Source organism: Modestobacter sp. SYSU DS0657, from assembly GCF_054050925.1.
In genome coordinates this window covers 57,672-114,622 of the sequence record NZ_JBJHAG010000011.1, presented here as the reverse complement: position 1 = coordinate 114,622, position 56,951 = coordinate 57,672, and the positions used below count along the sequence as shown (strand labels likewise).

The window sequence follows — 56,951 nt, the reverse complement described above, 5'->3', positions numbered from 1 at the left end:
CCCCCCCCCCCCCCCGCCCCCCCCCCCCCCCCCCCCCCCCCCCCCCCCCCCCCCCCCCCCCCCCCCCCCCCCCCCCCCCCCCGGCGAGGTCGTCCCGGCCTGCCGGAGGGCCGGCACCAGCCGCTCCGGCGCCCCGCCGTGACCTGGTCGTGACCGGTTTCGTGACCGGATTCGTGACCCGCCCGTGACCCGCGCCGCGCCGCCTTCCGGACCCACTCCGGACGGAAACGGAGAGGCCGCTCGAGGGGGCCAACTTCTCTCCCGTACGGCGGAAGCGGCGGGCCTGGTGTGGCCCCCGCCACGGGAGATTGGCACCAGGGCAGTGAGCCCGGTCACTGGACGCGCTCACTGCAGCAGCACCGAGGCTCACCGGCGAACGGCCGGATCCGCGCAGCCAACGACGCCTTCTGAAGCGGGAGCACCCACGTGAGACGAATGATGAGACTGGCCCCGGTCGCCGCGGCCCTGATGCTGGTCACGGCCTGCGGTGGCGGTGACGGCGGTTCCACCACCGGGAACAACGGTGGGAGCGCAGCGGCCGCCGGCGAGCCGGTGCGCGGCGGTGAGATCACCGTGCTGGAGGACGCGGCCTTCGCCGGCTCCTGGCCGGCCGGCCTGGACCCCGCCACCAACACCACCGGCGGCTCGAACATCGCGATGAACCAGGCGATCTTCGGTGGGCTGTTCCTGCTCACGGCTGACGACGACGGTTCCAACGCCGAGGTCACCCCGAACCAGGCGGAGAGCTACGAGATCTCCGAGGACGGCACGCAGTTCACCATGACGCTGCGCGAGGGCATCGAGTTCAGCGACGGCACGCCGCTGGACGCCGAGGCCGTGCGCTGGAACTGGGAGCGCGACCTCGCCAACCCGTGCACCTGCAAGCCGACCTGGGAGCTGGCGGAGAACGGGATCGAGGTGCTCGACCCGCTGACCGTCCGGCTGACGTTCGCCCAGCCGTACCCGGCGGTGCTGGCCTCCTTCCCGGCCGCCAACGTCAACTGGATCGCCAGCCCCACCGCCGTCGAGGCGCAGGGTGAGGACGACTTCGCCATCAACCCCGTCGGCGCCGGCCCGTTCACCGTCATCTCCAACCAGCTGAGCTCGCGGCTCGAGCTGACGAGGAACGAGAACTACTTCAAGGAGGGTCTGCCCTACCTCGACGGGCTGACCTTCCAGTCGATCGGCGGCGACCAGCCGGCCTACCAGGCGCTGCAGGCCGGTCAGGCGCAGGCCTACGAGGGCCTCAACACCACGCCGCTGCTGGAGCAGGCGCAGGCCAGCGACCAGCTGCAGGTCACCATCCAGCCGGCCACCTCGCCGTACGTGATCCAGCTGAACACCGCGATCGCGCCGTTCGACGACGTCAGGGCGCGTGAGGCGATCTACCGGGCGACCGACTTCGAGGCCATCAACCAGGGCATCTTCGGTGGCAACTACGACGTCAGCCAGAGCTTCACCGGCCCCGGCGGCAAGTTCTACGAGCCGGAGGTCGAGGGCTACCCGGAGCACGACGTGGACCGGGCCACGGAGCTGGTGGAGGAGCTCGGCGGGCTGACCGTCCGGCTCGGCACGATCAGCAACTACGTCGCCACCCAGATCGTGACCGCCCTGCAGACGCAGTGGCAGGAGGCCGGGATCGACGTCGAGATCAACGACTACCAGCTCTCCGGGGTCATCTCGGAGTTCACCGGTGGTCAGTGGCAGGCGATGCTGCAGACCGCCGGCGCCTGGGACCCGGCTGCCGGCGTCGGTGTCGGCTTCCGGTTCTCCTCCGGAGTCCCCTACAGCGGGGTGAACGACCCGGAGCTCGACCAGCTGCTGGAGGACGCCGCGGCCACGGTGGACGAGGACGAGCGGGCCGACCTCTACCGGCAGGCCGGTGAGCTCATCGCGGAGAACTTCTACGCACCGTTCGGCCTGGCGTTCGCGCCGGCCAACCTCGCGGTGCAGGGGGTGCACGGTCCGGGTCTGACCACGAAGATCCCGGCGATCCTGGTGAACTCCGGGGTCATCTGGGACGAGGTCTGGCAGGAGCAGTGACCACGGCCACCAGCGCTCCGCGGGTCCCGGCCTCCCGGGACCCGCGGGTCTCCCCGCTCAGCCGGGTGACCGGCTCGCCGATCCTGCGGCTGGTCGTCAAGCGGCTGTTGATGGCGATCCCGATCATGCTGGGCGTCACGATCCTGACGTACTGGGTGCTCAGCCTGATCCCCGGCAACGCGGCCCAGCAGCTGCTGGGCCCCGAGGCCACCGCGGAGGACATCGCCCAGCTCGAGGCGCAGCTGGGGCTCAACGAGTCCGGCGTCTCCCGGTACCTGGACTGGCTGGGCGGCGCGCTCACCGGCGACCTGGGCAACTCGATGGTCAGCCGGCAGCCGGTCAGCGACATCCTGGCCAACCGGCTCCCGGTCACCGGCGAGCTCGTGGTGCTTGCCTTCGTCGTCTCCCTGGCGCTGGCGATCCCGGTGGCGCTGCTCGCCGCGTACAAGCCGAACGGCCTGATCGACCGGGTCAGCATGTTCATCAGCACCATGGGGCTCTCGGTGGCCAACTACGTGCTGGCGCTGATCCTGGTGCTGGTGTTCGCCGTCCAGCTCGGCACGCTGCCGGCCATCGGCTTCGTGCCGCTGTCCGAGGGCGTGTGGCCCAACCTGAGGGCGCTGATCCTGCCGTCGGCGGCGATCGGCATCCCGCTGTTCTGCTTCTACGCGCGCTTCCTGCGGGGCGACCTGGTCGACCAGATGCAGCAGGAGGAGTACGTCACCACCGCCCGCGCCAAGGGGATCGGGCCGTGGCAGGTGCTCATCAAGCACGCCTTCCGCAACTCGTCGTTCGGGCTGATCACCGTGGTCGGCCTCAACCTCGGGGCGCTGATCGGCGGCACGGTGATCATCGAGCAGATCTTCGCGCTACCGGGCATCGGCCAGATGCTGCTGCAGGCCATCAACACCCGTGACGTCGTCGTCGTGCAGGCCGCGGTGGTGATCTTCGCGCTGGTCGCGGTGATCGCGAACCTCGTCGTCGACCTGCTGTACGCCGTCCTGGACCCGAGGATCCGCCATGACAGTCGTTGAACCAGCGGCCGCGTCCGCCGTCGGCCCGGACGTCGACCTCGAGGAGGTCGAGTCCGGCCGCCGGCGGCGCCGCCCCGCCAACCTGGGCACCTGGATCCCCGCCGGGATGATCGGCTTCATCGTGGTGGCCTGCTTCCTCGGGCCACTGCTGCTGGGGCTGCCCCGTCCGGTGGGCGGCAGCGTGCTGGAGAGCTACCTCCCGGCCGGATCCCCGGGCCACCTGCTGGGCACCGACCCCAACGGCAACGACATCCTGTCCCGGCTGCTGCACGGCGGGCGGGCGTCGCTGGTGATCGCGACCACGGTGAACGTGCTGGGGCTGGTCATCGGCGGCACGCTCGGCGCGCTGTCGGGCTACGTCGGCGGCCTCCTGGACACGCTGGTCATGCGCGTGCTCGACGTGCTGATCGCGTTCCCGTCGCTGGTGCTCACCCTGGCGGTCGCCCAGGCGCTCGGCCCGAGCATGACCAACACGATCTTCGCGCTGACGTTCTTCAGCATCCCGGCGGTGGCCCGCATCGCCCGGTCGGCGGTGCTGCGCCTGCGCGAGCAGCCGTTCATGGCGGCGGCCCAGCTGGCGGGGACGCCGGGGTGGCGGGTGCTGTTCAAGCACCTGGCCCCCAACATCGCCCCGCAGCTGATCACCTTCGCGATGCTCGGCATGGGCATCGTGATCATCATCGAGGGCGCCTTGAGCTTCCTCGGTCTGGGCATCCCGGCCCCGGCTCCCAGCTGGGGCAACATGGTGGCCGACGGCCAGCTCAGCCTCTCCGCGACGCCGATGCTCGTGGTCTGGCCCAGCCTGGCGCTGTTGGTCACCGTCCTGTCCTTCAACCTGCTCGGGGAGAACCTCCGGGCGCGATGGAGCGGTCGATGAGCGGCGAGCGGACGGCGGCCCTGCGGGTCGCGGACACCCAGGTGACCTCGGGGGTGATCGCCTCGGACCAGCAGGCGGGGGCCACCGGCGTCCTGGGTCGGCCGGACCCGGTGCCGGGGGAGCCGCTGCTGCAGGTGTCGGACCTGCGGGTGCAGTTCACCCGCGGGGGCCGGTGCGTGCGGGCGGTCAACGGCCTGTCCTACGAGCTGGTGCCCGGCCGGATGATGGCGATCATCGGCGAGTCCGGCTCCGGGAAGAGCGTCAGCTCCCGGGCCCTGATGGGGCTGCTGCCGCCCACGGCGCAGATCACCGGCTCCATCCGGTTCGACGGGCGTGAGCTGCTCGGCCTCTCCGAGGGAGAGTTCCGCAAGCTGCGCGGCGGCGACATCGCCATGGTCTTCCAGGACCCGGCGCGGTCGCTGAACCCGACGATGAAGATCGGCGCGCAGATCGCCGAGGCGGTCCGGGCGCACTGCGACCTGGACAAGAAGGGCGTGCACGAGCGGGTGGTGGAGCTGCTCCGGCTGGTGCGGCTGCCGGCGCCGGAGCGGCGCTTCCACGAGTACCCGCACCAACTGTCGGGTGGCATGCGGCAGCGGGTGATGATCGCCATCGCGCTGGCCGGTGAACCGCGGCTGCTCATCGCCGACGAGGCCACCACCGCGCTGGACGTCACCACCCAGGCGCAGATCATGGACCTGCTGGTCGAGCTGCAGGAGCGCCTCGGCATGGCGGTGATCATGATCAGCCACGACCTCGGCCTGGCGGCCAGCTACGCCCAGGACGTCGTGGTCATGTACGCCGGCCGGGCGGTGGAGCAGGCGCCGACCCGCACGCTGTTCGCCAACGTGCGGATGCCCTACACGCGGGCGCTGCTCGGGGCGATCCCGGCGCTGGACCGGGAGCCGCACTCGCTGCTGCCGGTCACCCCGGGGCAGCCGCCGGACCTCTCGGCCCTGCCCAAGGGCTGTCCCTTCCGGCCGCGCTGCTCGAACGCCACCGACCGGTGCGTGGAGCAGCCCGCCCTCATCGAGCACGAGCCCCAGCACTCCTGGGCCTGCTGGCACCCCTGTGGGACCGAGAACGGAGAGCAGCGATGACCGCCGTAGACGAGCGGGTGGCGGGCGAGCAGGTGGAGGCCAAGGCCCCTCTGCTGCGGGCCCGCGACCTGGTGCAGGAGTTCCCGGTGCGCGCGGCCGGCGGGGTCAAGGGCGGCGTCGTCCACGCGGTGTCGAACGTGTCCTTCGACATCTGCGCCGGGGAGACCCTCGGCGTGGTGGGGGAGACCGGGTCGGGCAAGTCGACGCTGGCCCGGTCGGTGATCCAGGCGCCGCGGCCCAAGTCCGGCAGCGTGGAGTTCCAGGGCCAGGACCTGATGACGCTCAAGCGGGGCGACCTCAAGGACGCCCGCCGGCAGATGCAGATGGTCTACCAGGACCCGTTCGGCTCGCTGAACCCGCGCTGGCGGGTCACCGAGCTGGTCGAGGAGCCGATGATCGGCTACGGAGCGGGGAACGCCGACTGGCGGCGCGCCCGGGTGGCCGAGCTGCTGGACCTGGTCGGCCTCGACCCCTCGTCCTACGGCAAGCGGCGGCCGCACGAGCTGTCCGGTGGCCAGTGCCAGCGGGTCGCGATCGCGCGGGCCATCGCGCTGAACCCGGCGCTGATCATCTGCGACGAGGCGGTCTCCTCCCTCGACGTGCTGATCCAGGCGCAGGTGCTCAACCTGTTCGAGAAGCTGCGCCGCGAACTGGACCTCGCCTACCTGTTCATCAGCCACGACCTGGCGCTGGTGAAGCAGGTCAGCGACCGGGTCGCGGTGATGTACCTGGGGCAGCTCGCCGAGGTCGGTCCGGCCGAGGGGATGTACCGGCAGCCGCTGCACCCGTACACGGCAGCGCTGCTGGACTCCATCCCGCGGGTCGACGCCGCCACCGGTCTGGCACACCGGCCGACGGCGCTGCCCGGGGAGCCGCCGTCGCCGATCGACCCGCCCAGCGGGTGCAGGTTCCGCACCCGCTGCCCGAAGGCCCAGCAGCGCTGCGCGGACGAGGCGCCGCAGCTGCGCGAGCTGCGGCCCAGGCACCAGGTGGCCTGCCACTTCCCGCTCGACGGGCTCGAGGAGAGCCTCCACCGGCCGGCCGGGGCCACGGCGGTTCCCCCCACGGGGCCGGCCGCGCCGGCGAGCTGAGCCGGGGCCGCTGGGCCGCACGAGGGGGCGTCCGCCACGCGGCGGGCGTCCCCTCGTCGGTCGCCCCCCGGCCGGTTAGCGTGACGGGGACCACGTCAGCGGCCGGCAGCGCAGCCGGCCCCGGCCACCGGGAGCCGCCATGCGCGTGCCCTTGACCACCCGTGACTTCCTCGACCGGGCGGAGCTCGCCTACGGCGACCGGATCGGCGTCGTCGACGAACCGGCCCAGCCGGCCGCCTCGCTGGGCCGGGCCACCCACCGCGAGCTGGCCCGCCGGGCCCGCGCCGTCCAGGCCGGCCTCGACGCGCTCGGGGTGAAGGAGGGCGAGCGGGTGGCGGTGGTCAGCCACAACTCCGCCCGGCTGCTGGAGCTGCTGCACGCCGTCCCCTCCTCGGGGCGGGTGCTGGTGCCGGTCAACTTCCGGCTGCAGGCCGAGGAGGTGCGCTACATCGTCGACCACTGCGGCGCCGAGGTGCTGCTGGTCGATCCCGAGCTCGCCCCCGCCCTGGACGGCATCCGCGCGCGGCACCGCTTCGTGCTCGGGGAGGACTACGACACCGGGCTGCTGCGACCGGACACCGAACCGCGCCCCTGGGCCGAGCCCGACGAGGACGCCACCGCCACGATCAACTACACCAGCGGCACGACGGCGCGGCCCAAGGGCGTGCAGCTGACCCACCGCAACGTCTGGCTCAACGCGGTCACCTTCGGCATGCACATGCAGGTCAGCGACCGCGACGTCTACCTGCACACGCTGCCGATGTTCCACTGCAACGGCTGGGGGCTGCTCTACACGGTGGCCGGGCTCGGCGGCACGCAGGTGGTGCTGCGCAAGGTCGACGGCGCGGAGATCCTCCGCCGGGTCGAGCAGCACGGCGTCACCCTCATGGCCGGAGCACCGGCGGTGTGGAACGCGGTGCTCGACGCGGCCGCCGAGTGGAACGGCCCCGTCCCGGGGCGGGACCGGGTGCGCATCGTCGTCGCGGGCGCACCGCCGCCGTCCCGGACGATCGCCCGGGTGGAGGAGGAGCTGGGCTGGGAGTTCAACCAGATCTACGGCCTCACCGAGACCTCGCCGCTGCTCACCGTCAACCGGCCGCGCGCCGAGCACGACGGGCTGGACGCCGAGGAGCGGGCGCGGGCGCTGTCCCGCGCGGGCGCGCCGGCGCTGGGCACCCGGATCCGCACCAGCGACAGCGGCGAGGTGCTCGCGCAGGGCAACACCGTGCTGGCCGGCTACTGGGCGAACCCGCAGGCCACGGCCGACGCGCTCGACGGCGGCTGGTTCCACACCGGCGACGGCGGCACGGTCGGCGACGACGGCGTGCTGACCATCTCCGACCGGAAGAAGGACGTGATCATCACCGGCGGGGAGAACGTCTCCTCCATCGAGGTCGAGGACGCGGTCTTCAGCCACCCGGCCGTCGCCGAGGTCGCGGTGATCGGGGTGCCCGACGACCGGTGGGGCGAGATGGTCACCGCGCTGGTGGTGCCCGCCGAGGGGGCGCAGGTCACCGAGGCCGAGATCATCGGCCACTGCCGCAGCCGGCTGGCCGGCTACAAGACACCCAAGCGGGTGGAGTTCCGCCCGGCCATCCCGCGCACCGCGACCGGCAAGGTGCAGAAGTTCAAGCTGCGCCAGGCGTACCGGGATCCCCAGGACCGCCAGTAGCAGGACCCTGCTGCCCTCCGCCGCAGAGCCGTGCCAGCACGTCACCTGGTGCCGGCGCCTCACCCCGAGGGGGGAGGTGACCCCGGCGAGCTCAAGGCGTTCACCCGATCCGGTCGATGACCCGGTCGAGAGCACACCCGGACGGGTGTGCCTGGACCGGTCGAGACCGGCGCCGATCCCTGGTGCCGGGCAACGCGAGGAGTCGGGGCAGTGCGCCAGCGGATCGGAACGAAGCGCAGCACGCGGGGACGTCGGGTGCCGCGCGTCCTCGGGGTCGCCGCCGCGGTGGTCGTGTGCCTGCTGGTCGCCCCGGCGGCGGCCTCGGCCGCGCCGGCCGACCCGGGCGACGCCCGGATCAGCGCCGCCGAGCGTGCGCGGCAGGACGCCGCCGCCCAGGTCGGCGCGATCACCGCGCAGCTCGCCCAGGCGGAGGCCGACGCGGCCGCCGCCTCCGCGGCCGCGCAGATCGCGCTGCAGGACTACGAGGAGGCGCAGGTCGCCTACGAGCAGGCGCGCGCCGAGGCCGACGCCGCCGCGGCCGCTGCCGCGCAGGCCGTCGCCGAGCTGGCGCAGGGCGAGGCGGAGGTCGCCGCCTTCGCCCGGGCGAGCTACATCCAGGGCAGCACCTCCTCCGGGACGATGGCGCTGCTGTCGTCCGGTGGGCCGGCGCAGCTGCTGGAGCGAGCCGCCCTGCTCGACGCGGTCGGCGAGCACCGCACCGACGTCGTCGCCGAGCTGACCGTGCTGCAGGAGCAGTCCGCCGCGGCCGACGCCGTGGCCCAGCGGGCCGTCGGTGCGGCCGACGGGCTGCAGCAGGAGGCGGCCACCCTGCTCGCCGGGGCGCAGCAGCAGGAGGTCGCCGCCCGCGCGCAGGCCGCCGCGCTGGTCGAGCAGCAGGACGCCGTCGAGCAGCAGCTCAGCGCGGCACAGCAGACCCTCACCGGGCTGCAGGACGCCCGCGCCGCGGCCCAGGCGTACGCCGAGCAGCAGCGCGCCGCCGCGGCCCGTGCCCCGGCCGCTCCGCCGCGGAGCACCTCGTCCGCGGGCTCGTCCCCGGCCGGGAGCTCGTCCGGTGGTTCCGCCTCGGGTGGCAGCCCGTCCGGAGGCTCGTCCTCCGGGGGCGGGTCGTCGTCCGGTGGGGGCTCGTCCTCCGGTGGGGGCGGCACCGCGCCGGTCGACGGGACGACGGCGGGTGCGCCGTCCGGCTCGGCGGTGCAGACCGCGATCGCGGCGGCCCGCAGCCAGCTCGGCGTCGCCTACTCGTGGGGCGGTGGCGGCAGCAAGGGCCCCAGCTACGGGATCCCGCCGGACGCCGGCGTGTGGGGCTTCGACTGCTCGGGGCTCACCGAGTACGCCTACGCCCAGGCGGGCATCCGGATCGGTGGCACCAGCCGGGAGCAGTACAACCGGCTGAGCGCCCACCGGGTCGCCGTCGGCGACCTGCAGCCGGGCGACCTGCTGTTCTGGGACGACGGCCGGGCCAACCCGACGTCGGGGGCGATCGTGCACGTGGCGCTGTACATCGGCGGTGGCCAGATGATCGAGGCGCCGGACCGGGGCCAGACGGTGCGGATCTCCTCGGCGCGCACGTCGAGCTCGACGTACTTCGGCGCGGTGCGGCCGACCGGCTGAGCGGGTTGCCGGACCCGGTGGGAGAAGGGCGTCGGGCAGCCACGGGGGGAGCTGCCCGACGCGAGGCCCAGGCTAGCAGGGCGGGGAACGCAGAGGGGGCTCTCCACTCCGGTGGATGGAACGACCGGACCACCCCGCCGGGCACCACGTCACCCGGGTCGCGACCGGTGCGGGTCGGGGCCTCGCACAGCTGCTTGTAGGACAATGGCCGGGTGACCGCCGCCAGCAGCGCGCCCGCCCAGCAGCAGCCCACCCCGCCCTCCGTCGACGCCGCCCGGCTCGAGCGCGCGCTCTTCGAGATCAAGCGCGTCATCGTCGGCCAGGACCGCCTGGTCGAGCGGATGCTGGTCGGCCTCCTGGCCCGGGGGCACGTCCTGCTCGAGGGCGTGCCCGGGGTGGCGAAGACGCTGGCCGTGGAGACGCTGGCCACCGTCGTCGGCGGGCACTTCTCGCGGCTGCAGTTCACCCCCGACCTGGTGCCGGCCGACATCGTCGGCACCCGGATCTACAAGTCCGGGCAGGATTCCTTCGACACCGAGCTCGGCCCGGTGTTCGCCAACTTCGTGCTCGCCGACGAGATCAACCGGGCGCCGGCCAAGGTGCAGTCGGCGCTGCTGGAGGTCATGGCCGAGCGGCAGGTGTCCATCGGCGGGGTCACGCACAAGCTGCCCGACCCGTTCCTGGTGCTCGCTACGCAGAACCCGATCGAGAACGAGGGCGTCTACCCGCTGCCCGAGGCCCAGCGCGACCGCTTCCTGCTCAAGGTGCTCGTCGACTACCCGAGCCCGGAGGAGGAGCGGGAGATCATCTACCGGATGGGCTCGGTCCCGCCGGTCGCCGAGCGGGTGCTCGACCCCGACGACGTCCGGCGGCTGCAGAAGACCGCCTCGGAGGTGTTCGTCCACCACGCACTCGTCGACTACGTCGTCCGGCTGGTGGTGGCCACCCGCGCCCCGGTCGAGCACGGCATGCCCGACGTCGCCGGCTGGGTGTCCTACGGCGCCAGCCCCCGTGCGTCGCTGGGCCTGATCGGGGCGAGCCGCGCGCTGGCGCTGATCCGCGGCCGCGACTACGTGCTGCCCCAGGACGTCCTCGACGTCACCGGCGACGTGCTCCGCCACCGGCTGGTGCTCTCCTACGACGCGCTGGCCGACGGCGTGCCGGCCGACCACGTGGTGCGGCGGATCGTGGAGAGCGTGCCGCTGCCGCAGGTCACCCCCCGGCAGCGGGCCGGCGGCTTCGGCCCCGGCGTGCCCGGCGGCCCGATGGTGCCCGGTTTCGGCCCGGCCGGTCAGCCGCCGCAGGGCCCGCCGCCCGGCTGGGGCCAGCCGCATCCCCAGGGCCAGCAGCAGCCCGGCCCGCAGGGCTGGGGTCAGCCCGGCCAGGGGCAGCCGCAGCAGGCCGGTCCGCAGGGGTGGGGACAGCCGCCCGCGCCCAACGGCCACGGCCAGCAGGGCAGCGGCTCCACCGCGGCGCGGGGTGAGCGGCCCGACGGCGCCGGGCCGCAGCGCGGGTGACCGGCGTCCCGGCGCCCCAGCCGGACCGCGGCGCCCCGCCGCACTTCGGCAGCGGCCCCTCGGAGGTGCTGCTGCGCCGGCTGGAGCTGACCGTGCGCCGGCGGCTCGACGGCCTGCTGCAGGGTGACCACCTCGGCCTGGTGCCCGGCTCGGGCAGCGAGGCCGGCGACTCCCGCAGCTACCACCCCGGTGACGACGTCCGGCGGATGGACTGGCCGGTCACCGCGCGCACCCAGGTGCCGCACGTCCGGGAGACGATCGCCGACCGGGAGCTGGAGACCTGGGCGGTGGTCGACCTGTCGGCGAGCCTGGACTTCGGCACCGGGCAGTGCGAGAAGCGCGACCTGGCGATCGCCGCGCTGTCCGCGGTCAGCCACCTGACGGTGCGCGGCGGCAACCGGCTGGGCGCGATCGTGACGACGGGGGAGCGGGTCGACCGGTACCCGGCGGCCCCGGGGCGGCTGGCCGCCGACCGGCTGCTGCGCTCGGTGGTCGCCACCCCGCGCGCGTCCGGTGGCCGCCGCGGTGACCTGGCCGCCGCGCTGGAGCTGCTGCGCCGGCCGCAGCGCCGCCACGGGCTGGTGGTGGTGATCTCCGACTTCCTGGGCGACGCCGAGTGGGAGCGGCCGCTGCGCGGGCTGTCCGCGCGGCACGAGCTGCTCGCCGTCGAGGTGGTCGACCCGCGGGAGCTGGAGCTGACCGACGTGGGGTTGCTCACCGTCGTCGACCCGGAGAGCGGGCGCACCCTGGAGGTGCCCACCGGTGACGCGGCGTTCCGCCGGCGCTTCGCCGAGGGCGCGGCCGCCCAGCGCGCGGAGATCGCCGCCGGGCTGCGCCGGACGGGGGCGGCGCACCTGCGGTTGCGTACCGACCGCGACTGGCTGGCCGACGTCGTCCGTTTCGTGGCAGACCGCCGGCGCGCCGGCTCTGGAGGAGCTTCCCGATGACCCTGCAGTCGCCGCTGTGGCTGCTCGCCCTGCTGGCCGTGCTCGCCGTCGTCGGCCTGTACGTGGTGCTGCAGCTGCGCCGGGCGCGGTACGCCGCCCGGTTCACCAACGTCGCGCTGCTCGGTTCGCTGGTGCCCAAGCGGCCGGGGTGGCGCCGGCACGTCGCCTTCGGCCTGGTCGCGCTGGGTCTCGGCGTGCTGGTGTTCTCCCTCGCCCAGCCCAGCACGGAGGTGCGGGTGCCGCGGGAGCGGGCGACGGTGGTGATGGCGGTCGACGTGTCGCTGTCGATGCGCGCCACCGACGTCGAACCCGACCGGTTCCAGGCGATGCAGGTGGCGGCCAAGCAGTTCGTCGACGTGCTGCCGACCCGGATCAACCTCGGGTTGGTCGCCTTCGCCGGCACGGCCAGCACGCTGGTCACCCCGACCACCGACCGCGGTGCGGTGCGGACGGCGATCGACAACCTGGAGCTGGCCGAGGCGACCGCCATCGGGGAGGCGGTGTTCACCTCGCTGACCACGATCAGCAACTACCAGGCGTCGCTGGAGTCCGAGGGCGAGTCGGTGCCGCCGGCGCGGATCGTGCTGCTGTCCGACGGCTACAGCACCATGGGCCGCGACGAGACCCAGGCGATCGACGCGGCCAACGCCGCCGAGGTGCCGGTGTCCACGATCGCCTTCGGCACCGACTACGGCACGCTCGACCTCAACGGCGAGGTGGTGCCGGTGCCGGTCGACCGCGCGACGCTGGAGCAGATCGCCGAGGAGACCGGCGGCAGCTTCAGCCAGGCGGCGAGCGCGGCCGAGCTGGAGGCGGTCTACGAGGACCTGGGCAGCCAGATCGGCTACACCACCGAACTGCAGGACGTCAGCCCGTGGTTCGTCCGTGCCGGGCTGCTGTTCGCCTTCCTCGGCGTCGTCGGCTCGCTGCTCTGGACCAACCGCCTGCTCTGAGGCCCCGCCCCCAGGGGCGCCGCGTCAGCGGGTGGGCTGGAGCGCCGGAGTGCCGCTGCCCGCGGGCAGCACGGCCACGACGTTGGGCTCGCGCCGGCCGTGGTCGACCTGCTCGCCGTGGCGCCCCGGGAGGTGCGGGGTGCCGGAGCGGGTGGCCGGCGCTGGGAGTCCGGCGGCGCCGCTGCGGGCCCGGAGGTGGATGCCGGCGATCATGCAGCGCACGGACCCGCCGGCCAGCTCGACGGTCGGCACGGCCGTGGGCAGCAGCTGGGTCGTCGCCTCGATCCGCCGGCGCTGCGCGCGGGTGAGGCTGGCGGCGGCCCGCGCCGACAGCGCCAGCACCGGCCCCTCCCGGCCGGCCAGCTCGATGGCGTTGCCGGCGAACTCGTGCACCTGGCGCTCGGAGAGCGCGATGACCTCCCGGCCGCTCGCGCGGAGCCGGTCGGCAACGCGGGCCCGGTCGGCGGGCGCGGTGATCATGTCGAGTCCGACGAGCGCCACCGACGTGCCGATCGCCATCATCACGTTGGTGTGGTAGACGGCCCGGCCGGCGGCGTCCGCGGCGTCGAACAGCACCGGCTCGTAGCCGAACGAGGCGCAGAACCGGTCCAGCGCGCGGGGGTGCGCCCGCAGGGAGCGGGCGGTGTAGGCGACCCGTTCCTGGTGGTCGAGGACCATGGCGCCGGTTCCCTCGAGAAACATCCCGTCGCGCTCCAGCTCGGAGAAGTCCACCACCTGCTCGACGTGGTACCGCTCGGCCAGCAGCTCCACGACGTCCGCCCGGCGCTCTCGTCGGCGGTTGGGGGCGAACATGGGGAAGAGCGCCACCCGGCCGTCGGGGTGGGTCGTCAGCCAGTTGTTCGGGAAGACGCTGTCCGGGCGGTCGGGGTCGTGGTCGTCGAAGAGGTGCACCGTGACGCCGACCCCGGTCAGGGCGTCGGCCAGCGCGGTCACCTCGTCGCGTGCCCGGGCGGCCACCGCCGCGGCGCCCAGCGCGGGTTCGGTCTGGAAGGCGTTGTCGACCCGGGTCAGCTCGTTGGGCCGGAACCGGTGCGGACGGACGAGCACGACGGCGCGCGGGGCGGGTGAGGACATCGGTCTCAGCTTCCGAACGGGGACGACCGTCGGGCGAGGGCCTTCGGATCGTCGGTCTCGGCGGCCAGGTCGGCGTCTTCGACCCAGAGAAGTGGTCGTCGACCCAGCGGATCGACGACCAGCGTCCCGAAGCTACCGCAGCACCGGGTCGTTGCAGAACCGATTCGGCCCCCTCCGTTCCTGGCGGGGAGTTCAGCGGCTGGGGTCGAGGACGAGCTTGCCGGTGCTGCGGCGGGCGAGCAGGTCCTGGTGCGCCTCGCGGACGGCGGTCAGCGGGTACCGGCCGCCGCTGACCGAGCGCAGCGTGCCGGCGGCGACCAGCGTCAGCAGGTCGGTGATCGCGGCGTCGAGCATCTCCGGACGGCGGAAGCAGTGCGCCAGCCAGAACCCGGCGACGGTGCGGCTGGTGCCCATCAGCGCCTGCGGGTTGATCGGCTTGGGCGGCACCCGGCCCGCGGTGCCGTAGGCGGCGAGCCGGCCGAACGGGGCGAGCGCGGAGAGCGCGCCGTCGAAGACGGTGCCGCCGGTCATCTCCAGGACGACGTCGACCGGGCGGCCGCCGTTGGCCTCGCGCAGCGCGGCGGTGAAGGTCTTCGGGTCGTCGGCGAGCGCTGGGTCGACGGTGGCGTCGGCGCCGAGTGACTCGGCGAGCGCGCGCTTCTCCGGGCTGGAGGCGGTGGCGATGACCCGGCCGGCGCCCCAGTGCTTGGCGAGCTGGACAGCCAGGGTGCCGACCCCGCCGGCGCCGGCGATCACCACCACGGACTCGCCGGGGGAGAGGTGGGTGGAGGTGCGCAGCAGGTGCCAGGCGGTGGCGCCCTGCAGCACGACGGCGAGGGCCTGCTCGTCGGTGACCTCGTCGGGCACCGGCCAGGTGAGCCGGGTGTTCGCTGCGACCTGCTGCGCGTACCCGCCGCCGGGCAGCAGCCCGACCACCCGCTGGCCGCCGCCGACCGGGGTGCCGACGAACTCCGCGCCCGGGACCAGCGGCAGCTCCTGCGGCGCGAGGTAGCTGTTCTCCGTCTGGTGTGTGTCCGCGAAGTTCACGCCGGACGAGGAGATGTCGTAGAGCTGCTCGCCGTCCCCGGGGACCGGGTCGGGCAGGTCGACGACGTCGAGGACCTCCGGGCCGCCGAAGCGGGTGATCTGCACTGATCGCATGACCCGCAGGCTAGGGGGTCGCGCCGGACGGGGACCGGGAGGAGCCCGGCAGCCCCGGCTCGTCTCTAGGAGCGAGGACACGCCAATCCCGATGACCGCTACGGCCGGCAGGACGGCGGCGGGGGGAAGAGGAGAAGCAACGGCAACCAGCACGACGCCCCCGGCGAGGGCGCCCCCGGTCCAGCGGGGGGAGGCGGCGGACCTGGTCACCGCCGTCCCCAGGGCCAGGCCACCGACGACCATGACCAGGCCGTGCACGGTCAGCCAGCCACCGAAGGCGTCCTGGACTTGCGACCAGGTGCGCAGCCGGGCGACCAGCGCGTACACCACCGTGCTGGTGAAGAAGACGAAGGCGTAGCCGTAGGCGACCGGACGCGCGGGTCGCCGAGATCGCCGAGGTGGTGGGCGTCTCGACCCCGTCGACGCTGTCGATCCTGCCGGACCTCGAGGCCGCCGAGTACGTGCAATGCAGCCGGGTGGGCCGGCGCACGGACTACTCGGTGGTGCCGCACCGGCCGTTTCGACACCCGGCCATCGCGACGCACGAGGCCATCGCGACGCACGAGGTGGACGAGCTGCTGGCCCTCTTCCGTCGGCCCGACTGACCTGGGGATCGGTGACCTCCGACCCGGGTCCGCAGTCCGTGCGGCTGCCATGGTCGGAGGAGGCCGCGGCAGCGGCGAGCCGGGGTCAGGAGGAACTTCGATGTGGGTCAGGAACCGCCTGTTCAACCCGGTCATCCGCGGTCGGGCACAGCCCGGCCTGTCGGCTCGGTCAGCGGCTGGTGCTGCTGACCTACACCGGCCGCCGCACGGGCCGCCGGTACGAGATCCCGGTGATGGCCGCGGCCGCGGGCGACGACCTCGTCGTGGTGGCCGGGGACCCCGCGGGCAAGACGTGGTGGCGGAACTTCGGGCCGGAGCCGACGGACGTGCAGGTCTGCGTCGCGAGCGTGGAGCAGCGCCGGTCCGCCCGCCGGCTCGCGGCGCAGGACGCGGGGTACGACGAGGCGCTGACGGCCTACCGGCGGGCCTTCCCGCGGGTCGACGTGCCGGCTGGGAGCCCGGTGGTCGTCCTGTCCCCGCCCGTCGAGGGCTGAACACGGCCCTCGACGCGGGATCTCAGCGGATGTCGGGGCCGGGTGCCACGCTGCCGGCATGGGTGAGCTGCCGTACTTCCGTGCCGGGTGGGTGCCTGCGCAGGACCCGCCGAGTCCGCTGCCCGACTTCGCCGACGAGCACGCGTTGGCCGACTGGGCGGGTGACCGGTTGTCACGCTGGTTCGTGGTGGAGCGCGAGGTCCCGGGGGTCCACTGCTCGGGCCGCCGCTTCCGTGTCGACGCCGTCATCCGGCCCCGCGACGTGACCGGCTGGAAGGACCCACAGGCCCGCTTCGGTGTGGAGTTCAAACTGGCCGGGCAGCGGAGCTTCGACACGCGGAACTTCACGGCGTGGGCGGCGCAGGCGGTCGACTACACGCACGTGGAGTGGAACGGCCACGGGCGGCTCCCGTTGCTCGTCTGTCCCGGATTGCTCTCCCACTTGGACGTCTACGGGGAGCACGCCACGGAGCTGGTTGCTCGGATGCTGTGGCAGTTGGGCGTGGGGCAGCTGTTCCCGATCGAGCACTACGGCTGGACGATCCTCGGACAGGCCAGGCACGTCCTGTGGTCGGAGCGGGCCGGGGTCATGGAAGCCGCCCGGTGGAACCTGCACCTGCGCCTCGGTTCGCGATGAGCGCGTCAGTCGGGAGCCGTCGGCGACGTCAGTTCGCTTGGACTGCAGCCGGTGGTGTCCATCAACAGAGTCGACGCCGCTGGAGCTGATGTCGAACAGCGGCTCTCCGTCCGCGGAGAAGGGCTGCCGGCGGAGACGTCCGGCGGCAGGCGCGGCGCGTGACCATCTACCATGGCGCACCGAAGAATGCAGTATGCTGCACTGGCACGCAAGACAGACGCGAATGAGCTGGCGCAGGGAGCGGGGCATGGCGAATACGGCGGTCGCGGTCAACGAGGTGATCGGGCAGCGGGTCAAGCAGTACCGGACAGCGCGCGGCTGGACGCTGGACGAGCTGGCCGACCGCTCCGGGGTCAGCCGCCGGATGGTCATCACCATCGAGCACGGCGAGGGCAACCCGAGCATCGCCACCCTGCTGCGGATCAGCGACGCCCTCGGTGTCGGGCTGCCGGTGCTGGTCGACGTCGAGCGCTCGCACGCCCTCACCGTGACCGCAGCCGGGCAGGCCCCGGTGCTGTGGCACGGCGACCGCGGCGGTCAGGCGTCGCTGGTCGCCGGTACGCAGCCGCCCGACGTCGTGGAGCTGTGGGACTGGACGCTGCAGCCCGGCGATGCGAACACCAGTGAGGCGCACAGCGCAGGCACCCGTGAGCTGCTGCTGGTCCTGGAGGGCGCTGTCGACCTGCGCGTCGGCGACCGCACCGAGCGCCTGGCCGCGGGCGACTCCGCGGCCTTCGTCGGCGACGTGGCCCACGCCTACGCCACCCCCGCCGACGCCGCCGGCCCCGCGCGCTTCGCGCTCACCGTGTTCCAGCCCCACGTCACCGGGAGCCGTTCGTGACCGACCCCCAGCAGTGGCTCGCCGCGGCCACCGTCGACGACGCCGTGTTCGCGCTGCGGCCGGACTACCGGGTGCTGCTGCTGACCGCCGACGGCCTGCAGGGTGGCCCCAGCGATGAGGTCAGCGAGCAGGTCCTCGCCGCTGCCGAGACCACCGCGCGCGAGCGGCTGGACGGGCGCAGGCCCGAGGAGGTGCCGCACCTCGCCGCGTGGCGGGAGGCCTACCGGGCCTTCGGTGCCAAGCCGCAGCGCACCCGGCCCAGCGTCGAGGCGCTGATGCGCCGGCTCGATCCGGGGCTGCCGCGCATCGACCGGATCACCGACGTCTACAACGCCGTCTCCATTGCCTCGATGCTGCCCTTCGGTGGGGAGGACCGTGCCGCCTACGCCGGCCCGCCGCGACTCGTCCGCGCCGACGGCACCGAGACCTTCGACACGGTCGCCGGCGGCGAGACCGTCATCGAGCACCCCGAGGTCGGCGAGGTCGTCTGGCGCGACGACACCGGCGTCACCTGCCGCCGCTGGAACTGGCGCCAGTGCACCCGCACCGGCATCACCACCGCCACCACCAACGCCGTGTTCATCCTCGACGTGCTCGACCCGCTGACCGACGACGACGCCCATGCAGCAGCCGACGCGCTCATCGAGGGCCTGCTCGCCCACAGCCTGGACGCCAGCTTCCACCGCAGGCTGCTCGCCCGCGCCGACGCAGGCGCACCGTGCTGAGCAACGCCCGGCACGACGCCCACGACGACCTCTGGCGCGCCCGGCCGGCCGACGGGTGAGCGAGACGCTGGACCTGAGCTGTCGGCCCCGCTGGGGTGTCCGGTTCAGCCGGCAGGAGCTGGCGCTGGTCGCCGTCACCGCGGTCTGGGGCACGACCTTCCTCGTCGTCCACCTGGCGGTCCAGCACGGCGGGCCACTGCTCTTCGTCGCCCTGCGCTTCCTCGCCGCCGGGGCCATCAGCCTGGTCGTCTTCCGACGCACGATGAGCGGGCTGACCCGCCGTGAGTTGGGTGCGGGGGCGGCGATCGGCGTGACGATCTTCGGCGGCTACGCGCTGCAGACCGTCGGGCTGCAGACGATCCCCAGCAGCACCTCGGCCTTCCTCACCGCGCTCTACGTCCCGCTGGTGCCGCTGCTGCAGTGGGCGGCGTTCCGCCGCGCCCCCAAGCCGGCGGCCTGGGCCGGGGTGGCGCTGGCCCTCACCGGACTCATCCTGTTGGCCGACCCCGGGTCGGCAGGGCTGACGTTGAGCACCGGCGAGGTGCTGACGTTGATCAGCACCATCGCCATCGCTGCGGAGATCGTCCTCATCGGCCTCGTCGCCGGCACCGTCGACCTCGGCCGGGTCACGGTGGTGCAGTTGCTCGTCGGCGGCGGGCTGTCCCTGGCGATGGTGCCGGTGGTGGGTGAGGCCCTGCCGTCCTTCTCCTGGCTCTGGCTCGTCGCCGCGATCGGCCTCGGGGCCGCCAGTTGTCTCATCCAGATCACCATGAACTGGGCGCAGCAGTCGGTGTCACCGACCCGGGCGACGGTCATCTACGCCGGCGAGCCGGTGTGGGGCGGCATCATCGGCCGCCTCGCCGGCGACCGACTGCCCGGCCTGGCCATCGTGGGCGCCGCGTTAGTCGTGGCCGGCGTGCTCGTCAGCGAGCTCAAGCCACGGACCCGGCCCCGTGGCCCGCACCGCCGCCCCGAGGACGTCGCCCAGGCTGGCCGCTGACGACGGCACGCCGGAGCGTCCTCCGCCAGGCTCCAGCGTCGTGAGCAGCCGTCTCGTGGGCGCAGCCCCCATCGCGGGGGCAGGCGAACAGGGCAGGAGGAGCATCCGGTCGCTGGGGATCTGGGCCGACCGCAGCCACGACAGAACCCCCACGTCCGCTGACCGGGGGGTCTCGTCGTGTCCCAGGGGCGGTGGACACCGGGAAGCAGGAGCTGTCCCACCGGCTCCCAGATCGGCGGGACCGCGACTCAGTGGTCGGGGGTGCTGGTCCGCGGGAGCTCCCATCCGGCCCTCATCAGAGCGTTGAGTGCTGCGGTCGACGAGTCGTCAGCCATGGCGGCTCCGCCCACCCAGCTGGTGGCGAGCACCCCGAGGAACAGATCCCGGCCGCGCACTCCGGGGCGGGCGCCGCCGGCCTCCTGCGCTGCTGCGAGGAACTCGTCGGTGGTCGTGACGAAACCCTGGCAGGTGAGGGCCAACGGCGAGGTCTTCTCGTCCAGGGCCGCTCGGAGGGGCTCGGGCAGTCCGTCGAATGCGGTGGCCCAGACGCCCAGCGCGTCCAGCCACTGGGCCAGAGCCTCCGTGGCATCCCGCTCGTCGTGCCGGATGGCGTCGCGTCGGGCCACCAGCTCCTCCGCCCGTGCGGTCAGCAGGGCATCGAGCAGTGCGTCCCGGTTGGGGAAGTGCCGGTACAGAGTGCCCGGACCGACACCGGCCCGCTTGGCGATGGCATCCAGGGAGCTGGTGACGCCGTGCTCGGCGAAGTGCCTCTCGGCGACGTCGAGGATGTGGGTCCGGTTCCGCAGCGCGTCCGGCCGGGGTCGGCGCTCGCGCGTTCCTGTTGTCTCGGACACGACCGACCACCCTTCGTTGACAAAGCGGAGACAGTCTCCGTATGTTGGCGTGAGCCAAGCGGAGAGTATCTCCTCTTCTGCTGCATGGCGAGCACCGCACGCCGGACAGCCGGTGACGGTGCCGGCTCACCTCTCATCGAAGGAACAGTCGTGCCCAGCCCTCAGTTGCTCCTGGCCATCCAGATCGCCAACGGCTACGGCTCCCAGCCCGGGTCCTGGCGGATGCCGGGGGTGGACCTGTCGAGCTACACCGACATGGACGTCTTCGCCCGGCACGCCCAGGCAGCCGAGCGAGGGAAGATCCAGCTGGTCTTCCTGGCCGACACCCCGGCGCTGGAGAACGACATCGAGCGCGCGGTCCCGAACCATGCCATCGACCCGCTGGTGGTGCTGACCACGATGGCCCGCGCCACCGAGCGCATCGGCCTGGTGGCCACCGCCTCGACGACGTTGAACGAGCCGTACACGATCGCGCGCCAGTTCAAGGCCCTGGACGTGGCCAGCCACGGCCGCGCGGGGTGGAACGCGGTTCCGACCTCGCTCCCGGCTGCGGCAGCGAACTTCGGCATCACGCTGCCTCCTCGTGCCGAGAAGTACGAGCGCGCCCACGAGGTCATCCAGATCGTGCAGGCGCTGTGGGGGAGCTGGGGGCAGGACGCCTGGGTGCGTGACGTCGCCGGCAAGCAGTTCGCCGACACGAGCCAGATCCAGCCGGTGAACCTGCAGGGCCGCTACGTCGCGTCGCGCGGCCCGCTGCCCATTCCGCCGTCGGAGCAGGGGCAGCCGGTCGTCTTCCAGGCCGGTGGGGGCGGGAACGGGCTGGAGGTGGCCGCGCGCTACGCCAGCGGCGTGTACGCCAACCCGTTCAGCATCGAGGAGGGCAGGGCGCATCGGACGGCGCTGCGGGCGGCCGCCGAGAGCGTCGGACGCGACCCCGACGAAGTGAAGCTGTTCGCCGGGTTCATGCCCAGCATCGCGCCGTCCCGGCGGGCCGCACTGGACCGGCGCCAGCAGCTGGACGAGGTCGTCGACGTCGAGCAGCGGGTGGTCTACCTCGGGGCGATGCTCGGATTGCGCGTGGATGCCAGCCAGCTCGACGAGCCGCTCACCGCCCGCCAGCTCGCCGAGGCCCGACCCAGCCCGGGAGACCCCCGCGCGCCGCACGCGCTGAAGATCGCGCGGGAAGGCTGGTCGCTGCGCGACGTACTGGCCCACGGGGTCATCGACTACCACCCGGTCGTGCCCGGTACGGCCGCCGACGTCGCCGACCACATGCAGGAGTGGTTCGAGGCCGGCGCCTGCGACGGGTTCTCGCTGGCCATCGACGTCTACGCCGACGGCATCGACGCCTTCGTCGACCAGGTCGTGCCGCTGCTGCAGCAGCGGGGCCTGTTCCACCGCGACTACGAGGGCGCCACCCTGCGCGACCACCTCGGCGCGCCCGCCCAGTACGGACTCGACCTGCGCCTCGCCGGAGCGGCGCAGGCGTCGAGCTGATCCCCGCTCACACCCCTGAAGACAGAGAGCACCGACATGGCCATCCAGGACCCTCCGGCACCCGGCCTCGCGCCGCCCGCACCGCAGCTCTCCTCCAGCGACCGGCTCGCCCCCGGGAGCGCCCTCGTCATCGGCCTGCTCATGGCCTCGACGTTCACCGTCCTGCTCAACGAGATGATGCTCGGGGTCGCCCTGCCCACCCTGATCGCCGACCTCGGCATCACCCCGACCACCGGTCAGTGGCTCACCACCGGCTACCTGCTCACGCTGGCCGTGCTCATCCCGGCCACCGGCTTTGTGATGCGTCGCTTCCACCTGCGCACGATCTTCCTGGGCGCGATGTCGCTGTTCACCGTCGGCACGGCGGTCGCCGCCCTCGCCCCGGGCTTCGGCGTCCTGTTCGCCGGCCGGATCATCCAGGCCGTCGGGACCGCGGTCTTCCTGCCGTTGCTGATGACCACCGCCATGCGGCTGGTCCCCGTCGCCCGCCGCGGCGCGGTGATGGCGATCGTCACGGCCGTGCCCGCCGTCGCGCCGGCGGTCGGCCCCGCGCTGTCCGGAGTCGTGCTGTCCGCTTTCAGCTGGCGCTGGCTGTTCATCCTCATGCTGCCGATCGCCGTCCTCGCCCTGGTGCTCGGGGCGCTCAAGCTCAGGAACATCACCACGCCCGAGCCGGTCAGCCTCGACGTGCTGTCCCTGGTGCTGTCCGCGGTCGGTTTCGGCGCGCTGGTCTACGGGCTGGCGTCGATCGGTGAGTCGGTGTCCGGGCACGCGCCCGTCGCCCCCTACGTCCCGATCGCGGTGGGCGTGGGCGGCGTCGCGGCCTTCGTCGCGCGCCAGGTCGCCCTGCAGCGGTCCGGCCACGCCCTGATCGACATGCGCATCTTCCGGTCCCGGTCGTTCACGCTGTCGCTGCTGGTGATGCTCGTGCTCGCGATGATCGGCTTCGGCAGCCTGATCGTGCTGCCGCTGGTGCTGACCAGCGTCCTCGGCTTGAGCACGCTTGCGCTGGGCCTGTTCCTCGTGCCGGGCGGGGCGGCCATCTCGATCGTCTCCGCGCTGGGCGGACGCGTGTACGACCGGGTCGGCCCTCGCCCCCTGGCGATCCCCGGCGCGGTCGTCTGGGTGGCGTCCCTGTGGTTCCTCAGCACCGTGGACCAGGACACGGCGGTCGGGACGGCCCTGGCCGCCTACCTGATCATGTCCGCGTCGCAGGCCCTCATGTGGGCACCCATGACGACGACGGCGCTGGCGGGCCTCCGCGCCGATCTCTACCCGCACGGCACTGCCGCCTTCACGACCATCCAGCAGCTGGCCGGCGCCGCAGGCGGGGCCGTGCTCGTCTCCGCCTACACCATCGGCGCCGACGCCGCGGACGCCGGCGTGCTCACCCCGGCCCAGGCCGAGTCCGCTGGGCAGGCCGCCTTCGTGACAGCGGCAGTCATCGGCCTCGGCGCAGTCCTCGGCAGCCTCGTCGTGGGCCGGGCATCTGCGCCAGCCCACACGACCGCGAACACCACCGAACCGGCCTGACGGCTCGAACGAAGGAGCACCCCACCATGCAGATCGGCATCCTCGGCGTCGGCAACATCGGCGCCGCCCTGACCCAGCGACTCAGCGCCGCCGGGCACGAGGTGAAGGTGGCCAACTCCCGCGGCCCGGAGACCATCCCGGCCGAGGTGACCGCCTCGGGCGGCCGGGCCGTGCACGCGCGCGACGTCGTCTCCGACGTCGGCGCGCTGATCGTCTCGATCCCGTTTGCCCGGATCCCGGACATCCGGCCCCTGGTCGACGAGTTGTCCGACACCGCTGTGCTGCTGGACACCTCGAACTACTACCCGTTCCGCGACGGCCGCATCGCGGCGCTGGACGACGGCCAGGTCGAGAGCCTGTGGGTCGCCGAACAGCTCGGCCGCCCCGTCGTCAAGGCGTGGAACGCCATCCTCTCCGGCTCCTTCGCCACCAAGAACACGCCGGCAGGAACCCCCGGCCGCATCGCGATCCCCGTCGCCGCGGACGCCGAAGCCGACCGGGCGCTCGGCATGGCGCTGGTCGAGGACACCGGCTTCGACGGCTTCGACGCCGGCAGCCTCGCCGACTCGTGGCGCCAGCAGCCGGGGACGCCTGCCTACTGCACGGAGCTGGACAGCGATGAGCTGCGGCGGGCGCTGGCCGGCGCGGACAGGGCCGACGCCCCGCGCAACCGGGACAGCCTGATGGAGCACTTCGCCGGTCTCGGGGCGTTCCCCTCCCTCGACGAGGTCGTCGCCATCAACCGCGCCGCTCAGCGCTGACGTGCTCCCGGCCGCCGCCGACGGTGTCCGGGACGACGGGGACGTCTCCCAGCCGGAGGACGACAGATACCCCGCTCGCTGACCGTGGGGCTTCTCGTCTGTGTCCGAGGGCGACGTGAACCCCCACGCGAGCCGTTCACCAGTGAGAGCTGATCCCGCGATGACGCTCGTCTACGTCGCGAGACAGGAGGTGGTGGGTGTCGGCGTAGTTCACCCCCGAGGAGCTCACCGCATACAGCTGCTCGCCGTCCCCGGGCGTGGGGTCGGGCAGGTCGACGACGTCCAGGACCTCGGGCCCGCCGAAGCGGGTGATCTGCACTGATCGCATGGCAGCGATGCCAGAGCGACCCCGTTGACGACCTCCTGGGTCCCGCCCCGGGCATGCGGTGCGGCAGGAGTTCGGGTGACACCTCGGGCCGGGTGGTGGCAGGGGCCGCGCGCTCCCGGGCGGCCTCGCCGCGCTGACCCGAGGGTGGTCATGGACCATGGTCGGTGGAACAGCGGCACGTGTCCGACGTGGTCGCGACGCCCGGACGGTGTGTTCGGGCAGGAACGGAGGACACACGAGGTGGGCTTCGAGCACGACGCACTGTTCTACGACTCCCCGGACGAGCTCGCCGCCGTCGCCGGCTCCTTCCTGTTGGAGGGCCTGGCCCTCGGTGAGGCGGCGGTCATCGCCGTCAGCGAGGAGAACACCGGGCTCGTCCGCGAGGCGGTGGGCAACGACCCACGGGTCGTCGTCCTGGAGCGGCGCGCCCTGTACCGGTCGCGCACGCCCACCGCCATCACGACGTTCCGCAAGGTGCCCACGGAGTACGCCGCCCCCGGTGCGCGGGCACGGGTGGTCGGCGAGGTCGACTTCGGGATCACCGTCGCCGACCGGCGGGAGTGGCAGCGCTACGAGTCGGTGATCAACCACGCGTTCGCGGGCCTGCCCCTGACCGGCCTGTGTGTGTTCGACACCCAGCGGCTGCCCCAGGAGGTCCTGGACACCGCCGTCCACACGCACCCGTACCGGCGCGGTCCCGAAGGTCGGGTGAGCAACCCGGGTTTCGTCGACCCGGCCCGGTACGCGGCCACCCTGCCGGTGCCGGTCGAGCCGCTGGAGTCGACCGCGCCGGCCCTGGCCGTCGAGGACGTCAGCGACTTCATCGGGCTGCGGCACACCGTGCGCGACCGGCTGGCGGCAGTGGACGGGCCCGGTGACCTCATCGAGGACTTCCTGCTCGCCGTCGACGAGATGGCCTCCAACGCCGTGCGCCACGGCCGCCCCCCGGTCGGCCTGCAGCTGTGGGTCGAGCCGGGCACCTTGGTGTGCACGATCCGGGACTCCGGGCGCGGCTGGGACGACCCGTTCGCCGGGTACGGGCCGGCGCACGGGCAGGACCTCTCCCACGGCGGTATGGGCCTGTGGCTCGCCCGCCAGCTGTGCGACCACGTCGCCATCCGCCGCGACGAGACGGGCATCAGCGTGCGGTTGACGACCCACTGGAGCTGACCCCCCGCCTGCCGAGAACCGCCCGTCGGGCGTGGACGTCGCTGCGGTGCGGCCGAACTCGACCGGAGCGACGGCGTCGCCGTCGGGCGCCGTTCGGCAGGCCGGTGGCTCGGTATCATCGCCAGGCTCGCTCATCGGGACATCGGCCGTCGAGTCCCCGTCGCCAGGGGGTCGTGTGACCGGCTCGCTGCCTGCGGGCACCTCGCTGCCGCCGCAGTCGGACCCGGCGTTCGAGCGGTTCGCCCGCCTGGTCCGCCGCCAGCTGGACGTACCGGTCGCCCTCGTCACCCTGGTGTCAGCCGACCAGCAGGTCTTCCCCGGCGCCGCCGGGCTGCCCGAGCCGTGGCAGACGACCCGCTGCACACCGTTGAGCCACTCCTTCTGCCAGCACGTGGTGCGCTCCGGCGCACCGCTGGTCATCACCGATGCCCGCACCGACCCGCTGGTCGCGGACAACCTGGCCATCCCGGACCTGCACGTCATCGCCTACGCCGGGGTGCCCCTCACCGACGCCGACGGTGTGGTGGTCGGGTCGCTGTGCGCCATCGACAGCCGGCCGCGGACCTGGACCGACGACGACCTGGCCGTGCTGACCGACCTGGCCGAGGCATGCAGCTCGCAGCTCCAGCTGCAGGCCGCGCAGCAGCGCGCCGATGACGCGGCGGCCCACACGGAGCAGTTGCTGGGGCAGCAGGAGTTCGAGCGGTCCCGCTGGATGCTGGCGCTGGACGCCGGGCAGGTGGGTACGTTCGACCTGGACCTGACCAGTGGTGAGCTGGTCGTCGACGACCAGCTGCTGGAGCTGTCGGGGATGGACCGGAGGTCCTTCAGCGGCCGCCCGGAGGACGTCTACGCGCACGTGCACCGGGACGACGTCGCGGAGGTGGTGGCCCGTGTCCGGGGCGCCATCGAGTCCGGCGACTCCTATGACGCGGAGTACCGCATCGTGTTCCCGGACGGATCCGCGCGGTGGGTCGCCGCCCGGGGCCAGGTGCTGGGCGGTGCGGGGGGCAGCGGCGCGCACCTCGTGGGCGTCGTCCACGACACCACGGCCCAGCGTGAGCCGTTGGGCCAGGCGGTGCAGGCGCTGGAGTCCATGGCCGTCGGGTTCATGGCGCTGGACTCCGGCTGGGTGATCACCCACCTCAACGCCGCGGCCGAGCGGATCACCGGCCGTCCGCGGGAGCTTCTGCTGGGCCGGACGCTGTGGGAGGCGTTCCCGGCGACCGTCGGCACGGAGTTCGAGGCCCACTACCGGCGTGCCGCCGACACCGGGGAACCGGTGTCCTTCGACGCCCACTACCCCGAACCGCTGGACGTCTGGGTCGAGGTGCGGGCGGTGCCCAACCGGACCGGGCTCGCGCTGCACTTCGTCGACATCACCGCCCGGGCACTGCTGCAGCAGCAGGCCGAGCGGGCCGCGGCGCGGCAGCACCTGCTGAGCCGGATCACCGAGGACCTGGTGGGCACCCTGGACGCCGACGAGGCCGCCGACCGGCTGGCCCAGCTGGCCGTGCCCGCGATCGCCGACTGGTGCATCGTGACCCTGATCGACGACGACCAGGCCGCCGGCTCCCGTCGTGGCCTGCGACCGGCCGCCTGGCGGCACACCGACCCGGGCATGCAGGAGACCGTCGGTGCCTACGCCGAGTCCCGGCTGAGCTCACTGGAGGACGACGCGCTCATCACCGAGGCGCTGCGCACCGGGCAGGTGCAGAGCGTGGACGCCGACGCCACCGCCCGGGTCCTGCCGATGTTCGTGCCCGGCCCGGCCCGTGACCTGGTGGCGGCGCTCGCTCCGGACGCGGTGGTCGTGTTGCCGTTGCCGGGCCGGTCGGGGCCGGTCGGCCTGCTGTCCCTGGTGAACGGCCCGTCTCGTGGGCCGTTCACCCCCGAGGACCTGGTCACCGCCCGGCACGTCGCCGCCCGTTCCGGGCTGGTGCTGGACAGTTCCCGGCTGTACCGGCAGCAGCGGGGGCTGGCCGAGGGCCTCCAACGGTCGCTGCTCACCGCGCCGCCGGAACCGGACCACCTGCAGATCGTGGTCCGCTACGTGCCCGCTGCCCAGGCAGCCGAGGTGGGCGGTGACTGGTACGACGCGTTCATGCAACCCGGCGGCGCCACGCTGATGGTCATCGGCGACGTGGCCGGCCACGACGTCGCTGCCGCTGCGGCCATGGGACAGATCCGCAGCATCGTGCGGACCGTGGGTGCGCTCGACCACGACGGCCCGGCCGCGGTCCTGCGTCAGGTGGAGCAGGTGATGGAGACCCTGCAGTCGCCGATCCTGGCGACGACGGTGGTGGCGCGACTGGAACAGACCGAGGACGAGCGTGCCGCTCGGCTGACCCGGCTGCGCTGGTCCAACGCAGGGCACCCGCCGCCCATGGCGGTCATGCCGGACGGGACCGTCACCGTGCTCACCGCCGAGCGCGCCGACCTGCTGCTCGGGGTCGACGCCGCAGCGCCCCGCCGGGAGTGGGAGGCCACGCTGGACCGCGAGGCGGTCGTCGTCCTGTACACCGACGGGCTGGTGGAGCGCCGCGACCAGGACCTCGACCAGGGGCTGGCCCGCCTGCAGGCCACCCTGGCCGAGTTGGCCGGCCACGACCTCGACGAGCTGTGCGACGAACTGCTGGCCCGGATGCTGCCCGGCGCACCCGAGGACGACGTCGCCCTGGTGGCGGTCCGGTTGCACCCACAGGACCAGCCACGCCCGCCGGAGGCCGGACCGACCCGGGTGCCGCCCGGCTTCCCCGTCGACTGAGCACAGCGCCCGACGACGCCGCAGCTGGACGCGCAGATCAGCTACTGCCGTCCCCGGGGACGGAGTGGGGCAAGTGGAAGGGCCCAGCGGGAGAGGTCACGGCCGACCGACCATCGGAGCGGGGCTGGTCGTCGATGGTGGTGCTGGTCGCCGCCCAGCGGGCCAGGACCTCGAGGGGTGTCCTCGGACGACGTCCCCGGCTCGGCGGTGTAGGTGGTCATCGAGAGCTCGCCGTGGTCCTCGGTCGGCACGGTGAACGAGTGGTGGACCAGGTCGAGCGTGCCGACCGCGGGGTGGCGGAACTGCTTGACGCCGGTGCGGTGGATCCGGACGTCGTGTGCCGCCCAGCGGGTCCGGAACTCGTCGCTCACGGCGGACAGCTCACCGACGAGCTCGCGCGGGTCCTTGTTATGCGGGTCACGGCCCGCCTCGGTCGCCGGTGTCGAGCGATCAGGTCAGCAGCGCGACAGCCGGTGGTGGGCGTCCGCGACGTCGACCCCGGCGGAGTTCACCTCCTAGAGCTGCTGGCCCCGCCTGGGTGATGGGACAGCTGTCCGTGGAACGCGCAGCTGCCCCGGGATCCGTCGTGCCGCGGTCCCAGGTGACGGGTGGCCGACGTCCACGGTCGCGAATCTGGTACTTCCGGCTGATCAGCGTCCGGCCGGCCGGCTCGTACGGTGACCCGGTGCACGCACTGCTGCGCTCGGTCTGGACCGAACCGAGGCCTCCGGACCCGCCCGCCAGGGTCTGGTGGGACTGGGTGCTCGTCGTCCTGGTGCCGTGCGCCGCCGTGGTCGAGGGCGCCCTCCGGCCCGAGCTGCCGTTCCGCTGGGTGCAGGTCGCCGTCTTCTGCGCCCTCGTCCCGGCCCTGCTGTGGCGCCGTGCGCGACCGCTGCTCACCCTTGCCGTCTTCTTCGCAGGCCTCTCCGTCCTCGCCGTCCTGACCGGCGACGACGAGGGTCTGTACTCCGCCGTGGTCGCGCTGGTCCCGGCCTACACCGTGATGCGGTGGGGCTCCGGTCGTGCGGCTCTCGCCGGGACGGCGCTCCTGGTGGCGAGCGCCACCTCCTCGCTGGTCGTGGGCGCGACGTCCCCGGGTGATGCGATCGGCGGCTTCGCCATCCTGCTGTCGGCCCTGGCCCTGGGCGCGGCTGTCCGCTACCGGGCACGCGCCCGGTCCCGCGAACTGGACCAGGTGGCCGCCCGGGAACGGGCGGATCTCGCGCGCGACCTGCACGACACCGTCGCCCACCACGTGTCGGCCATCGCCATCCGTGCCCAGGCGGGCCTGGCCACGTCGGCGGCGCGCCCGGGCGCCGCCGCGGAGGCGCTGCGGCTGATCGAGGCAGAGGCGGCCCGCACGCTCGCCGAGATGCGCAGCATGGTCCGCGTGCTGCGCCGGGAGGAGCCTGCAGAGCTGTCGCCCACCCCCGGGCTCGCCGACCTGCAGGCGCTGGCGCGGCGCGGCACCGACGGTCCGGACGTCGAGGTCGAGGTCGTCGGCGAGGTCGCCGGGGTCTCCCCGCCGGTCGCCACGGCGGTCTACCGCCTGGTCCAGGAGTCGATCACCAACGCCAGGCGGCATGCCCGGCGTGCCACCGGGGTCGAGGTGCGGCTGGTCGTCGACGATGCCTGGGTGCACGTGCGGGTCAGCGACGACGGTGAGGGCGGTCCCGGCCGCCCGCGCGAGCCCGGCTTCGGCCTGCGTGGCATGGCCGAGCGGGTGCACCTGCTCGGTGGCACGTTCGACGCCGGGCCGGGGCGTGAGCGAGGCTGGACGGTCGAGGCTGCGCTGCCCCGGCGAGGACCGGCGTGACCGTGCGGGTGGTGGTCGCGGACGACCAGGAGATCGTGCGCACCGGGCTGCGGATGATCCTGGACAGCCAGCCGGGCATCGAGGTGGTGGGGGAGGCCGCGGACGGCCGGGCGGCCGTCGAGGTGGCCCGGCGACTGCGCCCCGATGTCTGCCTGCTCGACATCCGCATGCCGGGCACGGACGGTCTCGAGGCCACCCGCCTGCTCACCGGGCCAGGCGTCGACAACCCGATCCCCGTCGTCGTGATCACCACCTTCGACCTGGATGAGTACGTGTACGCCGCGCTGCGCGCCGGAGCCCGGGGGTTCCTGCTCAAGGACGCAGGTGCGGACCTGCTCTCCCAAGCCGTGCACGCCGCCGCTCGCGGCGACGCCCTGATCGCGCCGAACGTGACCGCCCGGCTGCTCAGCGCCTTCGCCGGGGCCGGGCCCGCCGCGCCGCCGGTCCAGCCCATCGACCCGCTCACCGACCGGGAGGAGGAGGTCCTCGCCGCCGTCGCGGGAGGACGGTCGAACGACGAGATCGCCCGCGAGCTGCACATCACGCTCAGCACGGTCAAGACCCACGTCGCCAGCCTCATGACCAAGCTCGGCGCCCGGAACCGCGTGGAGATCGCCATCTGGGCCCACGAGACGCACCGCGTCCCGCGACGGCTCCCCGGCCACTAGCCGGCCGGAAGTACGACCGCCGGCTCCGACCGGAGCACGGTGCCGGAACCGGCCTTTCCGGCGATGACCGCGAGCCCCGACGTCCCGACGATTCGGTGCATGACCGCAGCAGCAGGCACGACATCCCGCCGACGGCAGCAGTGGCTGGTCCCTGCCGCGCTCATCGCACTGGCCCTCGTGCCGCTCGCGGCCGGCGGCGCCCGCCTCGTCGAACTCACCGGCGGGGCGGCCGTCCTGCCGGAGGCGCCACGCTCCGCGGACGCGCCGACGTCCCTGGTGGTGCACATCGTCAGCGCCGCGGTCTTCACGGTCGTGGGCGCGTTCCAGTTCGTGCCCGGCACCGGCCGGGCCCGGCCGCGCTGGCACCGGACGACGGGCCGGCTGGCGGTCCCCGCCGGCCTCGTCGCCGCGCTGAGCGGGCTCTGGCTGACCCTCGTGATCACCGAAGTCGACGGCGGACTGCTGACCGCATTCCGCTCGGCGGCGGGGATCGGCATGACCGGGGCCCTCGCGCTCGGCGTCGTGGCCGTCCTGGGCGGCGACATCCGACGGCACCGGGCCTGGATGCTGCGTGGCTACGCCCTCGGCCTCGGCGCGGGGACGCAGGTGTTCACCAACGCCTTCTGGCTCCTGGTCGCCGGCCCGCCCGGCGCGACCGCTGAGGCCCTCGTCATGGGCGCCGGCTGGGTGATCAACCTGGCGGTCGCCGAGTGGCTGATCCGCCGTCGGGCGGGCCGGGCCCGGACGGTCCTGCGGGCCCGTTCCCTCCAGAGCAGGACCGAGGAGGTCCGATCGTGAGGACACGTCGGCCCGCCGGGAGCGCTCGGGTCAGCTGCCCGCCCACCCGGTGGGGCCACGTGCGGGACAGCGTGCCGCCTGGAGTCGGCGAGCCCGGCCGGGGAGCGGGGCTCCGCGATGAGGCCTCCGACCACCCGGAGCGGCCGATGGCCAGCGGGGATGGGACAGCACGGGACGAGCGGGATGCGCAGGTCAGTCGCGCGACAGCCAGTGGTGGATGTCGGCGTGGTTGACGCCGGCGGAGGGCACCTCGTAGGACTGCTGACCCTCGCCGGGGGTGGGGTCGGGGAGGTCGATGGCGTCCATCAACTCGGGCCCACCGAAGCGAGTGATCTGCACGGCTCGCATGGTGGTCGGGCCAGGGCGTGACGGGCAGACCTGGCTCGGCGGCGTCGGTGGTCGCGCCGTAAGGAGAGCCACAGTGCCCCTGGTGGTCGTCGGCCGCGGTTCCTCGGCAGGGATCCGTAGCCTGGAGACGTGCGCCTGACGACCCGGGACCGCAGGCCGCGGTTCGTTCGCCTGCCGGACCGGGCGCGGAAGGCGATCTCCGGTTCCGGGCCGCCGACGGAGCCCTTCGCCCTGCGCTCCCGGCCCAGCCCGGTCGATGCGACCACCGCGCGGGCGGCGCTCGGTCTGGCCCTCCGCATCGGGGAGTCGATGATGGCGGTCGGTGCCTCCGCAGCCGACGTCACCGCCACGGTGCTGCGGGTGGCGGCGGCCTACGGGTTGAGCAACTGCCAGGTCGACCTCACCTTCACCTCGCTGACGGTCAGCTACGACCCGGACGACGTCCCACCGCTGATGCTGATGCGCATCGTGCGCCCGCGGGGGTTGGACTACACCCGGCTCCAGGGGATCGCCGACCTCGCGGGAGCGATCGCGGCCGAGGGCCTGCTCATCGAGGACGCGCAACGTCGGCTGGACGACGTCCTGTCCGCGCCGCACCCTTACCGCCGGCGGATCCACGCACTCGGCTGGTCGGGCATGGCGGGCTGCGTCGCCTTCCTGCTCGGTGGCGGCTGGCTGGTGGCCCTGGTCGCGGCGCTCACCACGGCCGCGATCGAGCTGGTCATCCGAGTCCTGGACCGGCACGGGCTCCCGACGTTCTTCCAGCAGGCAGCCGGCGCCGCGGTGGCCACGGGGTCGGCCGTCCTCCTCGTCGTCGGGGACGTCCAGGTCCGCAGCTCGCTGGTCGTCGCCGCGGGGATCGTGGTGCTCCTGGCGGGGCTCTCCTTCGTGAGCGCCGCGGAGGACGCGATCAACGGGTTCCCGGTCACCGCCGCCGCGCGGGCCTTCCAGGTGCTGACGTTCACGACCGGCATCGTCGTCGGCATCGCCGCCGTGCTGGACCTGGCGCAGCGGGCGCAGGTCCCACTGCGCGTGGTCGACCCGGCGACGTTCACCGTGCCGTTCGTCGTGGCGCTGGTCGCGGCGTCCGGGATGGCCGGGTTCTGGGCGCTGGCGTCGCACGCCCGCCCGCAGGCCGTCGGGGTCGCCACGGTGGCCGGTGCGCTGGCGTGGACGACGTCGTCGGCGGCCGGCTCGCTGGGTGCCGGTTCAGCGGTGGCGAGCGCGGCAGCGGCCGTGGTCGTCGGCTTCTGCGGGGAGGCGCTGACCGATCGGCTGCGGATCCCTCCGCTGCTCGTCGTGATCTGCGGGATCGTCCCGCTGCTGCCCGGACTCGCCATCTACCGGGGCCTCTTCGCGATCGTCGTGGAGGCGGACGTCCGGAGCGGGGTCAACGAGCTCGTGGGCGCAGCGGCGATCGGGCTGGCTCTGGCCGCCGGCGTGGTGCTGGGCAGGTACGTCGGCCGGCCGGTGGGCGGCCGGCTCGACCGGTTCGACCGACGGGTACGACGCCGGGCGACCAGCGCCAACTGAGGTCGCCGTCCCCGCACGATCGCGTCCGTGCAGTGCCTGACGGAGAACACGTGCACCAGCGGCTGCGGGTGGGTGGCCGGCGGCCCACCGGGGGCGGCGGCCGGGTGATCGGCGGTCATTGACGTCTCGGTTGTGGCTGCGAAGGACGGCCCCGGCGGATCACGCGGTCGCGGTGGCGCTCATGCCGCCGGCGACGAGATCAGCCGCCTGGGGGTGGTCCTTCAGGTGCTGGCCGACCGCGGGCAGGTCCAGCAGCACCTCGCCCCCCGCGGACCGCGGCTGCGCGGCGGGCCCGATCCTCGAACGCAGCAGCAGGTGCGGCGAGCCGGATGTGCATCATCGCGTTGACGGCGCTGCTGCCGCCGAGGACCGCGCCCCGCGGGCAGGGAATGACGCGGTCGTGCAGCTCTCGCTGGGGCGTCGTGGTGCAGCCGCAGTCGATGTCCCCGTGCGCGATGCGGCGCCAGGCCGCCGGTGACCGCATGTCCGCGGGCCGCCCGGACCGCCGGCCTCCAGCAGCAGGACCGATCGGCCCGGGTCCTCCGAGGGGCGGGAGGCGAGGACGGACCCCGCGCTGCCGCCACCGACCAGGATGACGTCGTACTCGTCCACTGCTTCCCCCTGCTCGCCGCTCCTGGCTGGACGGCAAGGGACGGTAGGAAGGACCGCGCCGGTCCGGCTCCGCCGAACGACTCTCGTCGGCGCCCCGGGCGGACGACCCCGGCGGGAGAGGAGGAGACTCCGGCGCGCTGCCCACCGCCCACCCCGTCGTGTCCCCGGATCCGACGATCGCGGCGGCGGACCCGGCCGGACACGGTCCCGGCTCGTGGGACCGGGCTCGGGCCTGGCAGGCCGGCGGCGGACACCCGCCTCGGGGTGCTCAGGCCAGGTGACCGAAGCCCGTGACGGTCAGGAACCGGATCGGCAGCTCGACCAGCTCGGCCGGCCCGTGCGGCCCCTCGCCGTCGAAGACCAGCGAGTCACCCGGGTGCATCGCGTACCGCGCGTCCCCGTGGCCGTAGACCATGACGCCGTCGAGCATGTAGAGGAACTCGGTGCCCGGGTGCTGGAAGAGCGGGAAGACCTCGCTGGCCTCGGTCAGGGTCACCAGCAGCGGCTCGATCCGCTTGTGCTCCCCCCGCAGCGCCCCGAGCATCTGGTACAGGTGCCCGACGTTGCTGCCGCGGCGGACGATCTGCGCACCGTGCCCGGCGGGGGTGAAGACGGCCTCCCGCTCGGCGTCCACGCCGCGGAAGAGCGCGGTCACCGGCACAGCGAGGGCATCGGCCAGCCGGGCGAGGCTGGAGAGGCTGCAGGACGTCTGGGCGTTCTCGATCTTCGACAGCATCGCCTTGCTCATGCCGGTCAGCCGGGCCAGCTCGGCCAGCGAGATCCCCTTGGCCAGCCGGAACTCCCGCACCCGCACGGCGATGACGTCCTCGAGGTGGCCGCTCGGCGACTCGTCGTGGGCACCGGGGCCGGGGATGACGTCCACCGCCCGAGCATAGGTCCGGGGCGCCGCCGGGAGCTGCCGCGCCGCCGGGAGGTGAGCGGCGTCCGACCCGTCCGGGGGATCGGCCGACCGGACCGGTTCCGGCGCTGCGCCGCCGCTCACGCAGCGGCTGTCCCCGCGCGCCCGGCCTCGGCCAGCCAGGCCACCACCTGCTCACGGTAGGGCGCGATGCCCTTGTACTCGGCGATCTCGGCGGGCAGTTCGGCGACGATCGCGGCGAGCTGCTCACGCCACTCGGGGACCAGCGCGATCTCCGCCAGCGGTGCCATGTAGGTGCGGATGTTGAACGTGAGCGTCCCGGTCAGCGGCAGCCTGGTGAGGTGCTCCAGCTCGATCCGCAGCTGCAGTCGGCCGTAGTCGCCGTCGCGCACCAGCTGCGGGACGTCGGCGTCCCACTCCGGCTTGACCTCCAGGCTGATGTCCCGGCGCGGGGAGCCGTGCGCGGAGAAGGTCCAGTTGACCCGCCGGTAGGTCTGCTCGCTGGTCAGGTTGCGCATGAACGTGGTCGCCCGGCTGGTCACACCGCCCTCGTTGAGCCCGGGGACCGGACCGTGGACCTCCTCCAGGTCCATGCCGACGTCGAACGACACCGACCAGGCCGCCGCCCAGGTCACCAGCGCGGCGTCGAACCACAGCCGGCCACCGCGGTCGCTGACCATGAGCACGTCGTCGGGAACCTGGCAGGCGATCCAGGTCAGCGGGTCGGTGGGCAGCGTCGACGCGTCACCCAGCACGAAGTCCTGCTCCACACCGAGCAGGTCGTTGCGCCAGGAGAGGGCGCGGCCGTCCGCCGCCAGGTGCATCGCGTCGGGGCGGGCGGCGACCAGCTCGCGCAGCAGGTACAGCAGCATGTCCCAGCACGCGGGTTCCATGTGCGGCAGGACCCGGCGGCGCCCGGGATCGCGGGCGAGCAGCTCCCGGCGCATCGCCATCTGCGCGGCGTAGTCCTCGCCGAGGTCGACGACGTGCTCGCCCCAGTGCCCGGCCGGCGTCTCGACCCGCCGGCGGGCGGGCTCGACGTTCACCGCGTAGCGGAAGGTGCGCTCGCCCGGGGCGAACGGCCAGGGCAGCCGGGTCAGGTCACTCACAGGTCCAGCTCCAGTTCGGCATCGGCCGCCCGCGACACGCAGGCGAGCAGGGTGGTCGAGGTCTGCTTCTCCGCGTCGTCCAGCACGAGGTCCCGGTGCTCCACCCGTCCGCCGGCGACGCCGACCCGGCACTGCCCGCAGACCCCCTGGCGGCACATGTTCGGGACGTCGACCCCGGTGGCCAGCACCGCCTCCAGCAGGCTGGTGCCGCTGGGCACGGCCACGCGGCGGCCCGTGCGGGCCAGCACCGCGGTGAACGGCCGGCCGGGCTCGAGCTCCGGCGCCGCGAAGTGCTCGACGTGCAGGCGCGCCGGCGGCCAGCCCGCGGCCCGTGCGGTCTCGGCGAACAGGTCGAGGACCGGGGCCGGTCCGCAGGCGTAGGCGTGCGTGCCCCACGGCTGGACGGCGAACCGTGCGCGCAGCGTCTCGGCCAGCGCGCGGCGCCCCGGCGCCTCGATCAGGTCGGCGCCCGCCACCTCGCGCAGCTCCGCGAGGTGGGCCGCGGCCCCGGGGTGGTACCCGTAGACCACCTCCACGGGGCGGCTCCACAGCCGGGCCGCCCGCAGGTGCGACAGAATCGGGGTCACGCCGATCCCCGCGGCGACGAGCAGCGCCTTCGTCGACGCCAGCTCGGCCGGGAACGCCGACCGCGGGCCCTCGACGGGCAGCAGGTCGCCCACCCGGAGACAGTCGTGCAGCCAGGCCGACCCCCCGCCACCGTCGCGGCGCAGCACGGAGATGCGGTAGTCGGCCGGAGCCGCCCCGGAGCCGGTCAGCGAGTAGGCGTTGCGCTTGCCACCGGCGGTGACCACGAGGTGGCTGCCGGGCGCGTACCCGGGCAGCGGGCGGCCGTCCGGGTCCGCCAGCACCAGGTGCACGACCTCCGCCGTCAGCCGGTCGATCCGGGTGACCCGCAGCGGCCGCGGCGACGGGAGGGTCACCTGTCCTGCCCGGCGACCGCCGAGGCGAGGTAGCTGCCGTGGTGCCCGGAGACGTGCTCGTGGACCTCCAGGCGGAGCCGGCAGGCCGGGCAGGTGACCTCGGTGCCGGGCGCCGCCCGGAACCGTGTCGTCGTCCTGCAGTGGACGCAGAAGACCGCGATCTCCTCGCGCGCCACGGCGAAGGCGGTGATCTCCTCGGGCAGGACGCCCACCCGGCGGGCCAGCGCGACCACGGCCAGCACGTCGGCCTCCGGTCCGGCGACCGCCAGCCGGGCGCCGACGTGCAGCAGCCCGAGCCGGCGGCCGAGCTCGGCGGCACCGGCCCCGTCCACCCGGGGTGGCGCCCACAACTGCACCGGTCGCCCGTGCTCGTGGGCGTCGTCGAGCCAGCGTCGGACCAGGGGCGCTGCCGCGGGGCCGATCTCCACCAGCAGGAACGCACGGCCGGTGAGGTCGAGGCCCGGCGCCTGGGCCGGCCACTCCGGCACGCTCGTCCGGCGCACCGGCAGCACCGCCGTCATGCCGCGCTCCGCAGCCAGGCGACGGCAGCGTCCCGGTAGCGGGTGAGCCCCTTGTAGTCGGCCATGTCCTGCGGCAGCTCCGCCAGGACGGCGGCGAGGCGGTCCCGCCAGGCGGGCACCCGGGCGACGTCGGCCAGCGGCAGCAGGTAGGTGCGGATGAGGAAGAGGACCGCACCGGAGTTGTCCAGCCGGATCAGGTGCTGCACCTCCACCCGCAGGTGCAGCCGCGCCCCCAGGTCCTGCCGGAGCACCAGCCGTCGGTCCGGTCCCCACTCGGGATAGGTCTCGGTCGCGGTGTCCAGTCGCCGGCCGACGGTCATCGTCCAGTTGGTCCGGCGGTAGACCTCCCCGGGCTGCAGGCGCATGAGGAACTGGTGGGCTCGGCTGACCACGCCGGCCGGGTGGACGCGCGGGACCGGGCCGTGGATCTCCGGGAAGCTCATCCCGACGTCGAAGCGCATCGACCAGTCGGCGGCCGCGGTCAGCGCGCCGGCGTCGGCCCACAGGGCGCCCTCGCGCTGGTCGAGCAGCACCAGGTCGTCCTGCACCTGCGGTGCGATGTACCGCAGCGGGTCGGTGGGCAGGGACGCGTCGTCGCCGTAGCTGAACTCCTGCTCCAGGCCCAGCAGCCGGTTGCGCCAGCGCCAGCGGTCCCCGCCGAGCGGTTCCAGGGAGAAGGCGTCCGGGCGGGCGGCGCGGAGCTCGCGCATCACGTGGAGCATGGCGTCCCAGCAGGCCGGCCGCATGTGCGGCAGCTCCTGGACGCGAGCGGGGTCCGCGGCCAGCAGCGCGGCGCACTCGGCGGTGTCGCGCTCGTAGAACTCGTCGACGTCGAGGACGTGCTCGCCCCAGCTGCCGGCTGCGGTCGGCCGGGGCGCCCCGGCCGGCTCGACGTTCGTGCTGTAGCGGTACGTGTCGGTCGGGAACGGGAACGGGAAGCCGGTGATCCGGGGCGGCAGGGGTGCCGCCCGCAGGTCGGTGCTGGTCACAGGTCGAGCTCCAGGGACGGGCCGGTGCTGCGGGACACGCAGCACATGACGCTGTCGGCGGCGGCCTTCTCCTCCGGGGTGAGGAACAGGTCGCGGTGCAGCGGTCGACCGGCGCGGACGGGGACGCGGCACTCGCCGCACACGCCCTGCCGGCACAGGTTGGGCACGGTGACGCCGGCGCGCTCGAGGGCGTCGAGGAGGCTGACGCCGGAGGGGACGGCGACCCGTCTCCCCGAGCGCGAGAGCGCCACCTCGAAGGGCTCGCCGGGATCGAGGGCGGCCGCGGAGAACCGTTCGGTGTGCACCCGGTCCTCCGGCCAGCCGAGCTGCGCGGCCCGTTCGACCACGAAGTCCAGCAGCGCCGCCGGCCCGCAGGCGTAGAGGTGGGTGCCGAGGGGCGCGGTGGTCAGCGCCGCCTCGATGCCCGGCCGGAACGCGGCTGCCGACCGGTGCTCCTCCAGGCGGGGGCCGCACAGCTCGCGCAGCTCCCTCAGGTGCGCACCGGCGCCGGGCCGGTGGCCGTAGAGCAGGGTGAATTCGCGGCGCCAGCGCACCGCCGCCCGGGCGTGGGAGAGCATCGGGGTGATGCCGATGCCGCCTGCGACGAGCAGGTGCCGTCGTGCGGTGGTCACCGGCGGGAACGCGCTGCGCGGCGGCTCTGCCTCGACCTCGTCGCCGACCGCCAGCTCGTGGATCCACCGGGAGCCGCCGTTCCCGTCCGGGCAGCGCAGCACCGAGATCGGGTAGCTGTCCGGGGAAACGCCGTCGCCGGTCAGCGAGTAGGCGTTGCGCCGCTCGCCGCAGGCCAGCACCAGGTGGCTGCCCGGCGGGTACCCGGGCAGCGGGCTCCCGTCGGCGGCCACCAGGACGACCGACCGGATGTCGGTGGCCACCGCGTGGAGCTCCGCCACGCGCAGGCGCAGCGGGGCCCGGCCGGCCGGCGCCTGCGCCGGGCGGGCCAGCGTGGCGGTCATGCTGCCGTCCCGGCGGGCTCGGCGTCCTCGGCGTCGACCATGTAGCCCAGGTAGGTGCCCCAACGCCGGGACACGTGGTGGTGGACGTGCAGCGTCCGGCCGCAGCCTGCGCACGGGCAGGTGCCGTCCACCGGGACGGTGGTCTCCGTCTCGGTGCCGCAGTGGGCGCAGTGCACCCGCCGGGTCGGGACGCCGGTCACGAACGGGAGGACCTCGGCCGCGATCGCGCCGAGTTCCAGGGCCCGGGCACGGGCCCGGAGGACGTCGGCCTCCGGGCCCGCCACGAGCAGCCGCCACCCGACCAGCGCCCGCTGTGTCTCCGCCTCGAGCCAGGTTCGCGCCGCCGCATAGTCGGTCGCTCGCAGCGTGGTCACCTCGGCGCCGGTGGTCCGGGCGGCCGCCACCCAGGCGGCGACGACCTCGTCGGTCGTGGGGTCGGTCGCAGCACCGAGTCCGAGAACGGCGACCTGCCGGGCCGCCGGGGGCACCGGCGGGGGGAAGGCGTCCCAGCGGGGCACGCTGGTGTGCTCGAGCACCATGTTGATCGGGCCCCGGCGGTCAGGGCGCGAAGGACCGGTGGCCGGTGTAGAAGCCCAGTGCCCGGTCAGGCGTCGAGAACCGGATGCGCGACCCCGTGGGGAAGAACAGCACGTCCTTGGGGCGGGCCACGACCTGCTGCCCGCTGTCGAGGTCGGTGAGGTGGAACTCGCCCTCCACGACGACCTTCATCTCGTCGTACGTGTAGGTGTAGTCCAACGGCTCGCCGGCCTTCAGCTCGAAGAAGCCCGAGCACAGCTGCGAGCCCTTCGGGTTGGCGAACGTGTCCCCGATGTAGGCGTTGACGTCCGGCACCTCCATGCTCGGCAGCCCCTCGAACGTCCCGCTGGCGTGCCCGAAGACGAGGGTGTCCGTCGTCGGCTGCATGTCCGTGGTCATGTGCGTGCCCGCCCTCTCAGCGACGGGATCGACCCGGTCGGCGATCCCTGTGGGTGGACGACATGTAACGACAGTGGACGATGCGACGGGTGTCGGCGCTGTAACGACTCGGTGTCCATCGCGACGCAGGCCGGCGCCGGGGCGCCCTGGCGCGCCGGCGCCGGGGCGCCCTGGCGAGCTCGCCGGCCGGGGAGAGTTCGTAACGGAGATTCACAACGCCGTAACCACCAGGGCGTTTCTCCTCAAGACACTCTGTTTCGCACTGCGATACGGCCGAGTTCCCCGGGCTCCTGCTCGGGGCGGCCACCGACCACGGCGTGCGAGGACGTTCGTCGCCCGGGCCGAGATCCGGCCGGGCGTCGTGACCCACCCCCGCACCACGCATCCCTCGCCGTCCGGTTCGACCACCCTCCCGGGCGTGGCACCCGTCCCGCCCGGACGACCTGAGGAGAGTCCGCCATGCCCGCAGCCGATCTGGCCTGGCTCCTGGCAGCGTTCGCGCTGGTAGTCCTGATGTTCCCGGGGCTCGCCCTGTTCTACGGGGGGATGCTGGGCGGGAAGAACGTGCTCAACATGTTCATGATGGTGATGAGCACGCTCGCCGTGACCAGCGTGCTCTACGTCCTGTTCGGCTACGGGCTCGTCTCGGGCAACTCGCTCGGCGGCTGGGGCCTGATCGGCAACCCGGTCGACCACCTGGGGCTGGCCGGCTTCCACGACGACGGCGGCACCGGCGGCGCCGAGGGGCTCTACTGGGCGGCCTTCTTCATCCTCTTCGCGGCGATCACCATCGGGATCGTCGCCAGCGGCGCGGCCGGCCGGATGAAGTTCGGGGGCTGGCTGGTCTTCTCCGCCGTGTGGCTGACCCTGGTCTACTTCCCGCTGGCCCACTGGGTCTTCACCTTCGACGACCCGGAGAGCGGCTACGTCGGTGGGTGGATGCGCAACGTCCTGCAGCTGCACGACTTCGCCGGCGGGACCGCCGTGCACATGAACGCCGGCGTCGCCGCCCTGGCGCTGGCGATGGTCCTGGGCAAGCGCCGGGCCCCCACCCACCGCCCGCACAACCTGCCGCTGGTCGTCCTCGGCGCGGGGATGCTCTGGTTCGGCTGGTTCGGGTTCAACGGCGGTTCCGCGGCCGGGGCCAACTTCCTCGCCCAGTACGTCGTCCTCACCACCCTGCTCGCGGGGTCCACCGGCATCCTCGGGTTCCTCCTGGTGGAGAAGCTGCGCGACGGCCATGCCACCACGCTGGGCATGGCCTCCGGTGCGATCGCCGGACTGGTCGGCATCACCCCGTCGGCGGACACCGTCAACTCGGTCGGCGCGCTGGTCGTCGGGTTCGTCTCGGGGGCCGTCGTCGCGTGGGCGGTCACGTGGAAGACCAAGCTCGGTGTCGACGAGAGCCTGGACGCGTTCGCCGTCCACGGCGTCGGCGGGATCGCCGGGACGCTCTGCGTGATGCTCATCGGGGCGTCGAACTCCCCGGGTGGCGTCACCGGGATCCTGTTCGGCGGCAGCTGGGACATCGTCTGGCGGGAGCTGACCGCGATCGTGGCCACCTGCACCTTCTCGTTCGTCATGACGTACGCGATCGCCTGGGTGCTGCAGCGCACGATCGGCCTGCGCGTCGACCCGGCGACGGAGGACGCCGGCCTCGACGTCGCCCTGCACGCGGAGTCCGCCTACGACCTCGACCGGGGGGTTGGCCCCACGCGGGTCACGCCGACCGTGTACGGCCCCGACCAGGTGCCGCCCGCGGCCCTGTCGTCCCAGGCGCCGGCCTGACCGACGCCGCCCGCGTGGCGGCACCCGATGCGCACAGCCGGAGGCCGGCCCCTGGAGGGGCCGGCCTCCGGTGCTCTCCGGGACGAGAGGCAACACGAAGCTCCAGGGCTCGTAACCGCCCGGTAACGCGAGCCCTGTTCACTGTCGTGCGACAGAGGTTCACAGCAGTGAACGACTCGTGAGCACCGCCGATCCGGGAGGTCCCCGTGTCCCTCACCGCCGCCCGCCCCGACACCCTCGCCCTGCCCGAGCCCGGCGAGCCACGCGTCGCCGCCGGTGACGCCCCCGACCTGGCCACCCGCGCGCGGGCCGACGGCATCGAGTTCATCCTGGCGCTGTTCGTGGACCTGACCGGCAAGCCGTGCGCCAAGCTGGTGCCGATCGAGGCGGTCGAGGAGCTGCAGACCGAGGGGGTCGGGTTCGCCGGCTACGCCGTCGGTGCGATGGGCCAGCGACCCCAGGACCCCGACCTGATCGCAGTGCCGGACGCGGCGTCGTACATGTCGGTGCCCTTCATCCGGCCCGGTCTGGCGATCGTGCACTGTGACCCGCACGTCGAGGGCGCACCGTGGCCTTTCGCCCCGCGCGTCGTCCTCAAGGCCCAGCTGGCCCGCGCCGCCGCGCTCGGCCTGGAGCTCAAGGTGGGCGCGGAGGTCGAGTACTTCCTGGTCGAACGCGCCCCCGACGGGACGCTGCACCCCGCCGACCCGAAGGACGTCGCGGAGCGCCCCTGCTACGACGCCCGCGGCCTGACCCGGATGTACGAGCACCTCACCGAGGTCTCCAAGGCGATCAACGCCCTCGGCTGGGGCAACTACGCCAACGACCACGAGGACGCCAACGGCCAGTTCGAGCAGAACTTCGCCTACGCGGACGCGCTCACCACCGCCGACCGGGTGGTCACGCTGCGCTACCTGCTCTCGGTGCTGGCCGAGCAGCGGGGCATGACCGCGACGTTCATGCCCAAGCCCTTCACCGACCGGACGGGCAGCGGGCTGCACATGCACCTGTCCCTGTGGCGCGAGGGCCGGCCAGCCTTCCCCGACCCCGCCGACCCGCGGGGTCTGGGGCTGTCGCCGCTGGCGTACGGGTTCGTCGCCGGCCTGCTGGAGCACGCCTGCGGCCTGCAGGCGGTGCTCGCCCCGACGGTGAACTCCTACAAGCGCACGGGGGCGACCTCGACCCGCTCCGGCGCCACGTGGTCGCCCCGGACGGCGACCTACGGCGGGAACGACCGGACGCACCTGCTGCGGGTGCCCGACGGCAACCGCGTCGAGCTGCGCGGCGGCGACGGTGCGGCCAACCCGTACCTGGCCGCCGCGGTCGCGCTCGCCGCCGGGCTGGACGGGGTGCGGCGCGAGGCCGACCCCGGGGACCCGGGGGCGAACAGCAGCAACCCCCTGCCCCCGACGCTGCTGCACGCGGTCGAGGCGCTGGAGGCGGACCCGGTCGTCGTCGGCGCCCTCGACGCCGCCGGCCCGGGCGTCGCCGGCTACTTCGCCGGGCTGAAGCGCGACGAGTTCTTCGAGTGGCACGGGCAGGTGACCTCCTGGGAGGTCGACCGCTACGTGACCGCCTTCTGACCTGCCCCCGACCCGACCGGACGAGAGGAACCACCGCCCATGTGCGGCATCGTCGGGCTCCACCTGCGGGAGCCCTCGCTGTACCCCCGGCTCGGCGAGCTGCTGACCGGGATGCTCTGCCAGGTCACCGAGCGGGGCCCGGACTCCGCCGGCGTCGCCGTGTACGGCGACCCCCGCTGGTCACCGGTGGGGGAGTCGACCGTCTCCCTCCTGACCGGCGGGCGCAGTGCGGACGACGTCCGGGCCGTGGTGCGTGCGCAGCTGCCGGAGGCCGAGGTGGTCGAAGCCGGCCAGACGCTGGTCGTCCACGCGGCCACCGCCCCGGAGACACTCGCCGCCGCCGTGCGGCAGACCCTGCCCGACGCGGTGGTCATCGGGCAGGGCGAGGACGTCGCGGTGCTCAAGGGCGTCGGTCACCCGCAGGCGCTGGCCACCGAGTTCGGGCTGGCGCAGGCCCAGGGCTGGCAGGGCGTGGCACACACCCGGATGGCCACCGAGTCCGCGGTGACGCCGGCGGGCTGCCACCCGTTCTCCGTCGGGTCCGACCAGTGCCTGGTGCACAACGGCTCCTTCGCCAACCACGCCACGATCCGCCGTGAGCTGCGTGCCGCCGGGATGCAGTTCGACAGCGAGAACGACTCCGAGGTCGGCGCGCGCTTCGTCGCCGCGCAGCTGGCCGCCGGCTACGACCTGGAGAAGTCGCTGAAGCTCCTGTGCGAGCGCTTCGACGGCTTCTACACGCTGCTGGTCTCCACCCGGGACAGCTTCGCCGTCGTCCGGGACGCCATCGCCTGCAAGCCCGCCGTCGTCGCCGAGACCCCGCAGTGGGTGGCGATGGCGTCGGAGTACCGCGCCCTGGCCGGCCTGCCCGGCGTCGAGTCCGCCCGCATCTTCGAGCCCGAGCCGGAAGAGGTCTACGCATGGCAGCGCTGAGCGACACCCTGATCGAGGCGGCCGTCGAGCCCGGCGACCTCACCGCGCCGACCGTGGTCGACCTGGCGGTCTCCGGCGTCCGCGAGCTGAACGCGGCCCTGCACGCCGCCGACGTCGCCCAGACCGCGCCGCGCTGGCGGGTCACGCACCCGGACGGCCGGCACAGCATCGCCGTCGGCCTGGACGCCGCCGTCGAGGTCGAGATCGACGGGCACGTCGGCTACTACTGCGCCGGGATGAACAAGACCGCCGCGGTCACCGTCAACGGGAACGCCGGGGTCGGTGTCGCGGAGAACATGATGAGCGGCACCGTGCGGGTGCGCGGGAACGCCTCCCAGTCGGCGGGCGCCACCGCGCACGGCGGCCTGCTGGTGATCGAGGGTTCGGCGTCGGCGCGGTGCGGGATCTCGATGAAGGGCGTGGACATCGTCGTCGGTGGCGACGTCGGCCACATGAGCGCCTTCATGGGCCAGGCCGGGCGTCTGGTGGTCTGCGGCGACGCGGGGGACGCCCTCGGCGACTCGCTGTACGAAGCGCGTCTCTACGTGGCCGGATCGGTGAAGTCCCTGGGCGCCGACTGCGAGGAGAAGGAGGTGCGGGCCGAGCACCTCGCCGAGCTCACCGGCCTGCTCGCCGCCGCCGGCATCGACGCGGACCCGTCGTCCTTCCGCCGCTACGGCTCCGCCCGCCGGCTCTACAACTTCCACGTCGACAACGCCTCGGCGTACTGACAGGGGACCGCCATGACGCAGAACCCAGCCCTCCGCGAGTCGGCCACCTTCGACCGCGGCACCATCGCCGAGATCCAGCGGGCGGCCGAGACCGGCATCTACGACATCCGCGGTGGCGGCGCGAAGCGCAAGGTGCCGCACTTCGACGACCTGCTCTTCCTCGGCGCGAGCATGTCGCGGTACCCGCTGGAGGGTTACCGCGAGCGGTGCGACACCGACGTCGTCCTGGGCGACCGCAACGCCCGGTTCCCGCTGCACCTGTCGACCCCGGTCACCATCGCCGGGATGAGCTTCGGCGCGCTGTCCGGGCGGGCCAAGGAGGCGCTCGGCCGCGGCGCCAGCGAGGTCAACACCTCCACCACCACCGGTGACGGCGGGATGACCCCCGAGGAACGCGGCCAGTCCAAGCACCTCGTCTACCAGTACCTGCCCTCCCGCTACGGCATGAACCCCGACCACCTGCGGATGGCGGACGCGATCGAGGTCGTGCTCGGCCAGGGCGCCAAGCCCGGCGGCGGAGGGATGCTGCTGGGCCAGAAGATCACCGAGCGCGTCGCCGGCATGCGCACCCTGCCGATGGGGGTGGACCAGCGCAGCGCCTGCCGGCACCCGGACTGGACCGGCCCCGACGACCTGGAGATCAAGATCCGGGAGTTGCGCGAGATCACCGACTGGGAGAAGCCGGTCTACGTCAAGATCGGGGCCAGTCGTACCTACTACGACGTCAAGCTCGCCGCGAAGGCCGGCGCGGACGTGATCGTGCTCGACGGCATGCAGGGCGGCACGGCAGCGACCCAGGACGTCTTCATCGAGCACGTGGGGATCCCGACGCTGGCGGCCCTGCCGCAGGCGGTCCAGGCGCTGCAGGAGGAAGGACTGCACCGCACGGTCCAGCTGGTCGTCTCCGGTGGCATCCGCAACGGAGCGGACCTGGCCAAGTGCATGGCCCTGGGCGCCGACGCCGTCGCCATCGGCACGGCGGCGCTGATCGCGCTGGGCGACAACGCCCCTGCGCTGGACGAGGAGTACCGGAAGCTGGGTTCCGCCGCCGGCTACTACGACGACTGGCAGGCCGGCCGCGACCCGGCGGGCATCACGACCCAGGACGACGAGCTCGCCGCCCGCCTGGACCCGGTCGTCGGCGGCCGGCGGCTGGCCAACTTCATCCGGGTGATGACGATGGAGGCGCAGGTCATCGCCCGGGCCTGCGGCAAGGCCCACCTGCACTCGCTGGAGCCGGAGGACCTGGTGGCGCTGACCATCGAGGCCGCGGCGATGGCACGGGTGCCGCTGGCCGGGACGTCGTGGATCCCGGGTCAGGGTCTCTGATCCGCTGCGCCCGGACCGCGGCCATCCCCTGGCGCAACGGGGGCGGCCGCACGCGGGAGCTGCACGCCGGAGATGGCTGGCGGTTGAGCGTGGCCACCATCTCCGCCGTCGGGCCGTTCTCGGCCTTCCCCGGCCGGGACCGCACGCTGGTGGTCGCCGACGGGCGCCTCCGGCTCGCGGTCGGGGACCGGGAGCAGCGGTCGCTGGCGCGCGGGCACCGGGTCGACTTCGCGGGGGAGGCCGGCGTACGGGCCGAGCCGGTCGGGGGCCCGGTCCTCGCGGTGAACGTGATGACCGAACGGGCCCGGTGCACCGCCTCGGTCCGGGTCGTGCGGGTGGACGGCGCGGCGCCGGCCGCCGATGCGCTGGTCCTGCTCGCCGGCCGGGCGTCGGGGTGCGGGGAGCAGCTCGCGCCGTGTGACGCGGTGCTCGGCGCGGAATCCGGGGCGGTGCGCGGCGCCGGTGCACTGCTGGTGGCCGTGTCGGTGGAGGCCGTGTCGGTGGAGGACGGGTCGGTGGAGGACGGGTCGATGGAGGGAGCAGGTTCGTGAGCGACTCGCAGTACCTGGTGGTGGGGGCCGGGCTCGCCGGCGCGGCGATCGCCTGGCAGCTGGCCGAGCGCGGCCAGGAGGTGACCCTCGTCGACCGCCGCCGCCCGGCCGCTCCGGACGGCAGCTCGCACGGGTCGGCGCGGATCTTCCGCTACGCCTACCCGGAGCTCCGGTGGACCCGGCTGGTCCAGCGGTCGCTGCCGGGCTGGCGGGAGCTGGAGCGCCTGCACGGCAGCCGGCTCATCACGCCGACCGGCGCGCTGGACCTCGGTGCCGGCCGCGACCCCCACCGGCTGGCCGGCGTCCTGGCCGCGGCCGGGGTCGAGCACGAGCTCGTCCCGCGGGCCGAGGCGCGGCGGCGCTGGCCGCAGGTGGACGTCGACTCCGACGTCCTCCACCACCCCGGTGCCGGGGTCATCGACGCCGAGACCGCTGTCGGGGTGATGGTGACCGCGGCCCGGCAACGCGGGGCGCAGGTGCTGACCGACTGGCCGCTGGCCCAGCTCGACCGCACCGGCAGCGGCTTCACCGCCGTCGCCGTGGACGGGCGCAGGATCTCCGCCGGCCACGTCGTCGTCTGCGCCGGCGGCTGGCTGCCCGACCTGCTCGGCGCGCTCGACCTGCCGGCCGGCTTCCTCGCCGCCTTCCCCCGCCTGGAGGTCCGAGAGGAGAACGCCTTCCACTTCCCCTACGCCGAGGACGTCGCGCCCGGCAGCACCTGGCCCGCCCTCATCCACAAGCGGACCGACATCCAGGTCTACGCGCTGCCCGGTGGTCGGGACGCGGGGTTCCGCGGGCAGAAGGTCGCCGAGTACAACGGCGGCCGGCCGCTGCGCTCGGCCGCGGAGCAGTCCGGTGCGATCGACCCGGCCAACCGGGCGCGGGTGGTGGAGTACGTCCGCCGCTGCCTGCCCGGGCTGGTGGCGGAGCCCTACGCCGAGACCACCTGCCTGTTCACCAACACCCCCACGGAGGACTTCGTGATCGACGCCGTCGACGGGGTCACCGTCGTCTCGCCCTGCTCCGGGCACGGAGCCAAGTTCGCCCCGCTGCTGGGGGAGATCGGCGCGGACGTCGCCACCGGGGCGGCACCGGCCCCCGAGCAGTTCCGGGTCAGGAGTGGCGCCGGTGTCTGACACCACGGCGGGGCTGCTGTCCCAGATCGCCGACACCGGACGCGACGGCGCGCGCGGCGGCTGGTCGCGGCCGGTCTTCTCCCGGCCGGAGCGGGAGCTCCTCGACTGGGCCCGGGAGCAGTGCTCCCGCCGGGGACTGGAGGTGGAGGTCGACCGCAACGGCGTCCTCTGGGCCTGGTGGAACCCAGCCGGCCTGCCGCTGGTCGACGCCGTCGTCACCGGCAGCCACCTCGACTCGGTGCCCGGCGGTGGCGCCTTCGACGGCCCGCTGGGGGTCGCCTCGGCGCTGCGCGCGGTCGATCTGCTGCGCGAACGGGACGTCGAGCCGGCCCGGCCCCTGGCAGTGACGGTCTTCCCCGAGGAGGAGGGGTCACGGTTCGGCGTCGCCTGCCTGGGGTCGCGACTGCTCACCGGCGCCCTGCCGGCGGAACGCGCACTGGCGCTGCGCGACCCCGACGGGAACACCCTGGCCGACGTCGCTCGAAGGGCCGGGCTCGACCCGGACCGGATGGGGCGCGACGACGCGGCGGTGGGCCGGATCGGCGCCTTCGTCGAGCTGCACGTCGAGCAGGGTCGGGGCCTGGTCGACCTGGCCGCCCCGGTGGCCGTGGGGACGTCGATCCTCGGCCACGGACGGTGGCGGGTCACCGTGCACGGTCAGGGCAACCACGCCGGGACGACGCTGCTGGCGGATCGTCGGGACCCGGTGGTCGCGGCCGCCCACGTGGTGCTGGCCGTGCGGGCGGTGGCCGCCGAGCACCCGGGCACCCGGGCGACGGTGGGTCGCTTCCAGCCGGTGCCCGGCGGCACGAACGTCATCGCCTCGCGGGTCGACCTGTGGCTCGACGTCCGCCACCCCCAGGACGCCGTGACCGCCGCGGTGGTCGCGGAGATCGGCCGACGGGCCGCCGTGGCCGCGGCGGGTGAGGGCTGCTCGGTGGAGGTGCACGAGGAGTCGGTCAGCCCCACGGTCGACTTCCACCCCGGGTTGCGCGACCGCGTGGCGGCCGCCGTGCCCGGCGCACCGCAGCTGCCCACGGGGGCGGGGCACGACGCCGGCGTCCTCGCCGAGCGAGTGCCGACCGCGATGCTCTTCGTGCGGAACCCGAGCGGTGTCTCCCACTCGCCCGAGGAGCACGTGGAGGACGCCGACGCCGAGCGCGGGTCCGTGGCGCTGGCCGACGTGCTCGAGTCGTTGGTGACGTGAGGGGTCCGCGGTCCCGCCGGGTCGCGACGCCTCGTGCCGGGGGGCGGACCCGGTCCTCGGTGCTGATTCGGAGGACCCCGCCGCCCGTGCGCACGGACAGCCGTGACGGGCCCGCACCCGCCGCGTCGCCGCCTCGCGCTGACCTCGTGCACCTCCGGCAACTGCGCGGAGATCCCCGCCGGGCTCCCGGGAGGGGCACGGTGAGCGGGACCCCGTGCCGGCGCTCCGGAGGGTTGCCCGGCCCTCGTGCTGCGGCCTGCGGCGCGGTTGGCCGCGCGCCGGCGGGGCCGGTGCTCGCCCGGCCGGTGGATGCCGCATGATGACACCTCGAGTTGCGCGCAACGGTCCGCGCACTCACTCAACGTAGCGATCGGGGGCGGCCAGGTGAGCGTGGACGACATCGACCGCGCCACCGTCGAGGACTTCGCCGCGATCTTCGCCGCGCTGCCCACCGCCTACCTCGTCATGTCCCCGAACCTGACGATCGTGGAGGCGAACCCGGCGTACCTGCAGCTGCTCGGCCGCGCCCGTGAGGAGCTGATCGGCCGGTACGTCTTCGACGCGTTCCCGCCCGCGCCGGAGTCGCTGGACCCCGACGGCGTCAACCCGCTGCAGACCTCCTTCGAGCGCGCCCGCGACACCGGCCTGCCCGACCACATGCCGCTGTTCCGGTACCAGGTGCTCGACCAGGAGACCGGCCGCCCGGTCCCGCGGGCCTGGTCGCTGATCAGCGCGCCCGTCGTCGACGAGACCGGCCGCACCCAGCTGGTGCTGCAGCGGGTGGAGGACGTGTCGGAGTACCTCGCCGAACGGGAACGCCTCGCCGAGAGCCGGGAGGACGGCAGCTGGGCCCGGCTGGACGGGCTGGAGGCCGACCTGTTCGCCCGCACCCAGGAGCTGCGGTCCGTGCTCGCCTCCCGCGAGTCGGCGACCCGCCGGCTGGCCGCCATGGCGCAGGTGGTGCTCCAGCTGACCGACGCCGAGACCGTCGAGGACGTCACGGACATCCTCGCCGGGGCCGGCCTGGCCGCCATCGGCGCGGACGGCGGCGCGATCGCCCTGCGCGACGACGACTCCGGCGTCCTGCACCTGACCATGACCCCGTCGCTGGGATCGAGCGCGCAACGGCGGTTCGGCACCATCGACCTGGACAGCCGGCTGCCTGGGGCGTGGGCGGCCCGCACCGGGGAGACCGTGGTCTACGAGAGCCAGGCCGAGGCCGAGGCCTGGTCACCGGAGATGCGGGAGGTGTTCGAGCAGTCCGGGCAGCGGTCCTGGATCGCCGTCCCGCTGTCCGCGCGGGGCCGGGTGCTCGGGTCGCTGCTGGCCGGCTGGACGGTGGAGCGCGCCATCTCACCCGACGAGGTCGACCGGGTGCAGGCGTTCGCCGCGCAGTCCGCGCAGGCCCTGGACCGGCTGCAGGCGCTGACCGAGGAGCGCCGTTCCGCGGAGTGCAGCCGGCAGCTGGCCGAAGAGCTGCAGCGCAGCATGCTCACCGAGCCGTTCCAGCCCGAGCACTACCAGATCGCGGTCCGCTACCTGCCGGCCACCGGCACCGCTCAGGTCGGTGGTGACTGGTACGACGCGTTCCCGAGCGCCGACGGTGGCGTCGACCTGGTCATCGGCGACGTCGTCGGCCACGACACCGGTGCCGCGGCGAGCATGGGACAGCTGCGCAGCCTGCTGCGCGGCATCGCCGTCACCGCCGGCTCGAGCCCGTCGCAGGTGCTGGACGCCCTGGACACGGCGATCACCCAGCTGTCCCTGGACACCTACGCCACCGTCGGGATGGGCCGGCTGGAGCAGCCCGGCCAGCAGGTGACCCGTGGGATCACCCGGCTCCGGTGGGCGAGTGCCGGCCACCCGGCCCCGGTGGTCCTCGACGCGCACGGCGGGCTCGTCGACGTCCCCGAGGTCCCCGGCCGGCTGATGCTGGGCGTGGACACCGCCAGCACCCGGGGGGAGACCACCGTGGAGCTGCCCCCGGGCGCCACGGTGCTGCTGTACACCGACGGGCTGGTCGAACGGTCCGGCAGCGACCTGGACGTCGGCGTCGGCCGGCTGCACCGGCTGGCCACCGAGCTGGCGCACCTGCCGCTGGAGGAGCTCTGCGACCAGCTCCTCGAGCGGCTGGTCGACGGGCACCCGGCCGACGACGTCGCCCTGGTCGCCGTCCGGCTGAACCGCCAGGACCGGGAGGACGACCCCGCCGACCCCGGGGTCCCAGCAGCCGGCGCGACCCCGACCGTCCCCAGCCGGACCCCGGCCGAGTACGCCGAGGCCTACGCCTCCTGGCGCGGCGACAGCCCCGTTCCGGAAGCAGCCGAGAGCCGGCTCTCGCTCCAGCTGGGGTCGTTGCGCGGCCTGAGCGTCGTGCGCCGGCAGGTGCGGCAGTTCCTGCTGGCCTCGCTGGGCGTCGGGCGGGAGGAGGACGTGCTCCCGGACGTCGAGGACGCCGTCGAGCGGGCCGTCCTGGTGATCGACGAGCTCACGTCCAACGCGCTGCGCCACGGATCCCCACCGTCGATCCTGCACGTCGGCGACGACGAGGGACGGTGGATCGTCATCGTCACCGACGGCGCCCCCGACCGGCCGCCCACACCGGCCCGGGGGCGTGCCGCCGGGCAGGGCGGCTACGGCCTCTACGTGATCGCGGACCTCACCGCCGAGCACGGCGTCCACTACCAGCCCGACCGCAAGCTGGTCTGGGCCTCCATCCTGAAGCAGACCTGAGCCGTTCGGGCCCTGCTGGTACGCCCGCTCAGCGGGTCAGGGTCTCCTCGAGTGCCCGGGCGTCCGTCTCCGACAGGCCCACGCCGATCTCCTCGAGCAACGCTGCCGTCGCCCGCGCCGGGGACAGCCGCTCCTCCTCGGCGCTGCCGTCCGGCCACTCCACCCGCCGAACGGTCCCGCGCAGCCGGACGAACGAGTCGTCGTCCTTGCGGATGGCCACCAGTCGCCCGACGAAGGGCGAGGACGGGTGGGTCGCGGTGAAGTGGTTGGCCATCAGGACGTCCGAGGCGTGCACCGGCTCGTCGACCAGGCGGTACAGGGGAGTGGCCGTGTCCCCGGTCTGCTGCTCGACCTGCCAGGTGTTCTCCGGTCCGCCGGTCATCCGGTACCGCCAGCCGCCCTGCCGGTGCCAGCCGGCGTCGCCCCAGGGCAGCGGCTCGAGCAGGGCGTTGCCGAACCCGACGTCGGCCAGCCAGTCGCCGTCCTCACCGCGCACGTGCAGGGCCATGTGCGTGCGCGGCCGGGGGCGGATCCGGTCCCCGCCGACGCGGGCCAGCAGCCGCTGGACGCGGAAGCCGGCCTCTTCGAGGACGGCCGCGAAGAGGGTGGCGTGCTCGTAGCAGTAGCCGCCCCGGCGACCGTGCACCAGCTTCCCCTGGACGCTGTCGAGGTCGACCGCCACGGACCGGCCCAGGACCACGTCGACGTTCTCGAAGGGGATGGTCGCCACGTGCGCGCGGTGCAGGGCGTGCAGCGTGGCGCCGGTCGCCGCAACCGGTCCCGGGTGGCCGATCCGGTTCAGGTAGGCGGCCAGGTCCAGCTGCCCGGTCGCCCACTCCGGCTGTCGGCTCGGTCGGCCTGCGTCGGACATCGGCTGTCCCGCCCTCCTGGCCCGGCGGGCCAGCGGCCCGATGCGGTCGGCCGACGCTACCCGGGCCCGGGGCGGTCCGGGCCGGTCGACGTTGCCTTGCCGTCCGTGACGTCGTGGGATCCGCCGCGGTCCGGTGGCGCCGGCTGCGGTGGACCTGGCCGGTCACTCTTCGTCCACGTCCGAAGGTGGTGGGGGGAGCGGGTGTTCAGTCGCTGTTCACCTCTTCGTGCACCGCGGTTCCCCGTCCTCCGAAAAGGCCGGAGCCGAGCAGAACCGGGCAGTTCCGGCACCGGGGTGCGGGGGGTGTGAGCAGGGGTTTCGGTTCATGCGGAGGTCGCAGGAATCGACTCGAGAAATCCGACTCGGGAATGACGCGTATTGCCGTCCGTGACCGCTACGGTCTCCGGCAACTGCCTCCCAGGGAGACCTCATGCGCATCCGCCGTACCCCCGCCGTCCTGTCCGCCCTCACCGCCGGGGTCCTGCTCCTGACCGGTTGCTCGGGCTCCGACGACGCTCCCGACGACTCGGCGAGCGAGGTGGAGGTCGGCCCGCTGGGCGAGTACATGAACGCCGTCTACGGCGGAGACCTCTCCCCCGAGGAGCAGGAGCGGCGGTTCGCCGAGCAGCAGGAGAAGCAGGAGGAGCTCGTCGCCCAGTGCATGCAGGAGCAGGGCTTCGAGTACACGCCCGACAACCAGTCGATGACGTTCTCCAGCGGCGACGGGACCGAGTGGGAACCCGACGACCGGGAGTGGGTCGGGCAGTACGGGTACGGCGCGGTGAAGTCCCCGTTCAGCGAGGAACCGGTGCCGGCGGAGGAGGAGTGGGTCGACCCCAACGGCGACTACGTCGCCAGCCTCTCGGAGTCCGAGCAGGCCGCCTTCTACGAGGCGCTCTACGGGCCGCAGCCGACCGAGGAGGAGATGAACGAGGAGGTCTCCTACGAGTACGACTGGAAGACCGCCGGGTGCCAGGGGGCCGCGCAGCACGAGGTCGCCGGTGAGGACGTGTCCCAGTCGGAGGAGTTCAAGCCCCTCTTCGACGCGCTCAACGAGTTCTACGAGGGCATGGCGTCCTGGCCGGGCATGGTCGAGCTGGACGCCGAGTGGGCGGCCTGCATGGACGCCGCCGGCCACGGCGGCTACGCGACCCAGACCGACGCGCAGAACTCGCTCTACGAGGAGCTCAACGAGATCTACGAGAGCACGGCGCTCACGGAGGACGGCGAGTTCGCCGGCGAGCCCGACCAGGCCGCGCTCGACGCCCTCGCGAAGCGCGAGGTGGAGCTGGCCCTGGCGGACCTGGAGTGCCGCGAGGAGACCGACTACCGCGACCGTGCCGCCGACGTCAACCGCGAGGCCGAGCAGCAGTTCGTCGACGACCACAAGAGCGAGCTGGAGGCCATGAAGGCCGCCGCCGAGCAGAACTGACGTGGTCGCACGGGAGCCCGCGGGCCAGCACGTCGGCAGCGGCGACGTCGGCAGTACGGACGTCATCGGCTGGGACGACGGGGGCCGGGACGACGGGGCGCCGGACGAGGTGGGCGCAGCGGAACCGGCCGCGGCCGGCGGACCCCGCTGGCGACGCCTGGCCTGGCCGGCGTACCTCCAGCGCAACCGCCCGCTGTGGCTCACCGCCGCGGTGGCGGTGGTTGCCCTGGTCGCCGGGCTGGTGGTCGGCCGGTTCGTTGTCGCACCTGACCCTGCGGGGGCGCAGGCGCCCGACCCCGGGCTGGTCACCGTGCCCGTCGCCTTCGGGGCGCTGAGCAACGACGTGACCATCCGGGGCGAGGTCGCGTACGCCGACTCCCTCGAGGTCACCCTGGACACCTCCGCCATCTCCGGGCCGGCGGTGGTCACCGGTCAGGTGCCGGAGGTCGGTTCGGAGCTGGGCCCGCTGGGTGTCGCGCTGGAGGTCGCCGGCCGCCCGGTCGTCGTGCTGCCCGGCGAGCTGCCGGCCTACCGGGCGCTGCGCGTCGGGGTGTCGGGGCCCGACGTGGTCCAGTTCAAGGAGGCCATGCGCGCGGTCGGCATCGACGCCGGCGACCCCGCCGACGACGTGTTCGACCAGACCGCCGCCTCCGCCGTGACGGCGATGTACGCCCAGGCCGGGTACCCGGCGCCGGCCGCCGAGGAGGGCGCCGCCGACGGGGTGCGCGCCGCGCAGGAGGCCGTCCGGGCCGCGGAGCAGGCGGTGGCCGCCGCCGAGGGTGAGCTCGCCCGCGCCCGGGGTGGGCCCTCGGCCGTCGAGATGCGGGAGGCCGACAACGCCGTCGCCAGCGCCCAGCGGGCCCTGGACGCCGCCTTGGCCACCAGCCCGGACGACGCCGTGGTCGTCGGCGACCTGCGCGACACCCTGGCCCTGGCGCAGCTGCGGCGCCGGGAGCTGGACGCGGCCCCGGACACCGACCCGGAGCGCGCCCAGCTGGGCGCCGCGCAGGAACAGCTCGCCCAGGCCCGCGGCGACCTCACCGGGGCCCGGGAGGCCGTGCTGCCGTCGCTGCCGGCCGGCGAGGTCCTGTACCTCACCGGGCTGCCCCGGCGGGTCGACGCCGTGGCGGCCCGGCGCGGGTCGGTGCTCGACGGCCCGGCCATGACCGTCTCGGGGGCGACGCTGGCGCTGTCCGGGACGGTGGCCGCCGCGGACGCCCGGCTGCTCACCGCCGGGATGCCGGCCACCTTCGAGCTGCCCGACGGTGGAGAGCACCCTGCGACGATCGCCGAGGTCGTTCCGGGGGAGGGCGACGACGCGCGCTGGACCGTGCGGCTGGAACCGGATCCGCTCACCCCCGAGCAGGTCACGCAGCTGCAGGGCGCCAACGTGCGGGTCGGCATCCCGGTCGGTGCCACGGAGGGCGACGTCCTCTCGGTGCCGCTGGCGGCGCTGACCGCAGGGCCCGGCGGGGAGTCCCGGGTCGAGGTGGTCGACGGCGACCCGCGCGACGGCGACCGGGCCGAGACCCGCCTGGTGGTGGTGGAGACGGGCCTGGCCGCCGACGGCGCGGTCGAGGTCCGCCCCGTGGACGACGACCTCGACGAGGGCGACCTGGTGGTGGTCGGCCGATGACGGCGGCGCCTGCCACCGAACCGCTCGCGGCCATCACCCCGGGGACGGCTCAGACCCCGGCCATCGAGCTGCGCGACGTCACCCGTTCCTTCCCCGGGCCGCCGGAGGTGCAGGCGCTCAAGGGCGTCAGCGTTTCCGTCGCCGACGGCGAGTACGTCTCGATCATCGGTCCCAGTGGTTCGGGCAAGTCCACGATGCTCAACATCCTCGGCCTGCTGGACCGGCCCACCGTGGGGGAGTACCGCCTGGGCGGGGTGCTGACCAGCGCGCTCGCGGACGACGAACGAGCTGCCGTCCGTGCCCGCCAGCTCGGCTTCGTCTTCCAGGCCTTCCACCTCATGTCGCGGCGCACCGTGCTGGAGAACGTGCTGCTCCCCATGCTCTACAACGGCACCCCCCGCGCCGAGCGGGAACCGCGGGCCCGCGAGGCGCTGGACCGGGTGGGGCTGAACCACCGGGTCGGCTTCCTGCCCGGCACCCTCTCCGGCGGCGAGCGCCAGCGGGTGGCCGTGGCCCGCGCGGTGGCCTCCCGGCCGCGCGTGCTGCTGGCCGACGAACCGAC

52 protein-coding genes (1 of these 52 only partly in view) are annotated in these 56,951 nt (G+C 73.9%); 37 read left to right on the top strand and 15 right to left on the bottom strand.

Features of this window, described 5'->3' with window-relative positions; genetic code table 11:
- The first annotated feature begins 438 nt into the window (after nt 1-438).
- The 10 genes from ACI79A_RS09515 to ACI79A_RS09470 all read left to right on the top strand — a co-directional run bounded on the left by ACI79A_RS09515 (nt 439) and on the right by ACI79A_RS09470 (nt 12,866).
- A complete protein-coding gene (locus ACI79A_RS09515) occupies nt 439-2,043 on the top strand; it encodes an ABC transporter substrate-binding protein (protein ID WP_457082375.1) in 1,605 nt (534 codons plus the stop codon).
- The gene (locus tag ACI79A_RS09510) at nt 2,040-3,077 is read left to right on the top strand and encodes an ABC transporter permease (protein ID WP_457082373.1); all 1,038 of its coding nucleotides are present in this window, start codon (nt 2,040-2,042) and stop codon (nt 3,075-3,077) included. Before ACI79A_RS09515 ends, ACI79A_RS09510 begins: the two co-directional genes overlap by 4 nt.
- Entirely contained in the window at nt 3,064-3,954 is an 891-nt protein-coding gene (locus ACI79A_RS09505; RefSeq protein ID WP_457082371.1) for an ABC transporter permease, read from the top strand. Before ACI79A_RS09510 ends, ACI79A_RS09505 begins: the two co-directional genes overlap by 14 nt.
- Nucleotides 3,951-5,054 (top strand): ABC transporter ATP-binding protein, encoded by a 1,104-nt coding sequence (locus tag ACI79A_RS09500; RefSeq protein WP_457082369.1) that lies wholly within the window; start codon nt 3,951-3,953, stop codon nt 5,052-5,054. Before ACI79A_RS09505 ends, ACI79A_RS09500 begins: the two co-directional genes overlap by 4 nt.
- On the top strand, nt 5,051-6,145 hold the full coding sequence (locus ACI79A_RS09495) for an ABC transporter ATP-binding protein (RefSeq protein WP_457082367.1): 1,095 nt from the start codon (nt 5,051-5,053) through the stop codon (nt 6,143-6,145). The genes ACI79A_RS09500 and ACI79A_RS09495 overlap by 4 nt, the downstream gene beginning before the upstream one ends.
- A gap of 139 nt (nt 6,146-6,284) precedes the next feature.
- Entirely contained in the window at nt 6,285-7,817 is a 1,533-nt protein-coding gene (locus ACI79A_RS09490) for an AMP-binding protein (RefSeq protein WP_457082365.1), read from the top strand.
- Between the two features lie 255 nt (nt 7,818-8,072).
- Nucleotides 8,073-9,449, top strand: coding sequence for a C40 family peptidase (locus ACI79A_RS09485; RefSeq protein WP_457082363.1), 1,377 nt, complete (start codon nt 8,073-8,075; stop codon nt 9,447-9,449).
- A gap of 212 nt (nt 9,450-9,661) precedes the next feature.
- Nucleotides 9,662-10,966, top strand: coding sequence for an AAA family ATPase (locus ACI79A_RS09480; protein ID WP_457082361.1), 1,305 nt, complete (start codon nt 9,662-9,664; stop codon nt 10,964-10,966).
- The gene (locus tag ACI79A_RS09475) at nt 10,963-11,913 is read left to right on the top strand and encodes a DUF58 domain-containing protein (RefSeq protein WP_457082359.1); all 951 of its coding nucleotides are present in this window, start codon (nt 10,963-10,965) and stop codon (nt 11,911-11,913) included. Before ACI79A_RS09480 ends, ACI79A_RS09475 begins: the two co-directional genes overlap by 4 nt.
- The gene (locus ACI79A_RS09470) at nt 11,910-12,866 is read left to right on the top strand and encodes a VWA domain-containing protein (protein ID WP_457082357.1); all 957 of its coding nucleotides are present in this window, start codon (nt 11,910-11,912) and stop codon (nt 12,864-12,866) included. The genes ACI79A_RS09475 and ACI79A_RS09470 overlap by 4 nt, the downstream gene beginning before the upstream one ends.
- Nucleotides 12,867-12,890: 24 nt before the next feature.
- Here ACI79A_RS09470 and ctlX read toward each other — a convergent pair whose 3' ends face one another.
- The gene (ctlX, locus tag ACI79A_RS09465) at nt 12,891-13,961 is read right to left on the bottom strand and encodes a citrulline utilization hydrolase CtlX (RefSeq protein WP_457082355.1); all 1,071 of its coding nucleotides are present in this window, start codon (nt 13,959-13,961) and stop codon (nt 12,891-12,893) included.
- Between the two features lie 192 nt (nt 13,962-14,153).
- Nucleotides 14,154-15,122: a quinone oxidoreductase family protein gene (locus tag ACI79A_RS09460; protein ID WP_457082353.1), complete on the bottom strand. Its 969-nt coding sequence runs from the start codon at nt 15,120-15,122 to the stop codon at nt 14,154-14,156.
- Between the two features lie 401 nt (nt 15,123-15,523).
- Between ACI79A_RS09460 and ACI79A_RS09455 the strand changes: the two genes are divergently transcribed.
- The 6 genes from ACI79A_RS09455 (at nt 15,524) to ACI79A_RS09430 (ending at nt 19,424) form a co-directional block, all read left to right on the top strand.
- Nucleotides 15,524-15,727 (top strand): hypothetical protein, encoded by a 204-nt coding sequence (locus tag ACI79A_RS09455; protein ID WP_457082351.1) that lies wholly within the window; start codon nt 15,524-15,526, stop codon nt 15,725-15,727.
- Between the two features lie 179 nt (nt 15,728-15,906).
- Nucleotides 15,907-16,221, top strand: coding sequence for a nitroreductase/quinone reductase family protein (locus ACI79A_RS09450; protein ID WP_457082349.1), 315 nt, complete (start codon nt 15,907-15,909; stop codon nt 16,219-16,221).
- 58 nt (nt 16,222-16,279) lie between these two features.
- Nucleotides 16,280-16,858 (top strand): hypothetical protein, encoded by a 579-nt coding sequence (locus ACI79A_RS09445; protein WP_457082347.1) that lies wholly within the window; start codon nt 16,280-16,282, stop codon nt 16,856-16,858.
- Nucleotides 16,859-17,105: 247 nt separating this feature from the next.
- On the top strand, nt 17,106-17,699 hold the full coding sequence (locus tag ACI79A_RS09440) for a helix-turn-helix domain-containing protein (RefSeq protein ID WP_457082345.1): 594 nt from the start codon (nt 17,106-17,108) through the stop codon (nt 17,697-17,699).
- Entirely contained in the window at nt 17,696-18,424 is a 729-nt protein-coding gene (locus tag ACI79A_RS09435) for a B3/B4 domain-containing protein (protein ID WP_457082343.1), read from the top strand. The genes ACI79A_RS09440 and ACI79A_RS09435 overlap by 4 nt, the downstream gene beginning before the upstream one ends.
- A 55-nt stretch (nt 18,425-18,479) precedes the next feature.
- The gene (locus ACI79A_RS09430) at nt 18,480-19,424 is read left to right on the top strand and encodes a DMT family transporter (RefSeq protein WP_457082341.1); all 945 of its coding nucleotides are present in this window, start codon (nt 18,480-18,482) and stop codon (nt 19,422-19,424) included.
- 248 nt (nt 19,425-19,672) lie between these two features.
- Here the strand turns inward: ACI79A_RS09430 and ACI79A_RS09425 are convergent, their stop codons facing one another.
- Nucleotides 19,673-20,278: a TetR/AcrR family transcriptional regulator gene (locus tag ACI79A_RS09425; RefSeq protein ID WP_457082339.1), complete on the bottom strand. Its 606-nt coding sequence runs from the start codon at nt 20,276-20,278 to the stop codon at nt 19,673-19,675.
- 150 nt (nt 20,279-20,428) lie between these two features.
- On the opposite strand from ACI79A_RS09425, the gene ACI79A_RS09420 reads away from it, so the two are divergent.
- From ACI79A_RS09420 to ACI79A_RS09410, 3 genes are read left to right on the top strand one after another with little or no spacing between them, the layout of a single operon-like run.
- On the top strand, nt 20,429-21,775 hold the full coding sequence (locus ACI79A_RS09420) for an NtaA/DmoA family FMN-dependent monooxygenase (RefSeq protein WP_457082337.1): 1,347 nt from the start codon (nt 20,429-20,431) through the stop codon (nt 21,773-21,775).
- Nucleotides 21,776-21,811: 36 nt separating this feature from the next.
- Entirely contained in the window at nt 21,812-23,308 is a 1,497-nt protein-coding gene (locus ACI79A_RS09415) for a DHA2 family efflux MFS transporter permease subunit (RefSeq protein ID WP_457082335.1), read from the top strand.
- 26 nt (nt 23,309-23,334) lie between these two features.
- Entirely contained in the window at nt 23,335-24,069 is a 735-nt protein-coding gene (locus ACI79A_RS09410; protein WP_457082333.1) for an NADPH-dependent F420 reductase, read from the top strand.
- A gap of 136 nt (nt 24,070-24,205) precedes the next feature.
- Here ACI79A_RS09410 and ACI79A_RS09405 read toward each other — a convergent pair whose 3' ends face one another.
- Nucleotides 24,206-24,397, bottom strand: coding sequence for a Zn-dependent oxidoreductase (locus tag ACI79A_RS09405; RefSeq protein ID WP_457082331.1), 192 nt, complete (start codon nt 24,395-24,397; stop codon nt 24,206-24,208).
- Nucleotides 24,398-24,637: 240 nt separating this feature from the next.
- Here ACI79A_RS09405 and ACI79A_RS09400 point away from each other — a divergent pair, with 240 nt between their 5' ends.
- Both ACI79A_RS09400 and ACI79A_RS09395 read left to right on the top strand, forming a co-directional pair.
- Complete coding sequence (locus ACI79A_RS09400; RefSeq protein WP_457082329.1) at nt 24,638-25,567, top strand: anti-sigma factor RsbA family regulatory protein; 930 nt, start codon at nt 24,638-24,640, stop codon at nt 25,565-25,567.
- 175 nt (nt 25,568-25,742) lie between these two features.
- A complete protein-coding gene (locus ACI79A_RS09395) occupies nt 25,743-28,334 on the top strand; it encodes a SpoIIE family protein phosphatase (protein ID WP_457082327.1) in 2,592 nt (863 codons plus the stop codon).
- 41 nt (nt 28,335-28,375) lie between these two features.
- On the opposite strand, the gene ACI79A_RS09390 is transcribed toward ACI79A_RS09395, so the two are convergent.
- Nucleotides 28,376-28,714 (bottom strand): MmyB family transcriptional regulator, encoded by a 339-nt coding sequence (locus tag ACI79A_RS09390; protein WP_457082377.1) that lies wholly within the window; start codon nt 28,712-28,714, stop codon nt 28,376-28,378.
- A gap of 305 nt (nt 28,715-29,019) precedes the next feature.
- On the opposite strand from ACI79A_RS09390, the gene ACI79A_RS09385 reads away from it, so the two are divergent.
- The 3 genes from ACI79A_RS09385 (at nt 29,020) to ACI79A_RS09375 (ending at nt 31,616) form a co-directional block, all read left to right on the top strand.
- Nucleotides 29,020-30,150, top strand: a complete 1,131-nt coding sequence (locus ACI79A_RS09385) for a sensor histidine kinase (RefSeq protein ID WP_457082325.1) — start codon at nt 29,020-29,022, stop codon at nt 30,148-30,150.
- Nucleotides 30,147-30,818 (top strand): response regulator, encoded by a 672-nt coding sequence (locus tag ACI79A_RS09380; protein WP_457082323.1) that lies wholly within the window; start codon nt 30,147-30,149, stop codon nt 30,816-30,818. Before ACI79A_RS09385 ends, ACI79A_RS09380 begins: the two co-directional genes overlap by 4 nt.
- 99 nt (nt 30,819-30,917) lie before the next feature.
- The gene (locus ACI79A_RS09375) at nt 30,918-31,616 is read left to right on the top strand and encodes a DUF2306 domain-containing protein (RefSeq protein ID WP_457082321.1); all 699 of its coding nucleotides are present in this window, start codon (nt 30,918-30,920) and stop codon (nt 31,614-31,616) included.
- Nucleotides 31,617-31,808: 192 nt separating this feature from the next.
- Here the strand turns inward: ACI79A_RS09375 and ACI79A_RS09370 are convergent, their stop codons facing one another.
- A complete protein-coding gene (locus ACI79A_RS09370; RefSeq protein ID WP_457082319.1) occupies nt 31,809-31,964 on the bottom strand; it encodes a Zn-dependent oxidoreductase in 156 nt (51 codons plus the stop codon).
- Between the two features lie 129 nt (nt 31,965-32,093).
- Here ACI79A_RS09370 and ACI79A_RS09365 point away from each other — a divergent pair, with 129 nt between their 5' ends.
- Nucleotides 32,094-33,497 carry a threonine/serine ThrE exporter family protein gene (locus ACI79A_RS09365; RefSeq protein WP_457082317.1) on the top strand — a complete coding sequence of 468 codons (1,404 nt, stop codon included), beginning with the start codon at nt 32,094-32,096 and terminating at the stop codon, nt 33,495-33,497.
- A gap of 880 nt (nt 33,498-34,377) precedes the next feature.
- Here the strand turns inward: ACI79A_RS09365 and ACI79A_RS09360 are convergent.
- The 8 genes from ACI79A_RS09360 to ACI79A_RS09325 form a co-directional block, all read right to left on the bottom strand.
- On the bottom strand, nt 34,378-34,992 hold the full coding sequence (locus ACI79A_RS09360; protein WP_457082315.1) for a helix-turn-helix domain-containing protein: 615 nt from the start codon (nt 34,990-34,992) through the stop codon (nt 34,378-34,380).
- Between the two features lie 116 nt (nt 34,993-35,108).
- A complete protein-coding gene (locus ACI79A_RS09355) occupies nt 35,109-36,098 on the bottom strand; it encodes a heme-dependent oxidative N-demethylase family protein (RefSeq protein WP_457082313.1) in 990 nt (329 codons plus the stop codon).
- A complete protein-coding gene (locus tag ACI79A_RS09350) occupies nt 36,095-37,039 on the bottom strand; it encodes a PDR/VanB family oxidoreductase (protein ID WP_457082311.1) in 945 nt (314 codons plus the stop codon). Before ACI79A_RS09350 ends, ACI79A_RS09355 begins: the two co-directional genes overlap by 4 nt.
- On the bottom strand, nt 37,036-37,560 hold the full coding sequence (locus tag ACI79A_RS09345; protein ID WP_457082309.1) for a dimethylamine monooxygenase subunit DmmA family protein: 525 nt from the start codon (nt 37,558-37,560) through the stop codon (nt 37,036-37,038). The genes ACI79A_RS09350 and ACI79A_RS09345 overlap by 4 nt, the downstream gene beginning before the upstream one ends.
- Nucleotides 37,557-38,549: a heme-dependent oxidative N-demethylase family protein gene (locus ACI79A_RS09340; protein ID WP_457082307.1), complete on the bottom strand. Its 993-nt coding sequence runs from the start codon at nt 38,547-38,549 to the stop codon at nt 37,557-37,559. Before ACI79A_RS09340 ends, ACI79A_RS09345 begins: the two co-directional genes overlap by 4 nt.
- The gene (locus tag ACI79A_RS09335; RefSeq protein WP_457082305.1) at nt 38,546-39,523 is read right to left on the bottom strand and encodes a PDR/VanB family oxidoreductase; all 978 of its coding nucleotides are present in this window, start codon (nt 39,521-39,523) and stop codon (nt 38,546-38,548) included. Before ACI79A_RS09335 ends, ACI79A_RS09340 begins: the two co-directional genes overlap by 4 nt.
- Nucleotides 39,520-40,059: a dimethylamine monooxygenase subunit DmmA family protein gene (locus ACI79A_RS09330; protein ID WP_457082303.1), complete on the bottom strand. Its 540-nt coding sequence runs from the start codon at nt 40,057-40,059 to the stop codon at nt 39,520-39,522. Before ACI79A_RS09330 ends, ACI79A_RS09335 begins: the two co-directional genes overlap by 4 nt.
- Nucleotides 40,060-40,081: 22 nt before the next feature.
- Entirely contained in the window at nt 40,082-40,459 is a 378-nt protein-coding gene (locus ACI79A_RS09325; protein ID WP_457082301.1) for a cupin domain-containing protein, read from the bottom strand.
- Nucleotides 40,460-40,918: 459 nt separating this feature from the next.
- On the opposite strand from ACI79A_RS09325, the gene ACI79A_RS09320 reads away from it, so the two are divergent.
- From ACI79A_RS09320 to ACI79A_RS09280, 9 genes are all read left to right on the top strand, one after another.
- Nucleotides 40,919-42,247, top strand: a complete 1,329-nt coding sequence (locus tag ACI79A_RS09320; protein WP_457082299.1) for an ammonium transporter — start codon at nt 40,919-40,921, stop codon at nt 42,245-42,247.
- A 206-nt stretch (nt 42,248-42,453) separates the two neighbouring features.
- Nucleotides 42,454-43,830, top strand: coding sequence for a type III glutamate--ammonia ligase (glnT, locus tag ACI79A_RS09315; RefSeq protein ID WP_457082296.1), 1,377 nt, complete (start codon nt 42,454-42,456; stop codon nt 43,828-43,830).
- A 39-nt stretch (nt 43,831-43,869) separates the two neighbouring features.
- Nucleotides 43,870-44,763 (top strand): class II glutamine amidotransferase, encoded by an 894-nt coding sequence (locus ACI79A_RS09310; protein WP_457082294.1) that lies wholly within the window; start codon nt 43,870-43,872, stop codon nt 44,761-44,763.
- Entirely contained in the window at nt 44,751-45,494 is a 744-nt protein-coding gene (locus tag ACI79A_RS09305; protein WP_457082292.1) for a GltB/FmdC/FwdC-like GXGXG domain-containing protein, read from the top strand. Before ACI79A_RS09310 ends, ACI79A_RS09305 begins: the two co-directional genes overlap by 13 nt.
- A 12-nt stretch (nt 45,495-45,506) precedes the next feature.
- Nucleotides 45,507-46,823 carry an FMN-binding glutamate synthase family protein gene (locus ACI79A_RS09300; RefSeq protein WP_457082290.1) on the top strand — a complete coding sequence of 439 codons (1,317 nt, stop codon included), beginning with the start codon at nt 45,507-45,509 and terminating at the stop codon, nt 46,821-46,823.
- Nucleotides 46,799-47,374 (top strand): HutD/Ves family protein, encoded by a 576-nt coding sequence (locus tag ACI79A_RS09295; protein ID WP_457082288.1) that lies wholly within the window; start codon nt 46,799-46,801, stop codon nt 47,372-47,374. Before ACI79A_RS09300 ends, ACI79A_RS09295 begins: the two co-directional genes overlap by 25 nt.
- The gene (locus tag ACI79A_RS09290; protein WP_457082286.1) at nt 47,371-48,510 is read left to right on the top strand and encodes an FAD-dependent oxidoreductase; all 1,140 of its coding nucleotides are present in this window, start codon (nt 47,371-47,373) and stop codon (nt 48,508-48,510) included. Before ACI79A_RS09295 ends, ACI79A_RS09290 begins: the two co-directional genes overlap by 4 nt.
- Entirely contained in the window at nt 48,503-49,717 is a 1,215-nt protein-coding gene (locus ACI79A_RS09285) for an allantoate amidohydrolase (protein ID WP_457082284.1), read from the top strand. The genes ACI79A_RS09290 and ACI79A_RS09285 overlap by 8 nt, the downstream gene beginning before the upstream one ends.
- 384 nt (nt 49,718-50,101) lie before the next feature.
- Complete coding sequence (locus tag ACI79A_RS09280) at nt 50,102-52,450, top strand: SpoIIE family protein phosphatase (RefSeq protein ID WP_457082282.1); 2,349 nt, start codon at nt 50,102-50,104, stop codon at nt 52,448-52,450.
- A gap of 28 nt (nt 52,451-52,478) precedes the next feature.
- On the opposite strand, the gene ACI79A_RS09275 is transcribed toward ACI79A_RS09280, so the two are convergent.
- Nucleotides 52,479-53,321, bottom strand: a complete 843-nt coding sequence (locus ACI79A_RS09275; RefSeq protein ID WP_457082280.1) for an arylamine N-acetyltransferase family protein — start codon at nt 53,319-53,321, stop codon at nt 52,479-52,481.
- 430 nt (nt 53,322-53,751) lie between these two features.
- Between ACI79A_RS09275 and ACI79A_RS09270 the strand changes: the two genes are divergently transcribed.
- The 3 genes in view from ACI79A_RS09270 to ACI79A_RS09260 are tightly spaced (at most 1 nt apart) and all read left to right on the top strand, a layout consistent with a single transcriptional unit that may run on beyond the window.
- Nucleotides 53,752-54,753, top strand: a complete 1,002-nt coding sequence (locus ACI79A_RS09270; protein ID WP_457082278.1) for a hypothetical protein — start codon at nt 53,752-53,754, stop codon at nt 54,751-54,753.
- Between the two features lies 1 nt (nt 54,754).
- Entirely contained in the window at nt 54,755-56,389 is a 1,635-nt protein-coding gene (locus tag ACI79A_RS09265) for a hypothetical protein (protein WP_457082276.1), read from the top strand.
- Nucleotides 56,386-56,951 carry the 5' portion of an ABC transporter ATP-binding protein gene (locus ACI79A_RS09260; protein WP_457082274.1) on the top strand. 163 nt of this gene lie beyond the right edge of the window, so 566 of the gene's 729 nt are visible here — the first part of the coding sequence; it begins with the start codon at nt 56,386-56,388; its stop codon lies beyond the right edge, outside the window. Before ACI79A_RS09265 ends, ACI79A_RS09260 begins: the two co-directional genes overlap by 4 nt.

Excerpts from the sequence above, each read along its gene's own strand:
- ACI79A_RS09445 (WP_457082347.1), top strand. The coding sequence starts at position 16,280 with ATGGGTGAGCTGCCGTACTTCCGTGCCGGGTGGGTGCCTGCGCAGGAC.
- ACI79A_RS09375 (WP_457082321.1), top strand. The coding sequence starts at position 30,918 with ATGACCGCAGCAGCAGGCACGACATCCCGCCGACGGCAGCAGTGGCTG.
- ACI79A_RS09415 (WP_457082335.1), top strand. The coding sequence starts at position 21,812 with ATGGCCATCCAGGACCCTCCGGCACCCGGCCTCGCGCCGCCCGCACCG.
- ACI79A_RS09460 (WP_457082353.1), bottom strand. The coding sequence starts at position 15,122 with ATGCGATCAGTGCAGATCACCCGCTTCGGCGGCCCGGAGGTCCTCGAC.
- ACI79A_RS09300 (WP_457082290.1), top strand. The coding sequence starts at position 45,507 with ATGACGCAGAACCCAGCCCTCCGCGAGTCGGCCACCTTCGACCGCGGC.
- ACI79A_RS09310 (WP_457082294.1), top strand. The coding sequence starts at position 43,870 with ATGTGCGGCATCGTCGGGCTCCACCTGCGGGAGCCCTCGCTGTACCCC.
- ACI79A_RS09345 (WP_457082309.1), bottom strand. The coding sequence starts at position 37,560 with ATGACGGCGGTGCTGCCGGTGCGCCGGACGAGCGTGCCGGAGTGGCCG.
- ACI79A_RS09490 (WP_457082365.1), top strand. The coding sequence starts at position 6,285 with ATGCGCGTGCCCTTGACCACCCGTGACTTCCTCGACCGGGCGGAGCTC.
- ACI79A_RS09495 (WP_457082367.1), top strand. The coding sequence starts at position 5,051 with ATGACCGCCGTAGACGAGCGGGTGGCGGGCGAGCAGGTGGAGGCCAAG.
- ACI79A_RS09505 (WP_457082371.1), top strand. The coding sequence starts at position 3,064 with ATGACAGTCGTTGAACCAGCGGCCGCGTCCGCCGTCGGCCCGGACGTC.
- ACI79A_RS09440 (WP_457082345.1), top strand. The coding sequence starts at position 17,106 with ATGGCGAATACGGCGGTCGCGGTCAACGAGGTGATCGGGCAGCGGGTC.
- ACI79A_RS09335 (WP_457082305.1), bottom strand. The coding sequence starts at position 39,523 with ATGACCGCCACGCTGGCCCGCCCGGCGCAGGCGCCGGCCGGCCGGGCC.
- ACI79A_RS09325 (WP_457082301.1), bottom strand. The coding sequence starts at position 40,459 with ATGACCACGGACATGCAGCCGACGACGGACACCCTCGTCTTCGGGCAC.
- ctlX (WP_457082355.1), bottom strand. The coding sequence starts at position 13,961 with ATGTCCTCACCCGCCCCGCGCGCCGTCGTGCTCGTCCGTCCGCACCGG.
- ACI79A_RS09500 (WP_457082369.1), top strand. The coding sequence starts at position 3,951 with ATGAGCGGCGAGCGGACGGCGGCCCTGCGGGTCGCGGACACCCAGGTG.
- ACI79A_RS09405 (WP_457082331.1), bottom strand. The coding sequence starts at position 24,397 with ATGCGATCAGTGCAGATCACCCGCTTCGGCGGGCCCGAGGTCCTGGAC.
- ACI79A_RS09470 (WP_457082357.1), top strand. The coding sequence starts at position 11,910 with ATGACCCTGCAGTCGCCGCTGTGGCTGCTCGCCCTGCTGGCCGTGCTC.
- ACI79A_RS09515 (WP_457082375.1), top strand. The coding sequence starts at position 439 with ATGAGACTGGCCCCGGTCGCCGCGGCCCTGATGCTGGTCACGGCCTGC.
- ACI79A_RS09320 (WP_457082299.1), top strand. The coding sequence starts at position 40,919 with ATGCCCGCAGCCGATCTGGCCTGGCTCCTGGCAGCGTTCGCGCTGGTA.
- ACI79A_RS09305 (WP_457082292.1), top strand. The coding sequence starts at position 44,751 with ATGGCAGCGCTGAGCGACACCCTGATCGAGGCGGCCGTCGAGCCCGGC.
- ACI79A_RS09275 (WP_457082280.1), bottom strand. The coding sequence starts at position 53,321 with ATGTCCGACGCAGGCCGACCGAGCCGACAGCCGGAGTGGGCGACCGGG.
- ACI79A_RS09410 (WP_457082333.1), top strand. The coding sequence starts at position 23,335 with ATGCAGATCGGCATCCTCGGCGTCGGCAACATCGGCGCCGCCCTGACC.
- ACI79A_RS09270 (WP_457082278.1), top strand. The coding sequence starts at position 53,752 with ATGCGCATCCGCCGTACCCCCGCCGTCCTGTCCGCCCTCACCGCCGGG.
- ACI79A_RS09370 (WP_457082319.1), bottom strand. The coding sequence starts at position 31,964 with ATGCGAGCCGTGCAGATCACTCGCTTCGGTGGGCCCGAGTTGATGGAC.